The sequence below is a fragment of the Nocardioides sp. AE5 genome (assembly GCF_031844485.1).
Lineage (GTDB): Bacteria > Actinomycetota > Actinomycetes > Propionibacteriales > Nocardioidaceae > Nocardioides.
In genome coordinates this window covers 1-55082 of record NZ_JAUZVI010000013.1, presented here as the reverse complement: position 1 = coordinate 55082, position 55082 = coordinate 1, and the positions used below count along the sequence as shown (strand labels likewise).

The 55082-nt window shown below is 68.8% G+C and carries 56 protein-coding genes, 1 pseudogene and 1 riboswitch (1 of these 58 running past the window's edge); of the genes and pseudogenes, 41 read left to right on the top strand and 16 right to left on the bottom strand.

The window, feature by feature from the left end; all coding sequences use genetic code 11:
• Positions 1–113 carry the final stretch of an SCO1664 family protein gene (locus tag Q9R27_RS16585; protein WP_311253513.1) on the top strand. Its footprint begins 655 nt before the window's first position, so only the last 113 of its 768 coding nucleotides appear in the window; its start codon lies off the left edge, out of view; the stop codon is at positions 111–113.
• A gap of 23 nt (positions 114–136) precedes the next feature.
• Positions 137–1363 (top strand): cysteine--1-D-myo-inosityl 2-amino-2-deoxy-alpha-D-glucopyranoside ligase, encoded by a 1227-nt coding sequence (gene mshC / locus Q9R27_RS16580; protein WP_311253512.1) that lies wholly within the window; start codon positions 137–139, stop codon positions 1361–1363.
• A gap of 6 nt (positions 1364–1369) precedes the next feature.
• Here the strand turns inward: mshC and Q9R27_RS16575 are convergent, their stop codons facing one another.
• Complete coding sequence (locus Q9R27_RS16575; RefSeq protein ID WP_311253511.1) at positions 1370–2215, bottom strand: PAC2 family protein; 846 nt, start codon at positions 2213–2215, stop codon at positions 1370–1372.
• A 205-nt stretch (positions 2216–2420) separates the two neighbouring features.
• On the opposite strand from Q9R27_RS16575, the gene metH reads away from it, so the two are divergent.
• Together metH and Q9R27_RS16565 are read left to right on the top strand one after the other, a co-directional pair.
• The gene (gene metH, locus Q9R27_RS16570; RefSeq protein ID WP_311253598.1) at positions 2421–6089 is read left to right on the top strand and encodes a methionine synthase; all 3669 of its coding nucleotides are present in this window, start codon (positions 2421–2423) and stop codon (positions 6087–6089) included.
• On the top strand, positions 6050–6754 hold the full coding sequence (locus Q9R27_RS16565; protein ID WP_311253510.1) for an HAD family phosphatase: 705 nt from the start codon (positions 6050–6052) through the stop codon (positions 6752–6754). The genes metH and Q9R27_RS16565 overlap by 40 nt, the downstream gene beginning before the upstream one ends.
• Here Q9R27_RS16565 and Q9R27_RS16560 read toward each other — a convergent pair.
• The gene (locus Q9R27_RS16560; protein ID WP_311253509.1) at positions 6708–7586 is read right to left on the bottom strand and encodes a PD-(D/E)XK nuclease family protein; all 879 of its coding nucleotides are present in this window, start codon (positions 7584–7586) and stop codon (positions 6708–6710) included. The two genes, Q9R27_RS16565 and Q9R27_RS16560, sit on opposite strands and share 47 nt — an antisense overlap.
• 45 nt (positions 7587–7631) lie before the next feature.
• On the opposite strand from Q9R27_RS16560, the gene Q9R27_RS16555 reads away from it, so the two are divergent.
• The 3 genes from Q9R27_RS16555 (at position 7632) to arc (ending at position 11619) form a co-directional block, all read left to right on the top strand.
• Entirely contained in the window at positions 7632–8792 is a 1161-nt protein-coding gene (locus Q9R27_RS16555) for a M50 family metallopeptidase (protein ID WP_311253508.1), read from the top strand.
• Positions 8793–8802: 10 nt separating this feature from the next.
• Positions 8803–9777 carry a tRNA (adenine-N1)-methyltransferase gene (locus tag Q9R27_RS16550; protein WP_311253507.1) on the top strand — a complete coding sequence of 325 codons (975 nt, stop codon included), beginning with the start codon at positions 8803–8805 and terminating at the stop codon, positions 9775–9777.
• Between the two features lie 102 nt (positions 9778–9879).
• Positions 9880–11619 (top strand): proteasome ATPase, encoded by a 1740-nt coding sequence (gene arc, locus Q9R27_RS16545; protein WP_311253506.1) that lies wholly within the window; start codon positions 9880–9882, stop codon positions 11617–11619.
• Positions 11620–11645: 26 nt separating this feature from the next.
• On the opposite strand, the gene Q9R27_RS16540 is transcribed toward arc, so the two are convergent.
• The gene (locus tag Q9R27_RS16540; RefSeq protein ID WP_311253505.1) at positions 11646–12266 is read right to left on the bottom strand and encodes a class I SAM-dependent methyltransferase; all 621 of its coding nucleotides are present in this window, start codon (positions 12264–12266) and stop codon (positions 11646–11648) included.
• 44 nt (positions 12267–12310) lie between these two features.
• On the opposite strand from Q9R27_RS16540, the gene dop reads away from it, so the two are divergent.
• The 10 genes from dop to Q9R27_RS16490 all read left to right on the top strand — a co-directional run bounded on the left by dop (position 12311) and on the right by Q9R27_RS16490 (position 22911).
• Positions 12311–13819, top strand: coding sequence for a depupylase/deamidase Dop (gene dop / locus Q9R27_RS16535; RefSeq protein WP_311253504.1), 1509 nt, complete (start codon positions 12311–12313; stop codon positions 13817–13819).
• Positions 13820–13856: 37 nt separating this feature from the next.
• Positions 13857–14054: a ubiquitin-like protein Pup gene (locus tag Q9R27_RS16530; RefSeq protein ID WP_311253503.1), complete on the top strand. Its 198-nt coding sequence runs from the start codon at positions 13857–13859 to the stop codon at positions 14052–14054.
• Positions 14055–14058: 4 nt separating this feature from the next.
• Positions 14059–14901, top strand: a complete 843-nt coding sequence (prcB, locus tag Q9R27_RS16525) for a proteasome subunit beta (RefSeq protein ID WP_311253502.1) — start codon at positions 14059–14061, stop codon at positions 14899–14901.
• Between the two features lie 19 nt (positions 14902–14920).
• Entirely contained in the window at positions 14921–15700 is a 780-nt protein-coding gene (gene prcA, locus Q9R27_RS16520) for a proteasome subunit alpha (RefSeq protein WP_311253501.1), read from the top strand.
• Between the two features lie 50 nt (positions 15701–15750).
• On the top strand, positions 15751–17112 hold the full coding sequence (pafA, locus tag Q9R27_RS16515) for a Pup--protein ligase (protein ID WP_311253500.1): 1362 nt from the start codon (positions 15751–15753) through the stop codon (positions 17110–17112).
• Between the two features lie 52 nt (positions 17113–17164).
• Positions 17165–18169: an FKBP-type peptidyl-prolyl cis-trans isomerase gene (locus Q9R27_RS16510; protein ID WP_311253499.1), complete on the top strand. Its 1005-nt coding sequence runs from the start codon at positions 17165–17167 to the stop codon at positions 18167–18169.
• A 67-nt stretch (positions 18170–18236) separates the two neighbouring features.
• On the top strand, positions 18237–18458 hold the full coding sequence (tatA, locus tag Q9R27_RS16505) for a twin-arginine translocase TatA/TatE family subunit (protein ID WP_311253498.1): 222 nt from the start codon (positions 18237–18239) through the stop codon (positions 18456–18458).
• Between the two features lie 15 nt (positions 18459–18473).
• Positions 18474–19319, top strand: coding sequence for a twin-arginine translocase subunit TatC (gene tatC / locus Q9R27_RS16500; RefSeq protein ID WP_311253497.1), 846 nt, complete (start codon positions 18474–18476; stop codon positions 19317–19319).
• Complete coding sequence (locus tag Q9R27_RS16495; RefSeq protein WP_311253496.1) at positions 19316–20185, top strand: YegS/Rv2252/BmrU family lipid kinase; 870 nt, start codon at positions 19316–19318, stop codon at positions 20183–20185. The genes tatC and Q9R27_RS16495 overlap by 4 nt, the downstream gene beginning before the upstream one ends.
• On the top strand, positions 20182–22911 hold the full coding sequence (locus Q9R27_RS16490; protein ID WP_311253495.1) for a DEAD/DEAH box helicase: 2730 nt from the start codon (positions 20182–20184) through the stop codon (positions 22909–22911). The genes Q9R27_RS16495 and Q9R27_RS16490 overlap by 4 nt, the downstream gene beginning before the upstream one ends.
• Here Q9R27_RS16490 and Q9R27_RS16485 read toward each other — a convergent pair.
• Together Q9R27_RS16485 and Q9R27_RS16480 are read right to left on the bottom strand one after the other, a co-directional pair.
• A complete protein-coding gene (locus tag Q9R27_RS16485; RefSeq protein WP_311253494.1) occupies positions 22897–23268 on the bottom strand; it encodes a DUF3054 domain-containing protein in 372 nt (123 codons plus the stop codon). The genes Q9R27_RS16490 and Q9R27_RS16485 overlap by 15 nt on opposite strands.
• Before the next feature lie 9 nt (positions 23269–23277).
• Positions 23278–24198, bottom strand: coding sequence for a 5'-3' exonuclease (locus Q9R27_RS16480; protein ID WP_311253597.1), 921 nt, complete (start codon positions 24196–24198; stop codon positions 23278–23280).
• 80 nt (positions 24199–24278) lie between these two features.
• Between Q9R27_RS16480 and Q9R27_RS16475 the strand changes: the two genes are divergently transcribed.
• The gene (locus Q9R27_RS16475) at positions 24279–24716 is read left to right on the top strand and encodes an Lrp/AsnC family transcriptional regulator (protein WP_311253493.1); all 438 of its coding nucleotides are present in this window, start codon (positions 24279–24281) and stop codon (positions 24714–24716) included.
• Positions 24717–24719: 3 nt separating this feature from the next.
• Here the strand turns inward: Q9R27_RS16475 and Q9R27_RS16470 are convergent.
• Together Q9R27_RS16470 and Q9R27_RS16465 are read right to left on the bottom strand one after the other, a co-directional pair.
• A pseudogene (locus Q9R27_RS16470) lies at positions 24720–25188 on the bottom strand (VOC family protein).
• A gap of 54 nt (positions 25189–25242) precedes the next feature.
• A complete protein-coding gene (locus tag Q9R27_RS16465) occupies positions 25243–26673 on the bottom strand; it encodes a lysine 2,3-aminomutase (RefSeq protein ID WP_311253491.1) in 1431 nt (476 codons plus the stop codon).
• 152 nt (positions 26674–26825) lie between these two features.
• Between Q9R27_RS16465 and Q9R27_RS16460 the strand changes: the two genes are divergently transcribed.
• The 7 genes from Q9R27_RS16460 to Q9R27_RS16430 all read left to right on the top strand — a co-directional run bounded on the left by Q9R27_RS16460 (position 26826) and on the right by Q9R27_RS16430 (position 33707).
• Positions 26826–27857 (top strand): L-erythro-3,5-diaminohexanoate dehydrogenase, encoded by a 1032-nt coding sequence (locus tag Q9R27_RS16460; RefSeq protein ID WP_311253490.1) that lies wholly within the window; start codon positions 26826–26828, stop codon positions 27855–27857.
• On the top strand, positions 27857–29431 hold the full coding sequence (locus Q9R27_RS16455; RefSeq protein WP_311253489.1) for a lysine 5,6-aminomutase subunit alpha TIM-barrel domain-containing protein: 1575 nt from the start codon (positions 27857–27859) through the stop codon (positions 29429–29431). The genes Q9R27_RS16460 and Q9R27_RS16455 overlap by 1 nt, the downstream gene beginning before the upstream one ends.
• Positions 29428–30186: an OAM dimerization domain-containing protein gene (locus Q9R27_RS16450; RefSeq protein WP_311253488.1), complete on the top strand. Its 759-nt coding sequence runs from the start codon at positions 29428–29430 to the stop codon at positions 30184–30186. Before Q9R27_RS16455 ends, Q9R27_RS16450 begins: the two co-directional genes overlap by 4 nt.
• Entirely contained in the window at positions 30186–30587 is a 402-nt protein-coding gene (locus Q9R27_RS16445) for a hotdog fold domain-containing protein (RefSeq protein WP_311253487.1), read from the top strand. The genes Q9R27_RS16450 and Q9R27_RS16445 overlap by 1 nt, the downstream gene beginning before the upstream one ends.
• Positions 30588–30973: 386 nt before the next feature.
• Positions 30974–32488 carry an apolipoprotein N-acyltransferase gene (gene lnt / locus Q9R27_RS16440; protein WP_311253486.1) on the top strand — a complete coding sequence of 505 codons (1515 nt, stop codon included), beginning with the start codon at positions 30974–30976 and terminating at the stop codon, positions 32486–32488.
• Positions 32489–32514: 26 nt separating this feature from the next.
• The gene (locus tag Q9R27_RS16435) at positions 32515–33237 is read left to right on the top strand and encodes a polyprenol monophosphomannose synthase (protein WP_311253596.1); all 723 of its coding nucleotides are present in this window, start codon (positions 32515–32517) and stop codon (positions 33235–33237) included.
• Positions 33234–33707 (top strand): FxsA family protein, encoded by a 474-nt coding sequence (locus tag Q9R27_RS16430; protein ID WP_311253485.1) that lies wholly within the window; start codon positions 33234–33236, stop codon positions 33705–33707. The genes Q9R27_RS16435 and Q9R27_RS16430 overlap by 4 nt, the downstream gene beginning before the upstream one ends.
• Positions 33708–33710: 3 nt before the next feature.
• On the opposite strand, the gene Q9R27_RS16425 is transcribed toward Q9R27_RS16430, so the two are convergent.
• The 3 genes from Q9R27_RS16425 to Q9R27_RS16415 all read right to left on the bottom strand — a co-directional run bounded on the left by Q9R27_RS16425 (position 33711) and on the right by Q9R27_RS16415 (position 36460).
• Positions 33711–34094, bottom strand: coding sequence for an RNA polymerase-binding protein RbpA (locus Q9R27_RS16425; RefSeq protein WP_311253484.1), 384 nt, complete (start codon positions 34092–34094; stop codon positions 33711–33713).
• Positions 34095–34256: 162 nt separating this feature from the next.
• On the bottom strand, positions 34257–35645 hold the full coding sequence (locus Q9R27_RS16420; protein WP_311253483.1) for an MFS transporter: 1389 nt from the start codon (positions 35643–35645) through the stop codon (positions 34257–34259).
• Positions 35642–36460 (bottom strand): glycerophosphodiester phosphodiesterase, encoded by an 819-nt coding sequence (locus Q9R27_RS16415; RefSeq protein WP_311253482.1) that lies wholly within the window; start codon positions 36458–36460, stop codon positions 35642–35644. Before Q9R27_RS16415 ends, Q9R27_RS16420 begins: the two co-directional genes overlap by 4 nt.
• Before the next feature lie 84 nt (positions 36461–36544).
• Here Q9R27_RS16415 and Q9R27_RS16410 point away from each other — a divergent pair, with 84 nt between their 5' ends.
• On the top strand, positions 36545–36811 hold the full coding sequence (locus Q9R27_RS16410) for a zf-TFIIB domain-containing protein (RefSeq protein WP_311253481.1): 267 nt from the start codon (positions 36545–36547) through the stop codon (positions 36809–36811).
• 112 nt (positions 36812–36923) lie between these two features.
• On the opposite strand, the gene Q9R27_RS16405 is transcribed toward Q9R27_RS16410, so the two are convergent.
• Positions 36924–38453 carry a UDP-N-acetylglucosamine 1-carboxyvinyltransferase gene (locus Q9R27_RS16405; protein WP_311253480.1) on the bottom strand — a complete coding sequence of 510 codons (1530 nt, stop codon included), beginning with the start codon at positions 38451–38453 and terminating at the stop codon, positions 36924–36926.
• A 65-nt stretch (positions 38454–38518) separates the two neighbouring features.
• Here Q9R27_RS16405 and Q9R27_RS16400 point away from each other — a divergent pair, with 65 nt between their 5' ends.
• A complete protein-coding gene (locus tag Q9R27_RS16400) occupies positions 38519–39535 on the top strand; it encodes a zinc-binding dehydrogenase (protein ID WP_311253479.1) in 1017 nt (338 codons plus the stop codon).
• On the top strand, positions 39532–39735 hold the full coding sequence (locus tag Q9R27_RS16395) for a hypothetical protein (RefSeq protein ID WP_311253478.1): 204 nt from the start codon (positions 39532–39534) through the stop codon (positions 39733–39735). The genes Q9R27_RS16400 and Q9R27_RS16395 overlap by 4 nt, the downstream gene beginning before the upstream one ends.
• A 62-nt stretch (positions 39736–39797) precedes the next feature.
• Here the strand turns inward: Q9R27_RS16395 and Q9R27_RS16390 are convergent, their stop codons facing one another.
• Positions 39798–40112 (bottom strand): HU family DNA-binding protein, encoded by a 315-nt coding sequence (locus Q9R27_RS16390; protein ID WP_311253477.1) that lies wholly within the window; start codon positions 40110–40112, stop codon positions 39798–39800.
• Positions 40113–40411: 299 nt separating this feature from the next.
• Between Q9R27_RS16390 and Q9R27_RS16385 the strand changes: the two genes are divergently transcribed.
• The 6 genes from Q9R27_RS16385 to Q9R27_RS16360 all read left to right on the top strand — a co-directional run bounded on the left by Q9R27_RS16385 (position 40412) and on the right by Q9R27_RS16360 (position 45102).
• Positions 40412–40990 (top strand): TMEM165/GDT1 family protein, encoded by a 579-nt coding sequence (locus Q9R27_RS16385; RefSeq protein ID WP_311253476.1) that lies wholly within the window; start codon positions 40412–40414, stop codon positions 40988–40990.
• Between the two features lie 31 nt (positions 40991–41021).
• Positions 41022–41465: a helix-turn-helix transcriptional regulator gene (locus Q9R27_RS16380; protein ID WP_311253475.1), complete on the top strand. Its 444-nt coding sequence runs from the start codon at positions 41022–41024 to the stop codon at positions 41463–41465.
• A gap of 10 nt (positions 41466–41475) precedes the next feature.
• Positions 41476–41886, top strand: a complete 411-nt coding sequence (locus Q9R27_RS16375) for a VOC family protein (protein ID WP_311253474.1) — start codon at positions 41476–41478, stop codon at positions 41884–41886.
• 67 nt (positions 41887–41953) lie between these two features.
• Positions 41954–44326 carry an excinuclease ABC subunit UvrA gene (locus Q9R27_RS16370; RefSeq protein WP_311253473.1) on the top strand — a complete coding sequence of 791 codons (2373 nt, stop codon included), beginning with the start codon at positions 41954–41956 and terminating at the stop codon, positions 44324–44326.
• 36 nt (positions 44327–44362) lie between these two features.
• Positions 44363–44749, top strand: coding sequence for a hypothetical protein (locus Q9R27_RS16365; protein WP_311253472.1), 387 nt, complete (start codon positions 44363–44365; stop codon positions 44747–44749).
• A 35-nt stretch (positions 44750–44784) separates the two neighbouring features.
• A complete protein-coding gene (locus tag Q9R27_RS16360) occupies positions 44785–45102 on the top strand; it encodes a hypothetical protein (RefSeq protein WP_311253471.1) in 318 nt (105 codons plus the stop codon).
• A gap of 122 nt (positions 45103–45224) precedes the next feature.
• Here Q9R27_RS16360 and Q9R27_RS16355 read toward each other — a convergent pair whose 3' ends face one another.
• Positions 45225–45719, bottom strand: coding sequence for a GNAT family N-acetyltransferase (locus tag Q9R27_RS16355; protein WP_311253470.1), 495 nt, complete (start codon positions 45717–45719; stop codon positions 45225–45227).
• A gap of 9 nt (positions 45720–45728) precedes the next feature.
• The gene (locus tag Q9R27_RS16350; RefSeq protein ID WP_311253469.1) at positions 45729–46073 is read right to left on the bottom strand and encodes a helix-turn-helix domain-containing protein; all 345 of its coding nucleotides are present in this window, start codon (positions 46071–46073) and stop codon (positions 45729–45731) included.
• 105 nt (positions 46074–46178) lie between these two features.
• Here Q9R27_RS16350 and Q9R27_RS16345 point away from each other — a divergent pair, with 105 nt between their 5' ends.
• Positions 46179–46751, top strand: coding sequence for a DUF6928 family protein (locus tag Q9R27_RS16345; protein WP_311253468.1), 573 nt, complete (start codon positions 46179–46181; stop codon positions 46749–46751).
• A 42-nt stretch (positions 46752–46793) separates the two neighbouring features.
• Here the strand turns inward: Q9R27_RS16345 and Q9R27_RS16340 are convergent, their stop codons facing one another.
• Complete coding sequence (locus Q9R27_RS16340) at positions 46794–47831, bottom strand: FUSC family protein (protein WP_311253467.1); 1038 nt, start codon at positions 47829–47831, stop codon at positions 46794–46796.
• A 27-nt stretch (positions 47832–47858) separates the two neighbouring features.
• Positions 47859–48164 carry an antibiotic biosynthesis monooxygenase gene (locus Q9R27_RS16335; RefSeq protein ID WP_311253466.1) on the bottom strand — a complete coding sequence of 102 codons (306 nt, stop codon included), beginning with the start codon at positions 48162–48164 and terminating at the stop codon, positions 47859–47861.
• 30 nt (positions 48165–48194) lie between these two features.
• Here Q9R27_RS16335 and Q9R27_RS16330 point away from each other — a divergent pair, with 30 nt between their 5' ends.
• The 6 genes from Q9R27_RS16330 (at position 48195) to Q9R27_RS16305 (ending at position 55005) form a co-directional block, all read left to right on the top strand.
• The gene (locus Q9R27_RS16330; protein ID WP_311253465.1) at positions 48195–48677 is read left to right on the top strand and encodes a nicotinamide-nucleotide amidohydrolase family protein; all 483 of its coding nucleotides are present in this window, start codon (positions 48195–48197) and stop codon (positions 48675–48677) included.
• A gap of 21 nt (positions 48678–48698) precedes the next feature.
• Complete coding sequence (locus Q9R27_RS16325; protein WP_311253464.1) at positions 48699–49847, top strand: methyltransferase domain-containing protein; 1149 nt, start codon at positions 48699–48701, stop codon at positions 49845–49847.
• Positions 49848–49898: 51 nt separating this feature from the next.
• Positions 49899–50121, top strand: a riboswitch (cobalamin riboswitch).
• Between the two features lie 125 nt (positions 50122–50246).
• A complete protein-coding gene (locus tag Q9R27_RS16320) occupies positions 50247–52799 on the top strand; it encodes a ribonucleoside-diphosphate reductase subunit alpha (RefSeq protein WP_311253463.1) in 2553 nt (850 codons plus the stop codon).
• A gap of 23 nt (positions 52800–52822) precedes the next feature.
• Positions 52823–53794 (top strand): ribonucleotide-diphosphate reductase subunit beta, encoded by a 972-nt coding sequence (locus Q9R27_RS16315; RefSeq protein ID WP_311253595.1) that lies wholly within the window; start codon positions 52823–52825, stop codon positions 53792–53794.
• A gap of 12 nt (positions 53795–53806) precedes the next feature.
• Complete coding sequence (locus Q9R27_RS16310) at positions 53807–54232, top strand: hypothetical protein (RefSeq protein WP_311253462.1); 426 nt, start codon at positions 53807–53809, stop codon at positions 54230–54232.
• Entirely contained in the window at positions 54223–55005 is a 783-nt protein-coding gene (locus tag Q9R27_RS16305) for a ZIP family metal transporter (RefSeq protein WP_311253461.1), read from the top strand. The genes Q9R27_RS16310 and Q9R27_RS16305 overlap by 10 nt, the downstream gene beginning before the upstream one ends.
• Positions 55006–55082: the final 77 nt, after the last annotated feature.

The window sequence follows — 55082 nt, the reverse complement described above, 5'->3', positions numbered from 1 at the left end:
TCACGGAGCCGGAAGTGGCGGCGTACGTCGCCCGCTGCGAGGCCCTGCTGGCTGCCGGCGAGATGCCCGCGCCGTCGGGGGAGTGGCCCGCGATCCCGTGGCCGGCCTTCTGAGGACGTTCGTCTAGGCTGCCCACATGCGTTCGTGGTCAGCTGCCGAGGTCCCGTCCCTGCCGGTTGCGGCACCGCAGGTCTGTGTCTTCGACACTTCGACTGGGCAGGTGGTCCCCACCGAACCCACCGGAGGGGCCCGCCTCTACGTCTGTGGCATCACGCCCTACGACGCCACCCACATGGGGCACGCCGCCACCTATGTGGGCTTCGACCTGCTGCACCGGGCCTGGCTCAACGCCGGCCACGACGTGCACTACGTGCAGAACGTCACCGACGTGGACGACCCGCTGCTGGAACGGGCCACCAAGGTCAACGTCGACTGGCAGGACCTCGCGGCCCGGGAGACCGATCTCTTCCGCGAGGACATGGAGGCGCTTCGCGTGCTGCCGCCCCGCGACTACATCGGGGCCGTCGAGTCGATCCCGCTGGTCATCGAGCTCATCGAGGCGTTGCAGCAGGCCGGGGCGATCTACCAGGTCGAGGACGACCTCTACTTCTCGGTCACGGCCGACGTCGACTTCGGCACGGTGTCGGGCTGGGACCGCGAGCAGATGCTCGCCATCTTCGGCGAACGCGGCGGTGACCCGGACCGGCCGGGCAAGCGCGACCCGCTGGACTGCGTGGTGTGGCGCGGCGAGCGGCCCGACGAGCCGTCCTGGCCCAGTCCGTTCGGCCCCGGCCGCCCGGGCTGGCACATCGAGTGCGCCGCCATCGCGCTGGAACACCTGGGCACCTCCTTCGACGTCCAGGGTGGCGGCAGCGACCTGGTCTTCCCGCACCACGAGATGTCAGCCGGCGAGGTGCAGGTGGCGCATCCGGGGCAGAAGTTCGCCCGTGCCTACCTGCACGCCGGGATGGTCGCCTACGACGGCGAGAAGATGTCCAAGTCCAAGGGCAACCTGGTCTTCGTCTCCGCGCTGCGGCGCGCAGATGTGGACCCGATGGCGATCCGGTTCACCCTGCTGCGCCAGCACTACCGCTCCGACTGGGAGTGGACCGACGACCTGCTGTGGGACGCCACGAACACCCTTGACGCGTGGCGACTCGTGGTCGCCAACCCGGCCGGCGCTCCTGCGCTGCCCGTGGTCCAGGAGGTGCTGGCGGCCCTCGCCGATGACCTGGACGCTCCCCGCGCGCTGCGGGCCGTCCAGGGGTGGATGGAGGCCAGCCGGGGAGGCGACACCACCGACCCCGACGCGAGCGCCACCATCCGGAACCTGCTGGACGCCGCGCTCGGCCTGGTCATCTGAGTCTGGTCAGTCGGCGTCGCGGCGCTTGAGGTAGCGCTCGAACTCGCGGGCGATCGCTTCACCGGAGGCCTCGGGAAGTTCCGCGGTGTCGCGTGACTCCTCCAGTTCCCGGATGTAGTCGGCGATGTCCTCTTCCTCCTCGGCGAGTTCGTCCACGCCACGCTCCCAGGCCCGGGAGTCCTCGGGCAGGTCACCGAGTTCGATGGCGGCCTCGAAGAGGTCCTCCAGCTTGCCGAGCAGCGCCAGGCTCGCCTTCGGGCACGGCGGCGGCGCGGCGTAGTGCGGGACGGCCACCCAGTAGGAGACTGCCGGGATGTCCAGGCGGACGCAGGCGTCCTGGATGACGCCGAGGATCCCGGTCGGCCCCTCGTACGACGACGCCTCCAGGTCGAGGCGATCCAGCAGGTCCGGTTCACTCGCCGTGCCGGAGACCGGCAGGGGCCGCGAGTGCGGGGTGTCGGAGAGCAGGGCACCGAGGGTGACGACCAGTTGGGCGCCGAGGTCGTCGCAGGCGGCCAGCAGTTCGGCGCAGAACCGGCGCCACCGCATGTTCGGCTCGATGCCGCGGACCAGGATCACGTCGCGGTCCAGGCCCGGGGGAGAGGCGACCGAGATGCTGGTCCCCGGCCAGGCCAGGGACGGGATGCCCCGCGCATCGGCGGCAACGATCGGCCGGTTCATCTGGAAGTCGTAGTAGTCGTCGGGATCAACCCCGCCGATGACGCGCGCATCCCAGGCATCGAGCAGGTGGTCCAGGACCCCGGTGGCTGCCTCGGCAGCGTCGTTCCAGCCCTCGAAGGCGAAGACCACGACCGGGTCGATCAGGTCAGGCACGTCCTCCAGTTCGATCATCGCCCCAGCCTAGTGCCGGGCCGGTGGGCTGGTCATAGCCCTTCCGGGATTCGCTCGTTGAATCCCATGAGTGTCACCATTCGGGAAGGGTGTCCAAGATCTGGACCACCTGCCTAGGCTTGACGGACACCCCTGGCACCGAGAGGAAATCGTGACGGAACCTGCTGCCCTGCGACCGGATGCGACGGCCGAACTGGTCGGGCTGATGGAGGAGCGCATCCTCGTCCTCGATGGCGCCATGGGCACGGCGATCCAGCGCGACCGCCCCAGCGAGGAGGGCTATCGCGGGGAGCGGTTCAAGGACTGGCCCTCCGACCTCCAGGGCAACAACGACCTGCTCAGCCTGACCCAGCCGTCGATCATCGAGGCGATCCACCGCGAATACCTCGAGGCCGGCGCCGACATCATCGAGACCAACACGTTCAACGCCAACGCGGTCTCGCTCGGCGACTACGGCATGGCAGAACTCGCCTACGAGATCAACAAGGCGAGCGCGGCCCTGGCCCGGGCTGCCTGCGACACCGTGGCCACCCCCGAGCGGCCCCGCTACGTCGCCGGTGCCATCGGCCCCACCACCCGGACCGCCTCCATCTCCCCGGACGTCAACGACCCGGGCGCCCGCAACATCACCTACGACCAGCTGGTCGCGGCGTACCTGACCCAGGCGAACGGCCTGGTCGACGGCGGTGCGGACCTGCTGATCATCGAGACGATCTTCGACACCCTCAACGCCAAGGCCGCGATCTTCGCCCTGGAGACCCTCTTCGAGGAGCGCGGACGACGGTGGCCGGTGATCATCTCCGGCACCATCACCGACGCCTCCGGCCGCACCCTGTCCGGGCAGGTCACGGAGGCGTTCTGGAACTCGGTGCGCCACGCCGCCCCCTTGGCAATCGGGCTGAACTGCGCGCTGGGCGCCGCGGAGATGCGCCAGTACGTCGCTGAGCTCAGCCGGATCGCCGACTGCCACGTCTCCTGCTACCCGAACGCCGGCCTGCCGAACGCGTTCGGTGAGTACGACGAGTCGCCCTCGGAGATGGCCGGCGTGATCGGCGAGTTCGCCAGCAGCGGACTGGTCAACATCCTGGGCGGCTGCTGCGGCACCACGCCCGACCACATCCGCGCCATTGCCGAGTCCGCGGACGGCCTGCCACCACGGGTGCCGCCCACCATCGCCCCGGCGATGCGCCTCTCCGGCCTGGAACCGCTCATCATCGACGAGGACTCGCTCTTCGTCAACGTCGGTGAACGCACCAACATCACCGGCTCGGCCCGGTTCCGCAACCTGATCAAGGACGGCAACTACGACACCGCCCTGGCGGTTGCGCAGCAGCAGGTCGAGAACGGCGCCCAGGTCATCGACGTCAACATGGACGAGGGGATGATTGACGGCGTCGCGGCGATGGACCGCTTCCTCAAGCTGGTCGCCGGCGAACCCGACATTTCCCGGGTGCCGATCATGATCGACTCCTCCAAGTGGGAGGTCCTGGAGACCGGCCTGAAGGCCGTCCAGGGCAAGCCGATCGTCAACTCCATCTCGATGAAGGAGGGCGAGGAGAAGTTCCGCGCCGAGGCCCGCCTGTGCCGCAAGTACGGCGCCGCAGTCGTGGTGATGGCCTTCGACGAGGAGGGCCAGGCCGACAACCTCGAGCGGCGCATCGAGATCTGCAAGCGCGCCTACGACATCCTGGTCGACGAGGTCGGCTTCCCTGCCGAGGACATCATCTTCGACCCGAACTGCTTCGCGCTGGCCACCGGTATCGAGGAGCACGCCAACTACGGCGTCGACTTCATCGAGGCGACCCGCTGGATCCGGCAGAACCTGCCCGGCGCCCAGATCTCGGGCGGCATCTCCAACGTCTCGTTCTCCTTCCGCGGCAACAACCCGGTCCGCGAGGCGATCCACGCCGTCTTCCTCTTCCACGCCATCAAGGCCGGCCTCTCCATGGGCATCGTCAACGCGGGTGCCCTGGTCGTCTATGACGAGATCGACCCGGAGTTGCGTGACCGCATCGAGGACGTGGTGCTCAACCGGCGCGAGGACGCGGGGGAGCGGCTGCTGGAGATCGCCGAGCGATTCAACAACGCGGGCCAGGACCAGGACGAGGGCAAGGTCGACGAGTGGCGCTCGCTGCCGATCCGGGAGCGGATCACCCACGCCCTGGTCAAGGGACTGGACGCCCACGTCGAGACCGACACCGAGGAACTGCGCGCCGAGATCGCAGCCGCCGGCGGCAAGCCCATCGAGGTGATCGAGGGCCCGTTGATGGACGGCATGAACGTGGTCGGTGACCTCTTCGGCGCCGGCAAGATGTTCCTGCCCCAGGTGGTCAAGAGCGCCCGCGTGATGAAGAAGGCAGTCGCCTACCTGCTGCCGTTCATCGAGGCGGAGAAGCAGCCCGGCGACGCGGACCAGACCAACGGCACCATCGTGATGGCAACCGTCAAGGGCGACGTCCACGACATCGGCAAGAACATCGTCGGCGTCGTGCTGCAGTGCAACAACTACGAGGTCGTCGACCTCGGCGTGATGGTGCCGGCGCAGAAGATCCTCGACACCGCCCGCGAGATCGGTGCCGACATGATCGGCCTCTCCGGCCTGATCACCCCGTCCCTGGACGAGATGGTCAACGTGGCCGCCGAGATGAAGCGCCAGGAGTTCGAGATCCCGCTGCTGATCGGCGGTGCCACCACCTCGCGGGCGCACACCGCTGTCAAGATCGACCGCCAGTATCCCGGCGCCGTGGTCTGGGTGAAGGACGCGTCCCGCTCGGTGCCCGTGGCGGCAGCCCTGCTCAGCGACACCCAGCGCCCGAAGCTGCTGGCGGAGCTGAAGGAGGACTACGACTCGCTGCGCGAGCGGCACGCCAACAAGCAGGAACGGCCGATGCTGGCCCTCGAAGCGGCCCGGGCCAACCGGACGCCGATCGAGTGGGAGGGATACGTTCCGCCGCTGCCCCGGCAACCCGGCATCCACGTGCTCTCCGAATACGACCTGGCCGAGTTGCGGGAGTTCATCGACTGGCAGCCGTTCTTCAACGCCTGGGAGATGAAGGGCAAGTTCCCCGACATCCTCAACAGCCCGACCACCGGGGAAGAGGCCCGCAAGCTCTACGACGACGCCCAGCGGATGCTCGACCTCGTGGTCAAGGAGAAGTGGCTCACCGCCAATGCGGTCTTCGGCCTCTTCCCGGCCAACGCGGTCGGCGACGACATCGAAGTGTACGCCGACGACTCCCGGGCCGAGGTCCGTGCCGTGCTGCACAACCTGCGCCAGCAGGGAGAGCACCGCGAGGGCATCCCGAACCGTTCCCTGGGCGACTTCGTGGCACCGAAGGAGACCGGCCTGGCCGACCACGTCGGCGCCTTCGCGGTCACTGCCGGCCTGGGCTCCATCGAACGGATCATGAAGTTCAAGGAAGACCTCGACGACTACTCCGCGATCATGCTCGAGGCACTCGCCGACCGGCTGGCAGAAGCCTTCGCCGAGCGGCTGCACCAGCGGGTCCGCACCGAGTTCTGGGGCTACGTGCCCGACGAGGACCTGGACAACGACGCCCTGATCGCGGAGAAGTATCGCGGCATCCGTCCCGCACCGGGCTACCCGGCGTGCCCCGAGCACACCGAGAAGAAGACGCTGTGGGAGTTGCTGGACGTCACCACCAACACCGGCATCGAGCTGACCGACGGCATGGCCATGTGGCCGGGCGCCGCCGTCTCGGGCTGGTACTTCTCCCATCCGCAGTCGCAGTACTTCGTGATCGGCCGGCTGCAGCGCGACCAGGTCGCGGAATATGCGCAGCGCAAGGGCTGGACCCAGCGCGAGGCGGAGCGGTGGCTCTCCTCGAACCTGGCCTACGAGCCGGAGGACTGATCCCGCTGCAGGCCGTGTTGTGGGACATGGACGGCACGCTGGTCGACACCGAGCCGTGCTGGATCGAGGCCGAGTTCGAGATGGCGGAGCGCTACGGCGGTGCGTGGAGCCATGAGCACGCGCTGAACCTGGTCGGCAACTCGCTGATCGGCTCCGGGCGCTACATCCGCGAACACATGGGCATCGACCTGGCACCGGAGCAGATCGTCGAGGAACTCCTGGACGGGGTCATCGCCCGGGTGAACCGTGGGGTCCCGTGGCGCCCCGGAGCACGGGAGCTGCTGGATGAGCTGAACGGCGCAGGGATCCCGTGTGCCCTGGTCACGATGAGCTATCGACGCTTCGCCGAGCCGATCCTGGCTGCCCTGCCCGGGGGCCACTTCGCGGCGGTGGTGACCGGCGACGCCGTACGGCATGGCAAGCCGCACCCCGAGCCCTACCTGATGGCCGCCGCACAGCTCGGCGTGGACCCGGCCTCCTGCCTGGCCATCGAGGACTCCGACACCGGGGCACGCTCAGCAGTTGCCGCGGGGTGCACCACCCTGGTGGTGCCCAACCACGTCCCCGTCCCGCCCGGACCAGGCCGGGTGGTGCGCGACGGGCTCGCCGGCCTCAGCCTCACGGAGTTGGCGGCACTGGTGCCGGCTGCTCCCGGTCGATCCTGAACATCGGCAGCGGCGGGATCTCCCCGCCGAACTCGGGACACTTGTCCTGGAAGCTGCACCAGTCGCAGAGCCGGCTGCGCCGCGGACGCCAGTCGCCGGTCAGTTCGGCGTGGCGGATCGCGCCCCAGACGGCCTCCACCTTTCGCTCCACGGCAAGCAGGTCGTCCTCGTCGGGGACGTGGCGCAGCACCTGCCCGTTGCCCAGGTAGATCAACTGGAGGAGGGCCGGGATGATCCCGCGGGTGCGCCACAGCACCAGGGCATAGAACTTCATCTGGAAGAGCGCCTTGGCCTCGAACATCTCCCCGGGCGAGCGGCCCGTCTTGTAGTCCACCACGCGGATCATCCCGTTGGGCGCGATGTCGAGCCGGTCAATGATCCCGCGCAGCATCAGCTTCGAGTCGAGCAACGCCTCGACGTACAGTTCCCGCTCGGCCGGCTCCAGCCGCGTCGGATCCTCGAGCGCGAAGTAGGTGTCCAGGCTGGCGCGGGCCTCCTCCAGCCAGGCGGCGAAGTCCAGGCCCTCGCCCTCATCCGGTGGGTCGAAGAGGTCGGCAACCGCCGGTTCCTCGGCGACCAGCCCCTCCCATGCCGGGGTGAGGAGTTCCCGCGCCTGCTCCGGCGTACGTCGTGCGGCCGGCAGGTCGAAGAGGTCCTCGAGCACCTTGTGGACCAGGGTGCCGCGCACCGCGGCCGGCGAGGGCTCCTCGGGGAACCGGTCGATGGTCCGGTAGCGGTAGAGCAGCGGGCAGGTCATGAAGTCGCCTGCCCGGCTGGGGGAGAGCGTGCCGAGCACCTCGACGCCATCCACCGGGGTCTGCTCGTGTGCCATGGCTCCAACGCTAGCGGCTATCACCCCATCCGATAGCCTCGAAGCGTGTCCGCCGACGATCCGAACCCCCGCGAGGAGACGCTGCGGCGCCCCCACCCGCCGGGCACCTTCCGGATCGGGCAGATCGCCGGCGTCGACGTCCTGATCACCTCCTCCTGGTTCATCATCGCCGCGCTGATCGCGGTGGTCCTCGCGCCGCGCGTGGAGAGCGTCCAGCCCGGCCTCGGCGCCTGGAAGTACGTCGCCGGCGTGGCGTTCGCGGTCGTGCTCTACCTCTCGGTGCTGCTGCACGAGGCCTCCCACGCCCTCGTCGCGCGCCACTACGGCTATCCGGTCACCTCGATCACGCTCCACTTCCTCGGTGGCGCCACGATGATCGAGGGTGAGGCCCGTCGTCCCCGCCACGAGTTCTGGATCGCCGTGGTCGGCCCGCTCACCTCGATCGCGGTCGGCCTCGCTGCGATCCCGCTCTGGTTCGTGACGCCCGAGGGCATCGCGCGCCTCTGCGTGGAGGGGCTGGCCGGGGCGAACCTCCTGGTCGGCGTGCTCAACCTGGTCCCCGGACTGCCACTCGACGGTGGCCGGGTCCTCAAGTCCGCCGTGTGGGGCATGGGCGGCAACGCGCACCGCGGCACCATCGCTGCCGGCTGGGGCGGGCGGATCTTCGCCGTCCTGGCCCTGCTCTGGCCGCTCTTCATGGACGTCGTCCTCGACATCCGCCCCACGCTCTTCGACTACCTGCTGGCCTTCATCATCGGGCTCTTCCTGTGGACCGGGGCGACCGCGTCGATGCAGGGAGCCAGACTGCGCCAACGCCTGCCCGGCATCGTCGCGCGCGATCTGGCCCGGCGTACCCTCACCGTCCCCGAGGACCTCCCGGTCGCCGAGGCCGTACGCCGTGCCCAGGAGGCCGGCGCCGGTGGCATCGTCACCATGGCCCCCAACGGCAGCCCGGTGGGCATCGTCAACGAGGCCGCCCTGCTCGCCACGCCCGAGGAGCGGCGCCCGTGGGTGGCCGTCTCGACGGTGGCGCGCAGCCTCGAGGAGGGCCTCTCCCTGCCGGTCGGCATCGTCGGTGAGCAACTGATCCGGGCGATCACCCGCCTGCCCGCGCACGAATACGTCCTGGTCGAGGAGGACGGCAGCATCTACGGCGTGCTGGCCACGGCCGACGTCGATCAGGCATTCGTCGATCGGCACAAGTAGGGTCCTGCCCATGTCTGAGGAGCCAGCACCATCCACCCACGACCTGCCCGACGTTCCCCGCGCGGCATGGTCCGGCGTCCACCGCGGCGTGCTGCGGGAAGGGGAGTGGGTCCGCCTGGTCGACCAGAAGGGCCGCAAGCACAACTTCGAACTGACCGCGGGAAAGCGGTTCTTCAGCAACCGGGGTCACCTGGACCATGACGACCTGATCGGGCGCGAGGAAGGCTTCTCGATCAGCTCCTCGGCCGGTGGCGAATACCTGGTCTTCCGCCCCCTGCTCTCCGAGTTCGTGGTCTCCATGCCCCGCGGCGCGGCCGTCATCTACCCGAAGGACGCCGCCCAGATCGTGGCGATGGCCGACATCTTCCCCGGCGCCCACGTGGTCGAGGCCGGCGTCGGCTCCGGGGCACTGACCTGCTCCCTGCTCCGCGCCGTCGGCCCCTACGGCAAGGTCACCTCCTGGGAACGGCGCGAGGAGTTCGCCGACGTGGCCCGGCGCAACGTGCACCAGTTCTTCAACGTCCCCACCGGCGAGACCCACCCCTCGTGGGACCTGCGCCTGGGCGACCTGCAGGTCGAACTGCCCGCCTCGAGCGAGCGCGCCGACCGGATCGTGCTCGACATGCTCGCACCCTGGGAGTGCGTCGAGGCCGTCGCCGACTCACTGGTCGCAGGCGGGATCGTGGTCGCCTACGTCGCCACCACCACCCAGCTCTCGCGGTATGTCGAGACGGTGCGCGCCCATGGTTCCTTCACCGAACCGCATGCGTGGGAGTCGATGGTCCGTGACTGGCACGTCGAGGGGCTCGCTGTGCGCCCGGACCACAAGATGATCGGCCACACCGCCTTCCTGGTCACCGCGCGCCGGATGGCGCCGGGGGAGAAGGCACCGCGCAAGACCCGCCGACCGGCGCCCGGGGCCTACGGACCCGACTACACGGGTCCACGCCCCGAGGGCGTCCCCGCGCTCCCTGCCGAGGACTGATCCGGGCGGCGACGCGAATTCGTTGCCGACATGTGTCCTGACCTGCTTCCCTTCGCCCACTGAATGGGTAAGGTCGAGAACACGACGCAGGAGGTGGTGCACATGTCGGCATCGGAGAATCCACGCAGTCCCGAGGAGCTTGCCGCCCAGGTGAGGTTCCTGGAGGCCGAGGTCACGGACCTGCGCCGCAGGCTGGCCGAAGGCCCCGGACAGGCCCGGCTCCTGGACCAGCGCCTGGCGGACGCCCAGCGCTCCCTGGCCGCGGTCACCTCCCAGAACGAGCGACTGGCCCAGACCCTGCGCGAGGCACGCGACCAGATCGTGACGCTCAAGGAGGAGGTCGACCGGCTCGCCCAGCCGCCGGCCGGGTTCGGCACCTTCCTCACCCGCAACGACGACGACACCGTCGACGTGTTCACCGGTGGCCGCAAGCTGCGGGTCACGGTCAGCCCGAACGTCGACCTGGATGACCTGCAGCGCGGCCAGGAGGTCATGCTCAACGAGGCACTGAACGTGGTCGCCGCCATGGAGTTCGAGCAGGTCGGCGAGGTCGTCATGCTCAAGGAGATCCTGGCCGACGGCGAGCGTGTCCTGGTGATCGCGAATGCCGACGAGGAGCGGGTGGTCCGCCTGGCCCAGCCACTGCTGGATGCGCGGCTGCGCGCCGGGGACTCCCTGCTGCTCGACTCCCGCTCCGGCTACGCCTACGAGAAGGTGCCCAAGTCCGAGGTCGAGGAACTGGTCCTCGAAGAGGTCCCCGACATCGACTACTCGGCGATCGGCGGCCTGATCAACCAGATCGACCAGATCCGCGACGCGGTCGAGCTGCCCTACCTGCACCCGGAACTCTTCAAGGAGCACCAGCTCAAGCCGCCCAAGGGCGTCCTCCTCTACGGCCCGCCCGGCTGTGGGAAGACGCTGATCGCGAAGGCAGTGGCGAACTCGCTGGCCAAGAAGGTCGCGGCAAAGACCGGCCAGGAGGGGAAGTCCTACTTCCTCAACATCAAGGGCCCGGAGTTGCTCAACAAGTACGTCGGGGAGACCGAGCGCCACATCCGCCTGGTCTTCCAGCGCGCCCGGGAGAAGGCCAGCGAGGGTACCCCGGTGATCGTCTTCTTCGACGAGATGGACTCGCTCTTCCGCACCCGCGGCTCTGGGGTCTCCTCCGACGTGGAGAACACCATCGTGCCCCAGCTGCTCAGCGAGATCGACGGCGTCGAACTGCTCGAGAACGTCCTCGTGATCGGTGCCTCCAACCGCGAGGACATGATCGACCCGGCGATCCTGCGCCCTGGCCGGTTGGACGTGAAGATCAAGATCGAACGGCCCGACGCTGAGTCCGCCCGTGACATCTTCAGCAAGTACCTCACCGCGGACCTGCCGCTGCATGCCGATGACCTGGCCGAGTTCGGCGGCAGCCAGCAGGCGTGCGTGGATGCGATGATCCGCGCCACCGTGGAGCGGATGTACACCGAGACCGAGGAGAACCGCTTCCTCGAGGTCACCTACGCCAACGGGGACAAGGAGGTCCTCTACTTCAAGGACTTCAACTCCGGGGCGATGATCCAGAACATCGTCGACCGGGCCAAGAAGATGGCGATCAAGGACCTCCTCGACCACGACCAGCGCGGCCTGCGGGTCCAGCACATGCTCCAGGCGTGCGTGGACGAGTTCAAGGAGAACGAGGACCTGCCGAACACCACCAACCCGGACGACTGGGCGCGCATCTCCGGCAAGAAGGGGGAGCGGATCATCTTCATCCGCACCCTCGTCACCGGCAAGCAGGGCACTGAGCCCGGCCGCTCCATCGACACGGTCTCCAACACCGGCCAGTACCTCTGACGCCGGCGGCCACGCCGCCGGGAGGCTCAGGCCTGCCCGGTGGCGAGGTAGCCGTAGGTCATCGGTGCGGACACCTTCGCGGAGAGCAGGTAGGCGTTCTCCACCTGCCCCATCGTGAAGCCGGCCGCCTCCGCAAGGGCGACCGGATCCCGGGTCAGGTGGCACCCGCCGGCCACCCGCCGCTGCACTGGCTCCATGCGCTGTTGCCAACGGCGTACGCCCGGGTCGGGGGAGAGTCCGTGCTCGAGCAGATGCAGCGTGCCGCCGGGCCGCAGCACCCGGTGCATCTCGCGCAGCGCCAGCGCCGGGTCCGGGATGGTGCACACGCTGAACGTGCACAACACCGCGTCGTACGTCGCATCTGCGGCCGCCAGGTGCTGCCCGTCCAGGCCGACCCGGTGGACGGGCACCGTGCTCGGTTCCCGGCGACGCGCGGAGAGGGCCCAGGCGCGATCGGACGGCTCCACTGCGTCCACCGACTCCACCGCGTCGGGATAGAAGCGCGTGTTGAGGCCACCCCCGAAGCCGATCTCCAGCACCCGGCCCGCCAACCCGGCGCAGCACCGCTCCCGCCAGGCCCCGATCTCCCGGCCGCGCAGGGCGCGATCGACGAGGTGTGGCACGACGCGTTCTTCCCACCAGCCCATGCGGGTCACCGTAACCGACGCCCGCTGCCGAGTAGGCTCGTCCCATGAGCGTGCGCAGGGTGATGGGCACCGAGGTGGAGTACGGGATCTCCGTCCTCGGCCAGCCGAACGCCAACCCGATGGTCTCCTCCTCCCAGGTAGTCAACGCCTATGGCACCGCGACGCTGAAGGCCCGCCGCGCCCGCTGGGACTTCGAGGAGGAGACCCCGCTGCGCGACGCCCGGGGCTTCGACATGGCCCGCCAGATCGCCGACCCCACCCAGTTGACAGACGAGGACCTGGGCCTGGCGAACATCATCCTCACCAATGGGGCCCGCCTCTACGTGGACCATGCGCACCCGGAGTACTCGACCCCCGAGGTGACCACCCCGCTCGACGTGGTCACCTGGGACAAGGCCGGGGAGCAGGTGATGCTCGACGCGGCCCTGCGGGCGGCCAACCTGCCCGGCGGCGCGCCGATCGTGCTCTACAAGAACAACACCGACAACAAGGGCGTCTCCTACGGCGCCCACGAGAACTACCTGATGCGCCGCTCGACACCGTTCAGCGAGATCGTGCGCCACCTGATCCCGTTCTTCGTCTCCCGCCAGGTGGTCACCGGAGCCGGCCGGGTCGGCATCGGCCAGGACGGGCGCGACCACGGGTTCCAGATCAGCCAGCGGGCCGACTTCTTCGAGGTGGAGGTCGGTCTGGAGACCACCCTGAAGCGGCCGATCATCAACACCCGCGACGAGCCCCACGCCAACCCCGAGCTCTACCGCCGCCTCCACGTGATCATCGGCGACGCGAACCTGTCCGAGATCTCCACCTACCTCAAGATCGGCACCACCGCCCTGGTCCTCTCGATGATCGAGGCCGACTGGATCCCCGAGCCCCTCACCGTGGCCCAACCTGTCAAGGAACTCCGCGCGGTCTCGCATGACCCCACATGCCGCCACCTGGTCACGCTTGCCGACGGGCGCACGCTGACCGGCGTACAGCTGCAGATGGAGTACCTCGACCTGGCCCGCAAGTACGTCGACGCCACCCTCGGCGCCGACGCCGACCCCCAGACGCTCGACGTACTGGCCCGGTGGGAGTCGGTGCTGACCCGCCTGGAGCAGGACCCGATGGAGTGCGCCCGCGAGCTCGACTGGGTTGCCAAGCTGAAACTGCTGCAGCAATACCGCGATCGCGACGGACTCGACTGGGACGACGCCAAGCTGCACCTGATCGACCTGCAGTACGCCGACATCCGGCCGGAGAAGGGCCTGCACCACCGCCTGGTGCGCCTGGGCCAGATGGAACGCCTGGTCAGCGACGAGGCGGTCGCGGCAGCGATGCACGACCCGCCCGAGGACACCCGCGCCTACTTCCGTGGCCGGGTGCTGGAGAAGTTCGGTGAGTCGGTGGCCGCGGCCAGCTGGGACTCGGTGATCCTGGACCTCCCCGGGCGCGAGTCGCTGCAGCGGGTGCCCACCATCGACCCGCTGCGCGGCTCCAAGGCGCACGTCGGTGAACTGATCGACAGTTGCGAGACGGCACAACAACTCTTCGCCGCGCTCACCCGCTGAACCCCAAACCCTTCCCCGAGTGGATAAGGTCGGTGTCATGGCACAGGAGCAGAAGCAGCCGAAGAAGTCCTCGGAGGAGACCGAGTCCACCGAGGACACCGTCGAGTCGGACGTCGCCGAACGCAAGGAGAAGCTCGACGAGGACATCGACGCGATCCTCGACGAGATCGACGACGTACTCGAGACGAATGCCGAGGACTTCGTGAAGTCGTTCATCCAGAAGGGCGGCGAGTGACCCGGTGAGCACGATCGACAACGGCCCCCGCCTGCCCGCATCCTTCCTGACGCCGGGGACCTCCTCGTTCGCCGAGTTCGTCTCCCAGCACTCCCCGGACCTGCTGCCCTCCAGCCGCGCCGTGCCCCAGGGCAGCGCCGAGGGCCTGGCACCGCACGGCACCACGATCGTGGCGGCCACCTTCCCCGGCGGCGTGGTGATGGCCGGTGACCGGCGCGCCACGATGGGCAACATCATTGCCCAGCGCGACATCCAGAAGGTCTTCCCTGCTGACGAGTTCAGCTGCGTCGGGATCGCGGGCACCGCCGGCCTGGCCGTGGAGATGGTCCGGCTCTTCGCCACCGAACTGGAGCACTACGAGAAGATCGAGGGCACCACGCTCTCCATGGACGGCAAGGCGAACCGGCTCGCCGCCCTGATCCGCCAGAACCTCGGCCTGGCCATGCAGGGACTGGCCGTGGTGCCGCTCTTCGCCGGCTACGACCTGGCCGCCGACCAGGGCCGGATCTTCTCCTACGACGTCACCGGTGGGCGCTACGAGGAGACGGCGTTCCACTCGGTGGGCTCCGGTTCGCTCTTCGCCCGCGGGTCGCTGAAGAAGCTCTACCGCGAGGACCTCACCGCCACCGAATGCGTCACCGCTCTCGTCCAGGCGCTGTACGACGCGGCCGACGACGACTCCGCCACCGGCGGGCCCGACATGACGCGCCGCATCTTCCCGGTGGTCCACGTGATCACCGCGGACGGCGGCAGCCGGATATCGGACGCCGAGGTCGCCGAGATCGCCGACCAGGTGATCGCCAGCCGCACCCAGCGCCCCGACGGCCCCGCCGCGACCCTGGTCTGATCGGGAAAGGACTGAACCCATGAGCATGCCCTATTACGTCTCACCCGAGCAGTTGATGAAGGACCGCGCCGACTTCGCCCGGAAGGGCATCGCCCGGGGCCGCTCGGTGGTCGTCGTCCAGTATGTCGACGGCGTCCTCTTCGTCTCCGAGAACCCCTCCCAGGCGCTGCACAAGGTCTCGGAGATCTATGACCGGATCGCGTTCGCCGCCGTGGGTCGCTACAACGAGTTCGAGAACCTGCGCATCGCCGGCGTACGCCTGGCCGACATGCGCGGCTATGCCTACGACCGCCGCGACGTCACCGGGCGCGGCCTCGCCAACGCCTACGCCCAGACCCTGGGCACGATCTTCTCCAGCGGCGGCGAGAAGCCCTATGAGGTGGAGATCTTCGTCGCCGAGATCGGTGACGAAGCCGCCGATGACCAGATCTATCGCCTGACCTATGACGGTCAGGTCGCCGACGAGCACCGCTATGCGGTGATGGGTGGCGCAGCCGACGTCGTCGCCGCGCACCTGGAGGAGCACTGCGTCGACGGCGCCACGCTGGCCGAGGCGCTCGCCGTCGCGGTCAACGCGCTGGGCCACTCCGAGACCGGCGACCGGGTGATCCCGGCCGAGGACCTCGAGGTGGCCGCGCTGGACCGGACCCGGTCGCAGCCGCGCAAGTTCCGCCGGATCCGCGGCCAGGCCCTGGGCGACCTGCTCGGGGACCGCGGACCGGCCACACCGGCGCCCGAGCCGACAGGAGCGACCGAGCCGACGGAGGCGACCGACCCGGAGCCACCGATCGCGCCCTGAACCCGCGCAAGCTCCGGGAAAGTGCAGTCGACACCGACTAGTGTTGATGCATGGACCGGCGGATCTTCGGGATCGAGAACGAGTACGGCGTCACCTGCACGCTCGACGGCCAGCGCCGCCTGAGCCCGGACGAAGTCGCCCGCTACCTGTTCCGCAAGGTCGTCTCATGGGGCCGCAGCAGCAACGTCTTCCTGCGCAACGGGGCGCGGCTCTACCTCGACGTCGGCTCGCACCCCGAATACGCCACCCCCGAATGTGACGACATCACCCAGTTGGTGACCCACGACAAGGCAGGGGAGCGGATCCTCGAGGGCCTGTTGATCGATGCCGAGCGGCGCCTGCACGAGGAAGGCATCCCCGGCGACATCTACCTGTTCAAGAACAACACCGACTCGGCGGGCAACTCCTACGGCTGCCACGAGAACTACCTGGTCGGCCGGGCGGGGGAGTTCAGCCGCCTGGCCGACATCCTGATCCCGTTCCTGGTCACCCGGCAGATCCTGGTCGGCGCCGGCAAGGTGGTCCAGACACCGCGGGGTGCGTCGTACTCGGTGAGCCAGCGGGCCGAACACATCTGGGAGGGCGTCTCCAGCGCCACCACCCGCAGCCGTCCCATCATCAACACCCGCGACGAGCCGCATGCCGACGCGGAGAAATACCGGCGCCTGCACGTCATCGTCGGCGACTCCAACATGAGCGAGACCACCACCCTGCTCAAGGTGGCCAGCTGCGAACTGGTGCTGCGGATGATCGAGGAGGGCGTGGTGATGCGCGACCTCACCCTGGAGAACCCGATCCGCGCGATCCGGGAGATCTCCCACGACATCACCGGCCGGCGGCAGGTCCGCCTGGCCAACGGTCGCGAGGCCAGTGCCCTGGAGATCCAGCAGGAGTACTTCACCCGCGCGCGCGACTTCGTGGACCGCCGGGAGCTGCGTACGCCGGTCATCGACGCCGCACTGGACCTGTGGGAACGCGGGTTGAAGGCCATCGACTCCGGCGACCTGGACCTGGTCGAGACCGAGATCGACTGGGTGATCAAGCTGAAGCTGCTGGACCGCTACCGCGCCCGTCACGGCCTCGGCCTGGGCCACGCCCGGATTGCCCAACTGGACCTCGCCTACCACGACATCCGCCGCGACCGCGGCCTCTTCTACTTGCTTCAGAAGCGCGGTGCAGTGCAGCGCGTGGTCAGCGACCTGGCCGTCTTCGAGGCCAAGTCCGTGCCGCCGCAGACCACCCGGGCCCGGCTGCGCGGCGACTTCATCCGCAAGGCCCAGGAACGCCGCCGCGACTTCACCGTCGACTGGGTGCACCTGAAGCTGAACGACCAGGCCCAGCGCACCGTCCTGTGCAAGGACCCGTTCCGTGCCGTCGACGAGCGGGTGGAGCGCCTGATCGAGGGCATGTGACGCTAGGCTGTGCGGGCTCGTTCCCGAACCGAAGGTGACCCCCTTGCGTCGCGTGCTCACACTCTTGGCCACGATCACCCTGCTCCTCCTCGGCCTCACCGCCTGCAGCGGTGGCGACGACGAGACCCCGGACTCGGGGACGGTCAACGTCACCGGTGAGGCCGGCGCCGAGCCGCAGGTCGAACTCGAGGGCACCTACCACCGCAACGGGCTCACCTCCGACGTGCTCGTCGAAGGTGATGGGGAGACCGTCGGCCAGGGATCGAATGTCTTCGTCCGGATGCTGATGGTCAACGCGTACGACGGCGAGGTGGCGTTCAGCTCCTGGCGCAACGGCAACCAGGAGTTCCTCACCCTCGACGACTCCCTGCCCGGCCTGACCGAGGCGCTCATCAACCACAAGGTCGGCAGCCGGGTGGTCATCGAGGGCAACGGCCGCAACGTCTTCGGCGACTTCGGCCAGCCGTCCTTCTTCATCAGCCCCGGTGACTCGATCGTGATCGTCGCCGACATCATGAGCGAGATCCCCGACCTGGTTGATGCCGACGCCGATGCGGCACCGGCCGGTGAGCCGAAGGTCGTCCTTTCCGATGACGGCCGGCCCAACGCGCTGGACTTCACCGACCTGCCTACCGAGATGCCCACCGAGGCACGGGTGGTCAGCCTGACCGAGGGCGACGGCCCGGCACTCACCGAGGAGTCGGTGATGGTGATGCGCTACGTCGGCCAGGTCTGGGGCGCCGAGGAGCCGTTCCAGGAGAGCTTCAGCCGTCCGCTGACTGCTGACGACGTACGACCGTTGACCGGCTATGTGTCGGGCTACCTGGCCAACCTGCCCGGCGTCAAGGTGGGTTCCCGCATCCTGCTGGTGCTGCCGCCCGCACAGGGATACGGCGAGGAGGGCAACCCCGACGCCGGCATCGAGGGCACCGACACGATCGTCTTCCTGATCGACGTGCTGGCCGCCTACGAGCCCACCGAACCGGTGGTCCCCGAGGGCGAGGAGCCCACCGAGGAGCCGTCGGCCACCGACCCGAGCGCCAGCGCGACGCAGTAGTGGGCGCTGGCCCGGCGAGGCCGGGCGCGTACGATGGCAGCGTTGACCACCAACGATGAGGACGACCATGACACCCCAACTCATCGGGAGCCTCGGAACCCCTGAGCTCCTGATCATCTTCGCCGCGATCATCCTGATCTTCGGTGCCAGCAAGCTGCCCGAGCTGGCCCGGGGGAGCGGTCGGGCGCTGCGCATCTTCAAGGCTGAGACCAAGGGCCTGCGCGACGATGACGACACCACCCCCGACGAGCTCGAGTCGCGCGAGCAGCGCAACGACCGCGACGCCTGACCCCAGCCTGAACTGGTGAGCATCCTCGGCGCGATCGAGCTGCTGCGCGGCCGGCCCGCCCACCCGGTGGGGCCCGATGGCCGGATGGCACTCTCGGACCACTTCCGCGAACTGCGCGCCCGCCTGATCCGCTGCGTCCTGGCCCTGGTCGTGGCCTTCATCGTCGCACTCTTCTTCTACGACGAGCTCCTCGAGCTGATGCTCTCGCCGTACAACGACGCCCGGATAGCCCTGGACCAGGAGGTCCAGACCCGCGCCTACGTGAGCGGCGCGACCGGTCCGCTGATGCTGCAACTGAAGCTGTGCGGCGTCGCTGCCCTGGTCGCCACCAGTCCCTACTGGCTCTACCAGGTGTGGAGCTTCATGCTGCCCGGGCTGCACCGCAATGAGCGCAAGTGGTCGCGGATCTTCGCCGCCGTCGCCGGCCCGCTCTTCATCGGCGGCGTGGTGCTCGGCTACTACGTGCTGCCCAAGGGCCTCGAGGTGCTGATCGGGTTCACCCCCGACCCGCTGGAGAACCTGGTCGAGTTCGGGGAGTACTTCTCCTTCCTGACCCGGATGCTGCTGGTCTTCGGCGTGGCGATGGAGATCCCGCTCTTCGTGGTGCTGCTCAACCTGGCCGGCGTGGTCACCGGCAAGCAGATCGGGCGCTTCCGCCCGTGGATCCTGGTCGGCACCTTCATCTTTGCCGCCGTGGCCACGCCGTCGACCGACCCGTTCGCCATGACCGCGCTCGCCTCGGTGATGTGCGTGCTCTTCCTGATCTCCGAGGGCATCGCCCGTGGGGTCGACCGGTTCCGCGGCCGGCGCCGGGCCCGCTCTGCGGACCAGTGGGACGACGACGAGGCATCCGCGCTGTGAGCCGTGCGCTCGCCCTCCTGGTGAACCCGACGGCTGGCAGGGGACGGGCCGCACACAGCGCCGGCCTGGCCGCCACCCGCCTGCGCCTGGCCGGGTACGACGTCCGCATCGAGGTCGGCACCGACGCAGACGATGCCGCACGCCGGGCACGCGCTGCGGTGGCCGCGGACGACCTCCTGGTCGCCTGCGGCGGGGACGGCATGGTCCACCTCGCCGTGCAGGCCCTCGCCGGCACCGGCCGGCCGCTGGGCATCATCCCGGCCGGCACCGGCAACGACGTCGCCCGCTACCTGGACCTTCCGCGCACGGACCCGGAGGCTGCCGCGGACCGGATCATCGCCTCCCGGACCAGGACGATCGACCTGGCCCGCTGCGGAGACCGCTGGTTCACCACCGTGCTGGCAGCCGGGTTCGACGCGATGGTCAACGAGCGGGCGAACGCGATGAACTGGCCACGCGGGCAGATGCGCTACAACCTGGCGACGATGGCCGAACTGCGCACCTTCCGCCCGCTGCGCTACACGCTGGACATCGACGGGACGGCGTACTCGCTGGATGCGATGCTCGTCGCCGTCGGCAACGGGCCCTCCTTCGGCGGTGGCCTGCGGATCACCGAACCCGCGGTGCTCGACGACGGGCTCCTGGATGTGGCCATCATCGGCCCGGTCAGCAAGGTCGACCTGGTCCGCAGCTATCCCCGCCTCTTCACCGGCACCATCACCGACCACCCGGCGTACCGCCACTTCCGCGCCTCCCGCGTCACCGTCGCTTCCGCCGGCATCGTGGCCTACGCCGACGGCGAACGGTTCGGCGCGCTGCCCCTGAGCGTGGAGTCCGTGCCCGGCGCGCTTACGGTGTTCGCATGAGCCACCCGCTGCTCCGCGAGTTCGCCGACCTGTATCCCTTCCCCCTCGATGACTTCCAGGTGCGCGCCTGCCGTGAGGTCGAGGACGGCAAGGGGGTCCTGGTCGCGGCTCCCACGGGGTCCGGCAAGACGATCGTCGGTGAGTTCGCCGTCCACCTGGCCGTCACCTCGGGGCGCAAGTGCTTCTACACCACGCCGATCAAGGCGCTGAGCAACCAAAAGTACGCCGACCTGGTCTCCCGTTACGGCGCGGAGTCGGTCGGACTGCTCACCGGGGACAACACGATCAACGGCGAGGCGCCGGTGGTGGTGATGACCACCGAGGTGCTGCGCAACATGCTCTACGCCGGATCCCGCACCCTGGAGGGGCTCGGCTACGTGGTGATGGACGAGGTCCACTACCTGGCCGACCGCAACCGCGGCGCCGTCTGGGAGGAAGTGATCATCCACCTGCCCGAGAGCGTCTCGGTGGTCTCACTCAGCGCCACGGTGTCGAACGCCGAAGAGTTCGGCGAGTGGCTGGCGACCGTGCGCGGCGAGGTGACCACCATCGTGGAGGAGAAGCGCCCCGTGCCGCTCTTCCAGCACGTGATGGTCGGCAAGCAGTTGCACGACCTCTTCGCGGACACCGAGGAGCAGGCCAGGGCCGGGTTCGTCCAGGAGGGCGCCAAGGTCAACCCGCACCTGCTCCGGGTGGCCCGCGACGACTGGGCCGGCAACCGGATGCGCGACCGCAGGGACAAGAAGGGCAACCGTGGCCGCGGCTCCCGCCCGCAGGGGCGCCGCCTCTACCTGCCCACCCGGTTCGACGTGGTGACCCGGCTCGACAGTGCCGGTCTGCTCCCTGCAATCGTCTTCATCTTCAGCCGGGTCGGGTGCGATGCCGCGGTCCAGCAGTGCGTGGACGCGAACCTGCGTCTGACCACGCCCGAGGAGCGCGATGAGATCTATGAGTACGTCGAGTCCGAGTGCCGCGACCTGCCCGCCGACGACCTGGACGTGCTCGGCTACCACCAGTTCCTCGACGGGCTCACCCGCGGCGTGGCCGCCCACCATGCCGGGATGCTCCCGCGGTTCAAGCAGATCGTGGAGGAACTCTTCCTGCGCGGGCTGTGCCGGGTCGTCTTCGCCACCGAGACCCTGGCCCTGGGCATCAACATGCCGGCACGGACCGTGGTCCTGGAGAAGCTGTCGAAGTGGAACGGCGAGGCACACGTCGACATCACCCCGGGGGAGTACACCCAGTTGACGGGGCGGGCCGGGCGCCGCGGCCTGGACGTCGAGGGCCACGGCGTGGTGCTCTGGCAGCACGGGATGAACCCGCGCGAGGTGGCCGGACTGGCCTCGACGCGCACCTACCCGCTCCGTTCCTCGTTCCGGCCCTCCTACAACATGGCCGTCAACCTGGTCCACCAGTTCGGCCGCGAACGCGCCCGGCAACTGCTCGAGTCGTCGTTCGCCCAGTTCCAGGCGGACAAGGCCGTGGTCGGCCTGGCCCGCAAGCTGCGCAAGAGCCAGGACGCCCTCGACGGGTATGCCGAGGCAGCCCAGTGCGACCGCGGCGACTTCATGGAGTACGCCGCCCTGCGGCGCAAGATCTCCGACGTCGAGAAGGGGGCCGCCAAGGCCCGCCGCAAGGACCTCCGCGCCGAGGTGATCACCTCCCTGGCCCGCCTCCAGCCCGGTGACGTGATCGTCGTACCGCACGGGAAGTTCGCCGGGCCGGCCGTGATCGTCGAGGCCGGCCTCCACCACGACGAACCGCGGCCCTCGGTGGTGACCGCTGGCGGCCAGGCGCGCCGGCTCGCGATGATTGACTTCCCGACCCCGGTGGAGGCGCTTGCCCGGATCCGGGTGCCCCGCAACTTCAACGGGCGCAACCCGCAGATGCGCCGCGACCTGACCGCGACCCTGCGCAACCGGATCCGGGGCATGGACCTGCCCTCGTCCCCGCGCCGGAGCCGCTCCGGTGGGGGCACGGCCCTGGCCGGCGTGGACGCGGAAGTGGCCCGGTTGCGTGAGCAGTTGCGCGCCCACCCCTGCCACGACTGCCCAGAGCGTGAGGACCACGCCCGGTGGGGGGAGCGGTGGTTCAAGCTCAACCAGGAGGCGTACACCCTCAAGCGCCGGGTCGAGTCACGGACCAACACCATCGCCCGCCAGTTCGACCGGGTCTGCGACGTACTGAGCGCGATGGAATACCTCGAGGGTGACCAGGTCACCGAACGCGGTGCGCACCTGCGCCGGATCTACTCCGAACTGGACCTGGTTGCCGCCGAAGCGATCCGCACGGGGCTGTGGGACGACCTCGACGCCTCCGAACTGGCCTCGGTCCTCTCCGCGCTGGTCTTCGAGGCCCGGCGACCCGATGACGCCCGTTCCCCCAGGCTGCCGCAGGGACGGATCCGCGACGCGCTGCGCGACCTGGTCCACCTGTGGAGCGACCTGGACGAGCTCGAGCGCAGCCACAAGCTGGACTTCCTCCGTGAGCCCGACCTGGGCTTCGCCTGGGCGGCGTACCGCTGGGCCGAGGGCGACGACCTGGACGACGTGATCGGCGCGATCGACCTGGCCGCCGGCGACTTCGTCCGGGTGATGAAGCAGCTTCTGGACCTGGTCCTCCAGGTCAGCCACGCCTCCGCCGGCACGCCGCTGCGCGCCGTCGCGCTGGAGGCGGCCGACCGGATGCGGCGTGGCGTCGTTGCCTACTCCTCACTCGCTGAGTGAGGAACGCGCCAGCCACCCCCGGACCAGTCGCGCGCCGAGGAGGAAGGCGCCCAGCACCAGGGTGGCCACCACGATGAACGAGAACGCGGTGCCCTGGCCGCTCACCTGGCGCAGCACCATCCCGAGGAACACGGTGCTGATCCAGATCGTGATGCCGGCTCCGAGGTCGAGTGCCCAGCGCCGCCCGAGTTGGCGGACGAGGATCCAGCCCACCGCCAGGCCGACCAGGAAGGGCCAGGCCGTGGTGAGCGCACCGAGGATCGCGTTGCCGCGCTCGTGCTCCGCCCGTCCGATCGCGGCGAAGACCACGACCAGGAGCGCATCGACGGCGAGTGCAGTGGCGGCGGAACGAGGCATGGTCCGACCCTACTCGGGCGCGGGTCCCTGCAGCGCTTCCACCAGGCGCACCGCCGAGGACCCGAGGCCCCACTGCTCGTCGAGGGCCATCACCCGGTCCGGGTCGGCAGGCGTGCGGGGGAGGAGCAGGTCGATGTCGCCGAGGTCGAGGTCACGGCGTACCGCGACGACGGTGGGTGCGACGGCCAGGTAGTCCGCAGCGTCGCGCAGCTTGGCGCGCGGTCCGGGCCCGAGGTCGGCGTCCGGGTCGTCGACCGCGGCCAGGATGCCGTCCATGTCGCCGAACCGGTTGAGCAGCGTCGCGGCGGTCTTCTCCCCGACCCCCTTCACGCCGGGCAGCCCGTCGGATGCGTCCCCGCGCAGGGTCGCGAAGTCGGCGTACTGCGCGGCGTCGACGTCGTACTTTGCGCGGACCCAGGCGTTGTCGACGCGCTCGTGGCGCCCCACGCCGCGTGCGGTGTAGAGCACCCGGACACCTGCCTCGTCGTCGACGAGCTGGAAGAGGTCGCGGTCACCGGTGACCACGTCGACGGGCATCCCGGCGCCGGTGGCCAGCGTCCCGATCACGTCGTCGGCCTCCATCTCGGCGTGCCCGACGATGGCGATGCCGAATGCGTCGAGGACGTCGCGGATCACCGGCACCTGGATGGCCAGCGGGTCGGGCACCTCCTCGACGTCGGGATCCGGACCGGCGACCTCGTCGACCACCCGGTGCGCCTTGTAGGTGGGGATCAGGTCGACCCGCCACTGCGGGCGCCAGTCGTCGTCCCAGCAGCAGGCCAGGTGGGTGGGCTGGTATTCGGTGACCAGGCGGCTGATGAAGTCCATCAGCCCGCGCACCGCGTTGACCGGCGTACCGTCCGGCGCCCGCATCGAGTCGGGTACGCCGAAGAACGCGCGGAAGTAGAGGCTGGCGGTGTCGAGGAGCATCAGGCGCTGGTTCACACTGGTCTGGGTCACAGTGGGGAAGTCTTCCAGATCGGGGGCTGCGGGTTCGCTAGGCTGCGGGCGTGGAAGAGACTGACCGCCAGATCCTCACCCTGCTTGCCGCCGATGGCCGGATGTCCTACACCGACCTGGGCAAGGCGACGGGCCTCTCCACCTCGGCAGTCCACCAGCGGGTCAAGCGGCTCGAGCAGCGTGGGCTGATCAAGGGGTACGGCGCCACCATCGACCACGAGCAGACCGGCCTGCCGTTGACGGCGTTCGTCTCGATCAAGCCGATCGACAACTCCGCTCCCGACGACTACCCGGACCGGCTGGCCCCGCTGGACCAGGTCGAGTCGTGCTGGTCGGTGGCCGGGGATGAGTCGTACATCCTCAAGGTGCGCGTCGCTACGCCGGCCGACCTGGAGGACCTGCTCGCCCGGATCCGGGCCGCGGCGAACGTGTCGACCCGGACCACGGTGGTGCTCTCCACGCCGTACGAGAACCGGCCGGTGACCTGAGCCTCAGGCGGTCCCGTCGTACGCCGCCTGGAGTTCGGCAATGTCGAACTTGCCGTGGGTGGCGAGCATCCTGGCCATGAACCGTTGCACCGCCTCGGGGTCGCCCTGGGGCCATTGGTGGAAGCCTGCTGGGCTGACCTGCCAGGCCAGGCCGTACTTGTCCTTGAGCCAGCCGCACGGCAGTTCGGTGCCTCCCTCGACCAGCCCGGCCCAGACCCGGTCGATCTCGGCCTGGTCAGCACACCTGACCTTCAGCGAGATCGCCTCGGTGAAGGAGAAGTCTGCTCCGCCGTTGATGGCGACGTACTGCTGGCCGAGCAGTTCGAACCCGACCAGCATCGTCTCGCCCTCGGGTCCGGGTTGACCGGGCAAGGGTGTTGGTGATCCGGCCCTCGCCCAGGGCCTTGATGTAGTGGTTGGCTGCCTCCTCGGCGTTGCCGTCGAACCACAGGTTGGTCACGATCCGCTGCATGGTGCGTCCTCTCATCGGTTGCTTGGTGGTGCTGACCGGTGGGAGGGCGCGGAGTCATCGCTCCTGCACGCGGAAGTTGTTCCGGCGTTCCGCGGCAGCCTGCTCTGCCCACCACGCCTGGCCCTCTTCGGGCAGGGTGTGGATCGGGTCGAAGTAGTCGTAGGTCCGGGTCAGCGCCTCGGGGTCGGTTGCCTCGATCGAGGTGCGGTAGTTCTTCGTCCACCCGGAGATGCCGCGGACCCGGTCATAGGTGGTCACCTGGTGCACCCAGCGCTTGCCGACGAAGGGGACGTCGCAGACGATGCGCGGCGTGGCGAAGCCGGGCAGGTAGCCCATGATGTGGTGCTGCAGGTCCTGCGCATGCGCGACCGAGACCCGCCAGTGCTCAGCGAACGGGATCATGTCGCACATGTAGAGGTAGTACGGCATGATCCGGGCGCCGTCGAGCAGGGTGAAGCTCAGGTCCAGCAGGGTGTGGGCGTCCGCGTTGACGCCGTCGAGCAGGACGCCCTGGTTGCGTACGTCGCGGATCCCGGTCTCGAGCATCGCCGCCGCCGCTCGGGCGACCAGCGGCGTGACGGAGTTGGCGTGGTTGACGTGGGTGTGGATGGCCAGGGAGACGCCGCGGTGCCGGGCAAGGTCGGCGACCCGCTCCATGCCGGCACGGACGTCATCGGCCAGCCAGTGCTGCGGCATTCCCATCAGTGCCTTGGTGGCCAGCCGGACGTCGCGGACGTTCTCGACCTCGAGCAGGCGGACGAGGAACGACTCCAGTCGCGGCCACGGCATGTTCGCCACGTCGCCTCCGGAGACGACGACGTCGCGGACGCTCGGCGTACGGGCCAGGTAGTCGAGCATCGCGTCATGGCGGTCCACCGGCTTGCCGGTCAGCTTGAGCTTCGTCACCGACGGCGTGGAGTTGCCGACCAGGTCCATCCGGGTGCAGTGGCCGCAGTACTGCGGGCAGGTCGGCAGGAGCTCGGCCAGCACCTTGGTCGGATAGCGGTGGGTCAGCCCCTCGGCCACCCACATGTCGTGCTCGTGGAGCGAGTCGCGGGTGGCGTACGGGTGCGAGGGCCAGTCGATGCGGCGGTCGGAGAAGACCGGGATCATGTAGCGGCGGATGGGGTCCGCCCGGAAGGCATCGGTCAGCGACCCGGGCCCGGCCGGTTCGACGTACGGCGCGATCGTGTTCATCATCTGCGGCGGCACCAGCATCGACATCGTGGCCCGCTCGGCCTGGTCACGTTCGAGGTCGGCGAAGAAGGACTCGCTGACCAGGTCGCCGAGCAGCGCCCGCAATTGGGTGGAGTTCTTCACGCAGTGGGCACGCTGCCACTGCACGGACTCCCACTCGTCGCGGGTCACGTCCTTCCAGCCCGGGAAGCGGGTCCAGTCCGGCTCGACGAGTTCGACCCGGCGATACGCATAGGGCTGGGCGAGGGTGACGGTGCCCGGGTGGGCGAGGGGCGGCTGGATGGTCATCACGGGCTCCTGACGGGGTACGTCGCGGGTCGGGCGCGTCGGTTGTGTGACGTACGCCTCATCTGCCAGAGTAGAGGGAAGATCTTTCGCAGATCAATCCACTCGCCGCAACTCTTCCCGTCTAGGGCGTTGCCAGCCTCCAAGGAGCCGCCATGATCGCCACCGAGGCCGATCCCAACGGCCTGCACCGGGTCCTCGACCGCCCCGTCGTGCTGCCGCAGGCAGCCCAGCGCCTGGACACCCGGGCCGACCTGTGGCCCGACGAGGTCCGGATCCGCGTTGAGCGGCTCAACCTCGATGCGGCGTCCTTCCGCCACCTGCAGGCCCGCCATGGCGGCGACGGCGCAGCCCTTCGCTCGGAGGTGCTCGCGATCATCGCGGAGCGCGGGAAGATGCAGAACCCCGAGACCGGCTCCGGCGGCATGCTGATCGGCACGGTGGAGGAGGTCGGCCCGCAGGCAGGGCTCGAGGTCACGGTCGGCCAGCGGGTCGCCACCCTGGTCTCCCTGACCCTGACCCCGCTGGTGATCACCGACGGCCTGCGCGACTGGGACGGGACCAGCGAACAGGTGCCGTGCGAGGGCCACGCCATCCTCTTCGGGCGCACCATCGCAGCCGCGCTGCCCGACGACCTGGACGACGACCTCGCGCACGCAGTGATGGACGTGTGCGGCGCCCCGGCGCTGACCCGGCGGATGGTCGAGGCGCGCACGCGGCCCACCGTGCTGGTCATCGGCGGGGGAGGCAAGTCCGGTTCCCTGAGCCTGGCCGCGGCCCGGCGCGCTGGTGCCGGCCGCACCATCGCCGTGGTCCCCACCGACGCCGAGGGCGAACGGGTGCGTTCCGCGGCACTGTCCGACGAGGTCCTCGTCGTCGACGCCCGCGACCCGGTCGCGCTCCGTGAGGGAGTGGAGAAGGCAGGCGGACCGGCCGATGTCACGGTGGTCTGCGTGGACGTGCCCGGCTGCGAGGGCGGTGCCATCCTGGCCACTGCCACCGGTGGCACGATCATCTTCTTCTCGATGGCCACCAGTTTTGCGGCGGCAGCACTCGGCGCAGAGGGCCTGGCCGCGGACGTGACGATGGTGATCGGCAACGGCTACGTCCCGGGCCACGCGGCGTACGCACTGGAGTTGCTGCGCACCGATCCCGGCGTACGGGAACTCTTCGAGGCCCGCCACTGATGGCCGGCCTCACCCTCGACCCCGCCACCGTTGCCCGGGCCCGCGAACTCGCCGCCCGGGCCGGGCAGCCGATCGTCGACCTGGCCCGCCGCCACACCACGGTCTCGGTCGAGCGCGCGACGCTGCGCCTGGCCGGGCTGGGCGGCGCCGATCCCGACGGTACGCCGTGGGTCAACCTGCTCCTGGATTCCGTCCGCGCCGACGTGGGCCTGGGACACGGCGCCTGCCTCCCGGTCTGGGACGCGCTGGTCCGCGGCGAGGCCGAGGACCTCGACACGCTGGCCCAGAAGGCGTCCGCCGGCTCCGTCCGGTTCCGGATCCCGGCGGGCAGTGATGCCGATGCCGCCCGCATCGCCGCGTCGAGCGCGGTGGGCCACGGCGTACGCCGGATCGACGCACAGCGCGCGGCCCGCGATCGCCTCATCGCCGAGGTGGGGGACGCCCCGGCGAAGCCGTGGATCTACCTGATCGTCGCCACCGGCGACATCTACGAGGACATCGGCCAGGCCCGGGCCGCGGCCCGGGCTGGTGCCGACGTGATCGCGGTGATCCGCTCAACCGGGCAGAGCCTGCTCGACTACGTGCCCGAGGGCGCCACCCGCGAGGGGTACGCCGGCACCTATGCCACCCAGGAGAACTTCCGGCTGATGCGGGCGGCACTCGACGAGACGAGCCGGGAACTGGGACGTTACGTCCGCCTCACCAACTATGCCAGCGGTCTCTGCATGCCCGAGATCGCTGCGCTGGCCGGGCTCGAGCGGCTCGACATGATGCTCAACGATTCGATGTACGGCATCCTCTTCCGCGACATCAACCCGGTCCGCACCTTCGTCGACCAGCGGTTCAGCCGCCAGGTGCACGCCCGGGCCGGCATCATCATCAACACCGGCGAGGACAACTACCTGACCACGGCCGACGCCGTCGAGGCGGCGCACACCGTCACCACCAGCCAGTTGCTCAACGAGTTCTTCGCCCACGAAGCGGGCCTGGCCGACTGGCAACTGGGCCTGGGCCACGCCTTCGAGATCGACCCGGACCTCCCGGAGAGCTTCCGGCTCGAACTGGCCCATGCCCTGCTCGCCCGGGCGCTCTTCCCCGAGGCCCCGTTGAAGTGGATGCCGCCGACCCGGCACATGACCGGTGACGTGTTCCGCGGCTACCTGCTCGATGGGTTCTTCAACCTGGCCGGGGCGCTGACCGGGCAGGGGATCCTGCTGGTCGGGATGATGACCGAGGCGGTGGTGACCCCGTGGCTCTCGGACCGCGACCTGGCCCTTCAGAACGTGCGCTACGTGCTGAACGCAGCCGGCAACCTGGCCGAGGACTTCGCCCCGGGCCCGGACGGCTTCATCGCCCGACGGGCGGGTGCCGTGCTGGAGGAGGCCGTGCAGTTGCTGGAGCGGATCGACGCCGGGGGCGGCGGCCTGCTGGACGCCATCGCCGACGGCACGTTCGGGCTGATGAAGCGACCGCCGGACGGCGGACGAGGACGCGACGGCGTCGAGGAGAAGCAGGACGGATACTTCAACCCGGCCGGCGACCTGCTGGAGGCCGGGGGAGCGGAGGCGCCATGACGATCGTGCGACCCTATGGGGACACCACCGGCGACGGGATGGTCCAGATCAGCTTCACCCTGCCCCTGGCGCACGACAAGGTCGCCGAGGGCGCCGCGGTGCAACTGGCCAAAAAGATGGGGATCGACCCTGCGCTGGTGGCCCACGCGAAGCCGATGGGGGAGGGATTCACCTTCTTCGTCGTCTACGGCCGGGCCAACCACCTGGTCGACACCGCCAAGGTCGAGGTGGTCGAGCGTGACTATCCGCTGCTCACCCCGGCCCAGGCGAATGCCCGGATCAGGTCCGGGCTGCAGCGGCGACTGGTGGTGGTCGGTGGGTGCATCGGCACCGATGCGCACACGGTCGGCATCGACGCCATCCTGAACATCAAGGGGTTCGCGGGGGAGAAGGGACTGGAGTACTACCGCGAGGTCAAGGTGGTCAACCTCGGCGCACAGGTCTCCGTGCCCCACCTGGTCGAGGCTGCCGTTGCCGAGGGTGCCGATGCAGTGCTCGTCTCCCAGGTGGTCACCCAGCGCGACGCGCACCTGTTCAACACCCGGGAGATGTCGGCCGCCTTCCGGGAGGCCTTCGCCGAGGAGGAACGGCCACTCCTGGTCGTCGGCGGCCCCCGCTTCGACGAATCAGCGGCCGCCGCGCTCGGCGTGGACCGCATCTTCACCCGGGGCACCACACCGGGCGAGGTCGCGAGCTTCCTGGTGGATCGCCTCGTGCCCGCCACCGCTCCGGTCGCGGAGAGCGGAGTCGCCTGATGAGCCCGGCCATCGGCACCACGGTCACCCACCGCTGCTATGTCGCGCACGACAAGGCGCACTATGCGGGCAATCTCGTCGACGGCGCTTGGTCGCTGGCGGCCTTCGGCGACGTGGCCACCGAGATGTGCATCCTCACCGACGGCGACGAGGGGCTCTTCGCCTCCTACGCCGACGTCCAGTTCCGCGCCCCGGTCCGGGCCGGCGACGTCGTCGAGGTCCGTGCGGAACTGGTCTCGGCCGGCAACCGGTCCAGGGTCCTGCACTTCACGGCGTACGTCGTGGCTCGCGGCGCCAGCACCCCTGAACGGCCCGGAGCGGCAGCATTCCTCGATCCGCCACTGCTGGCCACCGAGGCCACCGGAACGGTCGTGGTCCCGCCACCTCCCGGCGTGTCGTGAGCGGACACGCCGGGGAGCCGGAATTTTCTTGCCGGAACTGGGCCTCGGGAGTGCTGCGTTGACCTGCGCAAACGCGCATCAACGCAGGTCAGGGGCCGGTTGACAGACACGCCGGATTCGGAGAAAGTGCCGGAATCCGTCTGTGCAGATCGTGATGGCGGACCGGCCTCCAGGCGGCCGTGCGGGACTGTTCGAGCACCACGGACCAGTCCTGGGCGGATCGCGGCGACCGGTACCGCCTCTCGTGGGCGGATGCGGGAGGGCCTTGCGCTCCTTAGACAACTTCCCGTCGGCGGTCGCCAGTCGCCTCCGGGTTGGTCCGAAGGGTGCCCGGCCCTCCCGCGTCCTGCAGGTGCCCCGCACGTGCTGCGGCTAACCTTGGCGCCGTGCAACGGACCCTGATCGCCCTGGCCAGTGGCATCGTCGTCGCACTCGCCTTCGAGCCTGTCGCCGTGGCCGTGCTCCTGCCCCTCGGACTGGCGGCGTTCTTCTGGACCCTCCACCAGGCGCGGATCCGACACGCAGCGCTGCTCGGCCTGGCCTTCGGCCTGGGATTCATGGTCACCCTGCTCGGCTGGCTCCGGGTGATCGGCACCGACGCGTGGCTGGCGCTCTCCGCCTTCGAGTCGCTCTACTTCGTGCTCTTCGGGATCGGGGCCGCCCTGGTCTCCCGCCTGCCTGCCTGGCCACTGTGGACCGGCGTGGTGTGGGTCGGGGTGGAGGCCATCCGGGGCGCCTGGCCGATGGGCGGACTGACCTGGGGCCGGGTCGGCTTCGCCTCGATCGACACCCCCCTGCAGGGGTGGCTGCCCTGGCTGGGCACCAACGGGGTGGGGCTGGTCATCGCCACCACGAGCGCTGGCCTGGTCTGGCTGGTGCTCCACGCCCGGCAGCACACCCGCCCGGCGGCCGCCGTGGGCGGTGGGATCCTGGCGCTCGTCGTCCTCCCGGTGCTCCTGCCCAGTGGCCTCTTCACCGAGCAGACCGGAACGGCACGTGTGGCCATCGTCCAGGGTGACGTGCCCGGCACCGGCGACGACGTGCTGGCCCACCATCGCGAGATCACCCGGTCCCACATCGACCTGACCCGCGACCTGGCCAACGACATACGTTCCGGGGCGGTGCCGCAACCCGACTTCGTCCTCTGGCCCGAGAACGCCACCGCTGTCGATCCGTTCCGCGACCCGAGCATCAGCACGAACCTCGCCGAGATCACCGAACTGCTGGCCGCCCCGGTCGTGGTCGGCGGGATCGTCGACGCGGACGACCCCGCGCACGTGCTCAACCAGGGCATCGTCTGGCATCCCGGGACCGGGGCAGGGGACCGGTACACCAAGCACCACCCGGTGCCCTTCGGTGAGTACATCCCGTTCCGCGCCGCCTTCGGCGAGCGCAACTTCGGTCGCCTGGCGCTGGTGCCGCGTGACATGCTCGCCGGCACCCGGACCGCTCCGTTGCGGATCGGTGACCTCGAGGTGGCGGACGTGATCTGCTTCGACGTCGCCTACGACGACACGGTGACCGCGCAGGTGCGCAACGGTGCCGGTCTGATGATGGTCCAGACCTCGAACGCGATGTTCATCCACACCGGCCAGATCGATCAGCAGTGGGCGATCAGCCGGGTCCGTGCCCTGGAGACGGGCCGCACCGTCGTGGTGGCCGCGATCAACGGACGCAGCGGCGTGATCGGCCCGGACGGCGAGGTGATCAGCGAGATCACCCCACGCACCCGCGACGTACTCAACCAGGAGGTGGGGATCGTCCGCGGTACGCCGCCAGCGATGGTGATCGGGCCGTGGCTGGGTCGCCTGGCCACGATGGGCGGTGTGGTTGCGACGCTCATTGGATTCCTCACGTATCGTCGGGCCGGCACACAACGAACCGATGGGGAGAGCACGTGACGTACGAGGGACTCGGCCGCGTGGTGATGGTCATCCCGACCTACAACGAGGCACTGAACCTGGAGTGGATCGTGGGGCGCCTGCGCTCCGCCCAGCCCGGGGTCGACGTGCTGGTCCTGGACGACAATTCGCCCGACGGCACCGGCGAGATCGCCGACCGGTTGGCCGCTGCCGACGACCAGGTCCACGTGCTGCACCGCACCGAGAAGGCCGGCCTGGGCGCGGCGTACCTGCATGGCTTCCGGGTCGCCCTGGACATGGGGTACGACGTGATCGGCGAGATGGATGCCGACGGGTCGCACCAGCCCGAGCAACTGCACCGCCTGCTGGACCGGCTGCGCACCGCCGACCTGGTCATCGGCTCGCGCTGGGTGCCCGGGGGGTCGGTGGTGAACTGGCCGAAGTCGCGCGAGTTCCTCTCCCGCGGCGGCAACCTCTATGTGCGGATGCTGCTCGGGGTCCGGATCAAGGACGCCACGGCTGGCTACCGGGTCTTCCGCCGGAGCACCCTGGAGGCGATCGACATCGACTCGGTCGAGTCGGCCGGCTACATCTTCCAGACGGACATGGCGTGGCGCACCCTGCGGGCCGGTTTGCGCGTTGCCGAGGTGCCGATCGAGTTCATCGAGCGCGAGCGTGGTGACTCCAAGATGAGCGGCGCCGTGGCCAGCGAGTCGCTCAAGATGGTCACCCAGTGGGGCCTGCGTGAGCGCTGGAGCCGGATCCGCAAGGCGACCGCACGCCGATGACCCGCCGTCGCCGGATCCCGCTGTGGCTCGTCGTCCTGGCCGTCTTCGGGATCCCGCTGCTCGAGCTCTACGTGCTGATCAAGGTCGGCCAGGGGATCGGTGTCGGGTGGACGATCCTGCTGCTGATCGCCGGCGGCCTCCTGGGCGGCTGGTTGATCAAGCACGAGGGCGCCAGGACGTTCCGGACGTTCAACCGCGCCGTCTCCTCGGGCCGGATGCCGGCCAGGGAGGTTGCCGACGGCATCCTCGTCCTGGTCGGCGGCATCCTGATGCTCGCGCCCGGGTTCGTGCTCGACGTCGTCGGGCTGCTGCTGATCCTGCCCTTCACCCGCCCGCTGGCCCGCCGCGGCCTGACCGCGTTCGTCACCGCCCGGATGGTCACCTCGTTGCCGTTCGACGCGGAAAATGACGATCGCCCTCGACCTCCGGGCGATGGCCCGGTGGTCGAGGGCGAAGTCATTGATGAGTGAGGCTCAGACCTTCGTCTTCCGCTTCCCCTTGGCGCGGTGCAAGTGGGCGGGACCGATCTCCCCACCACGGAGCAGCTCGAGCCGCTCGGTGAGGATGTCCTCGAGCTCAGGGATGGAACGACGCTCGAGGAGCATGTCCCAGTGCGTGCGGGCCGGCTTCTCCGCCTTCTCCTCCGGGAGGATGCCGTCGACGTTCAACGCGACGGCACCGCACTTCGGGCACTCCCAGTTCGCCGGGATGTCCGCCTCGACGGACATCGGCACGGTGAACTCGTGTCCCTGCGGGCAGGCGTAACCAACCTGCTGGCGAGCTGCGAACTCGATCCCGCGCTCGTCCTCGAAGCTCTGGCCACCGAGCCGTGCTCCACGCAGTGTGCGCTCTGCCATCAGAGCCACCTCCATTGCTAGTTGTCGGCCAGTCCTTGGGCCACTGTCCTGGATGGGACGGGCCAGCCGCCCTCCCATGACGTGGACGACCCATGTCGGTCGTCACATCCCTCAACGGTAGTGGGTCGCGCAAGATTCCGGTAAGGAATCAGATGTGTCCGATCACACCCGGTCCTGCGGAGGGGCCTGGGTGACCAGCGCGGAGTCGGAGCGTACGCCGCTGCGCACCGGCAGCAGCAGGAGCAAGCCGGTGCCGATGACGAGCAGGATGCCCAGGATGCCCCAGTGTTGCGCGTCGTCGTTGTCGGCGACCCCGGTGATGGCCGCACCGAGCAGGATCGCGCTGGACCACGCCGCCGGCGCCATGAAGCTCACCGCGCGACCGGTGGTGGCGTAGAGCCCGAAGACCTCGCCCTCCTCGCCCTCGGGGATCAGCCGGGCCAGGAACGTGCGAGAGGCGGACTGCGCCGGGCCGACGAAGATGCACAGGATCAGGCCGAAGACCCAGAACATCGTGGTCCCGCCCTCGTGGAAGATGAAGACGCACGCACCGGCGACCATCATGCAGCTCAGGGAGAGGACGATCACCCGCTTGGGTCCCAGCTTGTCGTCGAGGGCCCCGAAGGCGATGGTGGCGATGCCGGCGACCACGTTGGCGGCCACGCCGAAGATGATCACGTCTCCCTCGGAGAAGCCGAACGTCCCGGCCGCGAGCACCCCACCGAAGGTGAAGACGCCGGCGAGTCCGTCCCGGAAAACCGCCGAAGCCAGCAGGAAATAGGCGGTGTTGCGGTCCTCGTTCCACAGCCCGCGGATCGTCGCGAAGAGCTGGCGGTAGGACTCGATGACGCCGACCTTGGGCCCCTTGGCGCCGCGATTGAGCTTGTTGTCACGCAAGGTCAGGAAGAGTGGCAGCGAGAAGAGCAACGTCCACCCGGCGCAGATCAGCATGGTGACCCGGACGTCGAGGGCGTCCTTGTCGGTGATGCCGAAGAGGCCGACCTCGGGGTTGATCAGCCCGAAGTAGACGATCAGCAGCAGCACGATCCCGCCGATGTAGCCCAGTCCCCAGCCCAGGCCGGAGACGCGGCCGACCGTGCTGGGCGTGGAGATCTCGTTGAGCATCGCGTTGTAGTTGACCGAGGCGAACTCGAAGAAGATGTTGCCGGCCGCCAGCAGCACCAGGCCGAGCCACAGGTAGTCCGGGGACGGCTTGACGAAGAACATGCCGACGGCGGAGAGGACCACCAGGCCGGTGTTCACCATCAGCCAGAACGTACGCCGTCCCGACCGGTCCGAGCGCTGGCCGGTGATCGGCGCACAGACCGCGATCAGCACGCCCGCGGTGGCCAGGGCCCAGCCGAGCTTGCTGCTGGCGCCGGGGCCGAACGAGTCCGAGGTGATGTAGACACTGAAGACGAAGGTCGTGATCACCGCGTTGAACGCGGCCGAACCCCAGTCCCACAGCCCCCATGCATAGACGGGCCAGCCGAAGCGGGTCCGCTCCCGGGGCGAGGCGTCGCCTGCCGTGTGCCCAGTTCCTCCAGTCATGCCGGTTCCTCCCAGAGCCCGCGTGCGATGAGCACGTCCTTGAGTACGTCGGTCCGATCGGTCATCAGGGCATCGACACCCAGGTCGATGAGGTCGTTCATCTCCACCGGGTCATCGATGGTCCACACGTGCACGTGCACGCCCTGGGAGTGAGCCTTGCGAACCAGCCACCGGCTCGTCACGCGGATCCCGTGGCGACGGTGGGGGATCTGCAGGGCGCTCACGTCTGCGGTCAGCTGCCTGGCGAGTGCGCCGCTGGGGGAGAGGACCCAGATCGCCACCTCGGCCGGGTGCGCGGACGTGGCGACCTTGCCGGCGGTGAGGCGGCGGAACGCGCGCAGGCTGCTCCGGGAGAACGAGCCGACCAGGACCCGGTCCGCGACCTCGCGCTCGGCGATGAAGTCGGCCAGCGGACGCACCGCGGCAGGTGACTTGATGTCGATGTTGAACCGCGCATCGGGGAACGCGTCGAAGAGGGCGGCCAGCGTGGGCACCCGCTCCCGGCCACCGATGAGCGCACGTTGCACCTCGGCGTATGGCAGGGAGGCGATCGCGCCGCTCCGGTCGGTGACCCGGTCCAGGACGGTGTCGTGGAACGCCAGCAGTACGCCGTCGCTGGTGACGTGGACGTCGGTCTCCAGGTAGCGGTAGCCCAGGGAGACGGCGTGGGCGAAGGCGACGACGGTGTTCTCCAGGCCCTCGATCGCGGGATGGTCGGCACCACCGCGGTGGGCGAACGGGGTCACCACACCCATGTCGTCGAGGTAGCGGAAACCGGTGCGCCGTCTGGTCACACCCTCATTCAACACGTCCATGCCCCGATCATGGGGCAGGAACCGCCGCGCGACATCCGTCCGGATACTCAGGTATCGCCCGGGTCGGAGGAGTAACCTCGTTGCATGGAGGAATCGTTGAACTGTCCCCGGTGCGGCACCGAGATGCTCGCCCAGCGTCGTGGCCGCGCCACCGTGAACCAGTGCCCCGACGGGCATGGCGTCTTCCTCTCCCGGGCCGACCTCGGTGAGTTCATCGACGCCGAGAACGCCTGGCACACCAGCGGGAGCAGCCACCACACGGCCCCGTTGCCGCGGATCACGGCCGACATGACCTCTCCGCCGCCCTCGACCCCGCGGGACCCGGCCTGGGTGGCCACTCTCTTCAACTGACCACCCCTTCAGACCCACGAACGCTCAATGATTGATGCGCGAAAGCTCAATCGTTGACGTCACCACCGCAACGATTGAGCTTTCGAGGCGCAACGAGTGAGCGTTCGTGGCCTCAGATGTCGCGGAAGGTCTCGATGGAGGCGCCCAGCGTGTTCAGCCGTTCGGCGAGGTCTTCGTAGCCACGGTGGATCACGTACGTCGAACGCAGCACCGAGGTGCCCTTCGAGGCGAGCATGGCCAGCAGGATGACCACCGCCGGGCGCAGTGCCGGCGGGCAGACGATCTCCGTGCCCGACCACCGGGTCGGCCCCTCGACGAGCACCCGGTGCGGGTCGAGCAGCTTCACCTGGGCGCCGAGCTTGGTCAGCTCGGTCAGGTAGATCGCACGGTTCTCGTAGACCCAGTCGTGCAGCAGGGTCTGCCCCTCCGCGACGGCTGCGATGACGGCGAAGAACGGCAGGTTGTCGATGTTGAGGCCGGGGAAGGGCATCGGGTGGATCTTGTCGTGCGGTGCACGCAGGGTGGACTGGAGCGTGGTGATGTCGACCAGCCGGGTGTGCCCGTTCTCGGCGACGTACTCGGGGGAGAGGGTGTAGTTGAAGCCCATCTCCTCCAGGGTGGCCAATTCGATCTCCATGAACTCGATCGGCACCCGCCGGATGGTGATCTCGGAGTTGGTCACGATCGCGGCGGCCAGCAGCGACATCGCCTCGATCGGGTCCTCGCTGGGTGCGTAGTCGACGTCGACGTCGATCTCCTCCGCGCCGGTCACGGTGAGCGTCGTGGTGCCGATGCCGTCGATGCGTACGCCGAGGCGCTGCAGGAAGAAGCAGAGGTCCTGGACCATGTAGTTCGATGAGGCGTTGCGGATCACCGTGGTGCCGGGGTGCAGCGCCGCGGCCATCAGTGCGTTCTCGGTGACGGTGTCGCCGCGCTCGGTGAGCACGATGGCGCGGGTCGGCTCCACGGTGCGGTCGACTGTGGCGTGGTAACTGCCCTCGGTCGCCTTCACGTCCAGGCCGAAGGGGCGCAGCGCCACCATGTGCGGTTGCACGGTGCGATCACCCAGGTTGCATCCGCCCGCATAGGGCAGGTCGAAGGTCTCCTCGCGGTGCAGCAACGGGCCGAGGAACATGATGATGGACCGGGTACGCCGTGCTGCCTCCTCGTCGATGGAGGCGAGGTCCAGCTGGGCGGGCGGGATGATCTCCAGGTCGTTGGTGTCGTTGAGCCAGCGGGTCTGCACGCCGAGGCTGTCGAGCACCTCGAGCAGGCGGTTGACCTCCTCGATGCGCGCCACCTTGCGCAGCGTCGTACGTCCCTTGTTGAGCAGGGAGGCGCAGAGCAGGGCGACGCCGGCGTTCTTGGATGACTTCACGTCGATCGTGCCCGAGAGCGTCGTCGGGCCGGTGACCCGCAGGTGGGTCGGTCCGCCGGCGCCGAGCGCCACGATCTCGGAGTCGAGGGCCGAGCCGATCCGGGCCAGCATCTCCAGGGAGAGGTTCTGGTGGCCACGCTCGATCCGGTTGACCGCGGACTGGCTGGTGTTGAGCAGGTCGGCCAACTGCTGCTGGGTGAGGCCGCGGTGCTTGCGGGCGTCACGGATGAGGTTGCCGATGCGGCCGAGGTAGTCCTGAGTCATGACCGAGAATGTATCTCAGATATGAGATACGCCCAAGGGGGCGCGCTGTCTGCAAGGATCATCCCATGCACGCAGCCACCATCCACGCCGCCGGGGACATCCGGTGGAGCGACGTCCCTGATCCGACAATCGACGCGGCCCACCAGGCGATCGTGAAGGTGGTCGCCGGCTGTATCTGCGGCTCCGACCTGTGGCCCTATCGCGGGGAGAACCCCATCGTGGCAGGGAACACGATCGGCCACGAGTGCGTCGGGGTGGTGGAGGAAGTCGGAGCCGAGGTCCGTTCCTTCCGTGCCGGAGACCTGGTGATCGTGCCGTTCTGCCACAGCGACAACACCTGCCCGCACTGCCGCTACGGCGTCACCTCGGCATGCGTGAACCTCGGCTTCACCACCAGCGGACAGGGGGAACACGCGCTGGTCCAGCAGGCCGAGGGGAGCCTGGTCCGGGTCGAGGCGGACCCCGATCCTGCCCTGCTCCCGTCGCTGCTGGCCCTCTCTGACGTGATGCCCACCGGCTGGCACGCCGCGGTTGCTGCCGGCGTACGCCCCGGGGGCACCGCCGTCGTGGTGGGTGACGGAGCGGTCGGCCTCTGCGCCGTGCTGGCTGCGTCCCGGATGGGCGCCGAGCGGGTGATCGTGATGTCGCGCCACGCCTCGCGCCAGGCGATCGCACGCGACTTCGGCGCCACCGACGTGGTAGCCGAGCGGGGCAAGGAGGGTGCTGCCCGCATCCTCGACCTCACCGATGGCGTGGGCGCCGATGCGGTGCTGGAATGTGTCGGCACCGACCAGGCCATGAAGACCGCGCTCAAGGTGTGCCGTCCGGGCGGCGGCGTGGGGTTCGTCGGAGTGCCGCACGGGGTGGAACTGCCGGTCTCGAAGATGTTCCAGCGCAACATCGGCCTCCGCGGCGGCATGGCGCCGGTCCGCGCCTACATTCCGGACCTGCTCGCCTCCGTGGTGGCCGGCGAGATCAACCCGGGCCGTGTCTTCGACCGGGTGCTGCCGATGTCCGAGGTGGCCGAGGGCTACCGCGCGATGGATGAGCGACGTGCAGTGAAGGTGATGTTGCAGCCATGACCAGGGCAAAGCTGGCCGGATGTGCCCTGGCCATCGTGATGCTGGTGGGCGGCTTCGTGGTCTGGGGCCAGGCACTGGGGTACGCCGGGGAGGGGCCGTTCACCGACAGCACGGCGTGGACCTATCTCGGCGCCATCGTGGCCGGCCTCGGGCTGGCCCTCTTGCTGGCCATCTTCGGCAACCGGGACGGGCGTCGCTGACCGAAATGGCACGGACCCCGCCACCCCCGTTGCCGGGGGAGCGGGGTCCAGTCGGGCTGGGGTCAGCCGCGGGCCTTGCGGATGGCGGCCTGGTCCTTCTTGGAGGCAGCCACGTAGGTCTTGAAGCCACTGCCGGCCTTGAACGCCGGGACGTTGGTCTTCTTGATCTTGATGGTCTCACCGGTCTGCGGGTTGCGCGCCTCGCGGGCAGCACGCTCACGCTTCTCGAAGGTTCCGAAACCGGGGATCTGCACGCGGTCGCCCTCGGCGACGGCGTCGCTGATGCTGTTGATCACTGCGGTCAGGGCTGCTTCGGCGTCCTTGCGAGTGCCGCCGGTCTGCTCGGCGATCGCGTCCACCAGTTCACGCTTGTTCAATTTCTCCACCATTTCTGGTCAGGGATGTGTGCGTACGGCTCGAAACTAGGCGGAAACATCGGCGCTGGCGGGCGCGACACGCCCAGAAGTCCCGGGATGCTGTAGCCTTTGGGATCGAAAGGGAGTAGTCCCCAACAGATGTGCCGACACACTGGCCCCCGGGCCCGGCACATCAGGCCAGTTCCACTGGCGGACGAGACTTTCGACCAGTTCCACGACCCAACCAACGGACGTGCCTGGTCGAAGGGACGTCCACGACACCTCGTCTCCTCGGCCGGGCCAAGGAGAAACCACCAGCCATGTACGCATTCCTGCTCAGCACCGCGGTCATCTTCGTCGCGGAGCTCGGTGACAAGAGCCAGTTGATGGCGATGACCTTCGCCACCCGCTATCGGGCCCGCGACGTCATCCTCGCGATCACCGCGGCCACCGCGATCGTCCACCTGGCCTCGGTCGGGATCGGCGTCGCCATCGGCGCCTCGTTCTCCGACTACCAGGGCACGATCTCCATCGTGGCTGGCATCGCGTTCCTCGGGTTCGCTGCCTGGACCCTGCGCGGCGACGAGCTGACCGACGAGGAAGCCCAGAAGGCGAAGAACAGCTCGGGAGCGGCGCTGCTCGCCGTCGGTGGCGCCTTCTTCCTGGCCGAGCTCGGCGACAAGACGATGCTCGCCACCATCACCCTGGCCACCCAGGAGGGATGGTTCGGCGTCTGGATCGGCAGCACGGTCGGCATGGTCGCCGCCGACGCACTCGCCATCGCTGCCGGCGTACTGCTGGGGCGCCAGCTGCCCGAGAAGGTCATCAAGTACGGCGCAGCCGCCGCCTTCGTGGTCTTCGGTGCGCTGCTGATCGCCGAGGGCGCCGGGTGGCTTTGAGGCCTGCGCTCGGCGGTGGCAGGATAGGCCCGTGAGCGACGGCGTCCTGCGACCCTCCCGCCTGGCAGATCTGAGCAGGCTGCGGAGGATCCGCGACCGGATCGACCGGGAGTATCACCAGCCGCTCGACCTCAGTGCGCTGGCTGCCGGCGAGCACATGTCGTCGGGGCACCTGAGCCGTCAGTTCCGCCTCGCTTTCGGAGAGACGCCGTACGCGTATCTGATGACACGTCGGATCGAGCGGGCGATGGCCCTGCTGCGGGCAGGCGAGATGAGCGTCACCGAAGTCTGCTTCGCGGTCGGATTCTCCTCACTGGGCACCTTCAGCACCCGCTTCACCGAACTGGTGGGGATCCCACCGAGTGCTTATCGACGCCAGCCGAACGCGGCGGCACAGGAAATGGTTCCGTGCGTCGCACGGAAGGTCACCCGACCGGTCAGGAATCAAGAAGCGGCCCCGGCTCCGGAGGACTAGCGTCTGTGCCATGACTCTGAAGATCAACGCCAGCTTCCTGCCGCACACCGACCCGGACGCCTCGCTCGCGTTCTATCGCGACATCCTCGGGTTCGAGATCCGCAACGACGTCGGCTACGAGGGTATGCGGTGGATCACCGTGGGCCCCGCCGACCAGCCCGACACCAACATCCTGCTCCACCCGCCCACGGCCACACCGGGCCTGACCGAGGACGAGCAGCGGACCCTGCTCGAACTTGTCGCCAAGGGCACCTACTTCGGCATCAACCTCTCCACCGGGGACGTGGACGCGACCTTCGCCCGGCTTGAGGCGAGCGGTGCCGAGGTGGTCCAGGAGCCGATGGACCAGCCGTACGGCGCCCGCGACTGCGCCTTTCGTGACCCAGCCGGCAACGAGTTGCGGGTCCAGGAGATTCGCTGACCGGCCCGGTGCGCCGCACCCGCTAGATTTCGGCCATACCCGCCACCCACTGCTCGACGGAGAGTTGATGACACCGCGCCCAGCCCAGATCCATGTCGCCGACTCGCACGACCTGATCCGGGTCGAGGGCGCCCGGGAGAACAACCTCAAGGACGTCAGCCTGGAGCTGCCCAAGCGCCGCCTCTCGGTCTTCACCGGCGTCTCTGGCTCGGGGAAGAGTTCGCTGGTCTTCGCGACCATCGCCGCGGAGTCGCAGCGGATGATCAATGAGACCTATTCGACGTTCGTGCAGGGGTTCATGCCCACCATGGCCCGGCCCGAGGTGGACCGGCTCGAGGGACTCACGACCGCGATCATCGTGGACCAGGAACGGCTCGGCGCGAATCCGCGCTCGACGGTGGGCACGGTGACCGACGCCAACGCGATGTTGCGGATGCTGTTCAGCCGCCTCGGCGACCCCCAGATCGGTCCTCCGAGTGCCTTCGCGTTCAACGTCCCGTCGGTCTCGGCCGCTGGAGCGATCACGGTCGGTTCCGGGGACAAGGCGATGGCACAGAAGGTGAGCTTCAACAAGCTCGGCGGGATGTGTCCGCGCTGCGAGGGCAAGGGCTCGGTCAGCGACTTTGACCTGGCCGCCCTCTTCGACGAGGAGAAGTCCCTCAACGAGGGTGCGATCATCGTCCCCGGCTATTCGATGGACGGCTGGTACGGCCGGATCTTCCGGGGCAGTGGCTTCTTCGACCCCGACAAGCCGATCAAGAAGTACAACAAGCGCGAGATGCACTCGCTGCTCCACAAGGAGCCGACCAAGGTCAAGGTCGACGGGATCAACGTCACCTATGAGGGCCTGATCCCGAAGATCCAGAAGTCGATGCTCTCCAAGGACGTCGAGGCGATGCAGTCCCACATCCGCGCCTTCGTGGAGCGTGCCGTGGTCTTCACCACCTGCCCCGACTGCGAGGGCACTCGGCTGGCGCCGGAGGCACGGTCGTCGAAGATCAACGGGATCAGCATTGCGGACGCCTGCCAGATGCAGATCAGCGACTTGGCCCAGTGGGTCCGGGCCCTGGACGAGCCGTCAGTGGCACCGCTCCTCAAGGGCTTGCAGCACCTGCTCGACTCGTTCATCGGGATCGGCCTCGGCTATCTCTCCCTGGACCGCCCCTCCGGCACCCTGTCCGGGGGAGAGGCGCAACGGACCAAGATGATCCGCCACCTCGGCTCGTCGCTGACCGATGTCACTTACGTGTTCGACGAGCCCACGATCGGCCTGCACCCGCACGACATCGACAAGATGAACACGTTGCTGCTCCAGTTGCGCGACAAGGGAAACACCGTCCTGGTCGTCGAGCACAAGCCCGAGGCCATCGCGATCGCCGACCACGTCGTCGACCTGGGCCCCCTGGCCGGGACCGGCGGGGGAGAGGTGGTCTACCAGGGTGACCTTGCCGGACTGCGTGACAGCGGGACGCTGACCGGGCGCCACCTGGACTACCGGGCCCGGGTCAAGGACGAGGTCCGTACGCCGACTGGGACGCTCGAGGTCAGGGGAGCTGCGACGCACAACCTGCGCGACGTCGACGTCGACATCCCGCTCGGCGTCCTCACCGTGGTCACCGGCGTCGCAGGTTCGGGCAAGAGTTCCTTGATCCACGGTTCGGTCGCAACCCGCGAGGGCGTCGTCTCGATCGACCAGGGCGCGATCAAGGGATCGCGGCGCAGCAACCCTGCGACGTACACGGGCTTGCTGGAGCCGATCCGCAAGGCCTTCGCCAAGGCGAACGGCGTGAAGCCTGCCCTCTTCAGCGCCAACTCCGAGGGCGCCTGCCCCACCTGCAAGGGCGCCGGGGTCGTCTACACCGAACTCGGTTTCATGGACACCGTCTCCACCCCGTGTGAGGACTGCGGCGGCAAGCGGTTCCAGCCTGCCGTGCTGGAATACCAACTGGGTGGGCGTGACATCAGCGAGGTGCTCGCGATGCCCGTCGCCGAGGCGCTGGAGTTCTTCGCCGACGGGGACGCGAAGATCCCGGCAGCGCACAAGATCCTCGCCCGGCTCGACGACGTGGGGCTGGGCTACGTCAGCCTGGGGCAGCCACTGACCACCCTGTCCGGCGGCGAGCGGCAACGGATCAAGCTCGCGACCCACATGGGGGAGAAGGGCGGGATCTACGTCCTGGACGAGCCGACCACGGGGCTCCACCTAGCGGATGTGGAGAACCTGCTCGGGCTCCTGGACCGGCTGGTCAACGCAGGCAAGACGGTGATCGTGATCGAGCACCACCAGGCCGTGATGGCCCACGCGGACTGGATCATCGACCTCGGTCCGGGCGCGGGGCACGACGGCGGGCTGGTGGTCTTCGAAGGCACCCCGGCCGACCTGGTGGCAACACCGAAGACGCTCACCGGCGAGCACCTGGCGGCGTACGTCGGCGGCTGAGGTCGCCCCGCCGGGGAAGTGACCTACGATTCAGCCATGCCAACGGATCAAGTTGACCGGATGCGCCCAGCCCAGCGTTGGCTCCTCATCCTCATCGCACCACTCACGGCCCTTGGCGCAGGTCTCGGGTGGGGCCTCGCCAAGTCCGACCTGACCGGGCGCGCCGAGGACGCTGGCGTGTCCGTCGATGCGGTGTCCGAGCAGGTCACGGCCGGCTCGCTCGCCCTGGCCTGCGCGCTGGGCCTGATCGTCTTCGCCGTGGTGCTGTCGGCCTTCAACCTGTTGCGGGCACCCGGCACCGGCGGGCAGAAGGCTGCCAAGGTCGTAGCGATGGTGGCCGGATTCGTGCTGATCGCCGCCGCCGTCGCCATCGCCGTCTTCGTCTACCCGGAATTCCAGGAGCTGGTGACCAGCCCACGCTGACCGCCCGGACCACGGCGGCCGAGTGGCATCATTCGATGAGCGCCTGGCTGGGTCTGGGCGAACCGCTGGGCGATCGTCACACCGAAGGAGACTCCGGCATGGACCAATCCGGGTCCGAGTTCCTCGGCCACGGCGGCTCCGCGCGCCCGGAGCGAATCGAACCCGGCGTTCCGAGCGAAGGCGAAACCTTCCTCGATGGTGGCGAACGTCTGGCCGTCGAACAGGTCCGGTGCATGCACCGTGTGTCCGGCGCTGCGCAGATCGTCGGCGAACACCTGCATGCCATCAGTCAGGCCCTGGATGTGGTGGTACAGCAGCACGTCGGCCATGCCAGCGGCTCCTTCGACTCGTGAGCGGATGTGGAGCGTTCACAACGATACGCGCACGAACTAGCGCATCGCCGATAAGGGACATTATGTCAGATGGTGAGGGATCGGGAGGCCGGAGCGCACTGGCGGCCATCCCCCATGAAGCATCACGTTCGGACCATTCGGCGCTCGACGCCTACCGGTTCCACCTTCGACGACCCGTCGAACACAAACCCTTGTCGCTCATAGAACGCGATCGCTCGTTCGTTGCCATCCAGCACCCACAGGTACGCCGCCGCTGGGCCGATCGCCTTCTCGAGCAAGGCGTGACCAAAGCCTTGGCCGTACACCTCGGCTCGTACGTAGAGCGCCCACACTTCCACGTCAGGAAGTCCTGGCTCCGGGTCATCCCGCCCTGGCCCCGCGCTGACGAAGCCGAGCAGGCGACCGCCAGCAGCTGCCTCGACCACGTGCGTCCGATCCGCGGAGCGATCGAGGATCTCCCGCCATCGCGCAACACGTTGCGCACGATCCGCGCGTCGATTGCGCAGGATCGCTTCGTCGATGAGGTGGCCGTAGGCCTCCTCCCATACGTCGAGGTGCAGGTCGGTCAGGGCGTCGGCATCCGACGGTTCACTCGGTCGCAGTAGCTCACTCGTCATGACCCACGCTCATGTGCGCCTCCTCAGCGTCCGAAAAGGCGGAAACTCCAACTCTCCAGCCTCTTCCCTGCGTAGTGCGCGTCCCAGCGGGACGACCCTTCCCAACAGTTGGGCCCTCTCCTCAAGTGTCGTTGCCTCGTCGCGCATTCCAGGGTTGTCGGGCGATGCCCAAGCGAGGTCCAGGCGCAGTCCGACCGACTCCCCCAGTCGCTCCAGTTGGGCAACGGTCGGCTGGCGCTTCCCCTTCAGGTAATCATCGATCAGCGAACGCGAGACCCCCGAACGGCGCGACAGCGACGCCTTGGTCTCCCCCGTCCGGTCCAGGATCTCCGCCACCGCTGTCGCCGCATTCATGCCGCCATGCTATGTACTGGATATCGTACAGTCAATGCCTATCGCTACGCTTCCCGATGCTGCGGGCGCAAGCGACGCCCGCTCCGGCAGCGAGAGGGAGTTCGCATGGGAGTGAACCTGGCGGCCGTGCTCTACCCGGACGCCGATCCCGACCTCGCACCCGAAGACGTCGTACGACGCCTCTTCCCGCGCATGCGCCTGGAACGCACCGACCGCGGGAGCCTCATCAGCCACGGCTTCCCCGAGCGTGGCGAGATCGCTGTCGGGCACATCACCCAGGGCCTGATCATCACCACGCGGGATGCGGCACTCTTCCGCCCGACTGACCTGCACGCGCGCTACGCCAAACTGGGCGAGACGCGGATCCTGCTCACCCAGCAGACGGCGCACGACATGTTCGCCTTCGCCCGCTGGTCCGAAGGTGCACTCGTCCGCGCCCTCAGCGTCAATCCGGTCGGCAAGGTGTGGCAGTCGATCGGCGATCCCGACCCGTTCGAGGCACCGTTCTGGTCAGGAGAGCACCCGGTGGACACGGACTATCCGTTGCCCTTCCACCCGCTGGAGATGGCCGAAGCCGCCGTTCAGGAGTTCCTCGGAACGCAGTTCGAGGCAAGCCCGACGCCGCAGACCGTGGCCCCGGAGAGCATCGTCCTCGATCGTTTCGCGCGCTCGGCCTGACCGCGATGCCGCTTGGAGACGACCCGGCGTAGCATCGCCGTTCTAGTTGCGCGCCCCGAGGGAGACCCGGATCCGCCGCAGGTCCTCCATCAATGATCCGATCAGGATCCAGTTCATGCCCGAGGGGGCCTTGAACATCAGGGGTGCCGTCAGGGCAGGCGCGGTCTCGGCAAACTCCATGTAGCGAGCGCCCAGCGCCAGGCGCAACTCACGGCGGGTGTCGTGCGCGGCCCGGCGCAGTTCCTCCGAGATCCCCTGCACCGCCGGCTCGGTGCTCACGTCATCGTCGTACTGCTCGACGTACGCCCGGGTCATCCCGAGCACCTGGGTGACGATCGGGCGCAGGTTCTCCGCACTCTCCCGCATCGCGGCGAGGTCCTCGCGGTGGTGGCGCCCACGCGGGTTCAGCGCCAGCGAATCCTCGGCCTCATCCAGCGCTTCGTTGGCGGCGTCGCGCAGTTCGTAGAGACGGCGCGCAGCCACCATCAACTCCCGGAGCTCACGCAACGTGTGCTTGGCGGTGAGCGCACCCGCCAACCGTTCCAGTGACGCGGCGATCTCCTCCCCCAGCGCGTCCATCGCCCGCCGCGCCGGATCCAGGGCCACCGGCGGCACCAGCACCAGGTGTACGACGATCCCGATCGCCGCCCCGAGGAACGTCTCCAGCACCCGATAGCTCGCATAACCCGGCGTACTGGCACCCATCGACAAGACCAGCAGCGCGCTGATCGCGACCTGGTTGGCCGAGCCGACCGTCATCCGCAACGCCCATGCCAGCGCCAGGGCGGCAGCGACGGCCAGGATCACCACCCATGACTCCTCGCCGAGTGCCAGGCCCAGCGCCGCAGCGAGCATCACCCCGGCAATGACGCCGACACTGCGCTCGATCCCCTTCGTCAGAGACTGGTTGAGGCTCGGCTGGACCACGAGCATGGCGGCAATCGCGGCGAAGACGGGAGGCGGTCCGTCCGGGACCAGCCATCCCGCGACCACCCAGGCCAGGATCGTGGCCACGGCCGTCTTCACCATCTGCAGCAGCGCGGGACGCTCGGTCGCGCGGAAGGCGGAGGTGTATCGCATGCGACCAGCCTAGGCGCGCTGGCCCGCTCAGCCCGGCTGCTCCGGGCCGACGACCACGAAATGCTCGACCACCGGGAAGGGCTCATAGAAGTGGTGCAACAACGCACGCCATTCGTCGTACGCCGCGGAGCCGCGGAAACCTTCGGTGTGGTCGGCCAGGGTCTCCCACTCGACCAGGAGCAGGTAACGGTTCGGGGTCTCCACGCAGCGCCGCAGCGCCACCGAGCGGCATCCCTTCATGCCGGTGATGATCCGGCGGGCCTCAGCGAAGGCGCGCTCGAATTCGTCTTCCCGGCCCGGCACGACGGGCAGGAGCGCATGTTCCAGGATCATGGCCCCATCCTGCCGGGTAGCCTCGACCGCGTGAGCACCCTGGATGATCGGCTGGCCCGCGCGCTGCTCAACGCCTCCGCAACGGTCGCCACGGCGGAGTCGTGCACCGCGGGGATGGTCGCGTCGCGGTTGGCGGACCGGCCCGGGTCGTCGGCGTACCTCGTCGGCGGTTTCGTCACCTATGCCAATGAGGCGAAGACGAGCCAGGTCGGGGTGAGCGCTGACCTTCTCGCGCGGGTGGGTGCGGTGAGTGAGGAGGTCGCGCGTGCGATGGCGGCCGGGGCGCGCGCACGCCTAGACACGACGTACGGCGTCTCCACGACCGGTGTGGCCGGTCCGGGAGGCGGCACACCAGAGAAGCCCGTCGGCCTGGTCCACATCGCCGTGGCGAGCGCCTCCACCACGTGGCACCGGCGACTGGAGTTGCCCGGCGACCGCGACGCCGTACGCCGTGGGGCCACCGAGCAGGCGCTGGAGTTGCTGCTCGAGGCCGTCACCGCTGGTACCGCCTGAGGCTTCGACTACCGTGGCCCGGTGCAATGTGGCCACTTCGAGGCGGGCAGGTGCCGCTCGTGCGCCCTGATGGGGACGCCGTACGACGCGCAACTGGCCGAGAAGCAGCGACAGGTGGCAGCGACCTTGCCGACCGGTCTTGCCTGGCTGCCACCCGTGGCGAGCCGTGAGTCCGGCTTCCGCAACAAGGCGAAACTGGTCGCCGCCGGCACCCGCGGCGCACCGGTGCTCGGCATCCTGGACCGCGACCAGCACGGGATCGACCTGACCAACTGTGGCCTCTACGAGCCCGGCCTCGCGGAGGCCGTGCGCACCATGCCGCGACTCGTCGCCGAGCTCGGCCTGACGCCGTACGACGTGCCGCGACGCACCGGGGAGCTCAAGCACGTCCTGCTCACCCATTCCCCCGACGACGAGCTGATGCTCCGCTTCGTGCTCCGCTCCCCCGGGCAACTGCGGCGGATCCGCGACGGGCTCGCGCTGCTGCGCGAGGAGCTGTCCGGCCTGCGCGTCGTCAGCGCCAACCTGCAGCCCGAGCACAAGGCGATCATCGAGGGCGACGAGGAGCACGTGCTCACTCCGGAAGATTCCCTGCCGATGCGGGTCAACGACGTGACCCTGCACCTGCGCACCCGCAGCTTCTTCCAGACCAACACGGCCGTCGCCGCGGCGCTCTATGCGCAGGCGCGTGCGTGGATCGCCGATCTCCGGCCGAGCGAGGTGTGGGACCTCTACTGCGGCGTGGGCGGCTTCGCGCTGCATGCGCTGGGCCACGGTGCCGACCGCGTGGTCGGTGTGGAGTCATCGGCCGAGGCCGTGGCCAGCGCCAGGCTCAGTGGCGCAGCGCTTGCCCGGGGCCACCACGAGTGGCACGCCGGCGATGCGACCCGGATGCTCGACGACCCGGTGCTGACCGGGCGCAGCGGTCCCGACCTGGTCGTGGTGAACCCACCGCGGCGCGGCATCGGGGCGGCCTTGTGCGCACGGTTGGACGAGCACGGACCGCGCCATGTCCTCTACTCTAGTTGCAACGTGACCACGCTCGCCGCGGATCTTGCGGCCATGCCACGGCTGCGCCCGATCGCGGCGCGGCTCTTCGACATGTTCCCGCAGACCGGCCACCACGAGGTCATGGTGCTCCTCGAACGGGATCCCCCGGCGCAGGCCTGAAATCCGGTCCACCACAAGATGTGGGTAGTTACATCGATGGAATTCATGTATATAGTGGCGACCGCAGCTGGTCCGGCTCCTCAGCCAGAGGAGTCGTCGCAAGAGGGAATCCGGTGAGAGACCGGAACTGCCCCGCAGCGGTGAGTGGGAACGAACTCCGTCAACAGCACTGGGCGAACAGCCTGGGAAGCGACGGACAGTAGGAATCTCGACAGCACGAACGCCGAGAGAACGCCCGCGAGTCCGAAGACCTGCCAGTGCCCCGTCATCGACGACGGGGGTCCGCGACCTCGAGGGAAGGTCAGGGGATCGACAGCGGCGCGTTGGCGTCGGCGCCCCCTCCTCTCCTCGCACGACGCGGGCAGCGTCATCACACGAGGATTCACGAGGGGTGAACCGATGACGATCAAGGTCATCAAGCGAGACGGATCCAGGGTCGACTACGACGGCTACGAGATCGCGCGTTCCATCGAGGAGGCCGCTGCCGGCCTCGACGACCAGGTCGCCAGGGCGACCCAGCTCCGCTCGGAGCTGGAGATCACGCTCTTCGACGGCATCACCAGCGAGCAACTCGACCAGGCCGTCGTCCAGGTCGCGCTGCAGAACGTCAAGGACGACCCGGCCTACGACACCATCGCGTCGCGGCTGCTGGTGAAGAGCTTCTACAAGGCGATCTTCGGCGAGGGCGTGACCCGCGACGAGGTCTACGCCTTCCACGCCGAGGCGTTCGTCGCCTTCATCGTCCGCGGCGTCGAACTCGGCCTGCTCGACACGCGCCTGCGCGACCTCTTCGACCTGGAGCGGCTCGGCGCCGCACTGGACCCCGGGCGCGACGACCTGCTGCGCTACATCGGTGTGCAGACCATGCGCACCCGCTACATGATCAACTCCCCCGACGGCCGCCCGATGGAGATGCCGCAGTTCTTCTGGATGCGGGTCGCGATGGGGCTGGCCTTGAACGAGGAGGACCCGAACGCGGCAGCGCTGCGCTTCTACGACAAGATGTCGCGCCTGGAGTACCTCGCCGCAGGCTCCACCCTGGTCAACGCCGGTACGTCGTACAGCCAGCTCTCCAACTGCTTCGTGATGCAGATGGAGGACGAGATCGAGCACATCGCCAAGTCGGTGCGCGACGTGATGTGGCTGACCAAGGGCACCGGCGGCATCGGCCTCTCGGTCACCAAGCTGCGCGCCGAGGGTTCACCAATCAAGTCCAACAACACCACCTCGACCGGGCCGATCCCGTTCATGCACACCATCGATTCGACGCTGCGCGCGGTCAGCCGCGGCGGCAAGAAGTTCGGCGCGCTCTGCTTCTACATGGAGAACTGGCACCTGGACTTCCCGGCCTTCCTGGACCTGCGGCAGAACTCCGGTGACCCCTACCGGCGTACCCGGACCGCCAACACCGCGGTGTGGATCTCGGACGAATTCATGAAGCGGGTCGACGCCGACCAGCCGTGGTACCTCTTCGACCCGGCCGAAGTGCCCGACCTGGTCGAACTCACCGGCGCTGCCTTCTCCCAGCGGTACGCCGAGTACGCCGCGCAGGCCGAGGCAGGCCAGCTGCGGCACAAGAAGATCGGCGCCCGGGAGCAGTTCAAGGCGATCCTCACCTCGCTGCAGTCCACCTCGCACCCGTGGTTGACGTGGAAGGACACGATCAACACCCGGGCGTTGAACCACAACACCGGGACCATCCACCTGTCCAACCTGTGCACCGAGATCTGCCTGCCGCAGGACCGGGACAACGTCTCGGTCTGCAACCTGGCCTCGATCAACCTCTCCACCCATGTCACCGGCCGCCGGCAGGGTGCCCGCATCGACTGGGACCGGCTGGCCGCGTCCGCCCGGCTCGCAGTGCGCCAGCTCGACAACCTGATCGACATCACCATCTCCTCGGTCCCTGAATCCGAGCGCTCCAACGAGCTGAACCGGGCACTGGGGCTGGGGGTGATGGGCTTCACCGACATCGTGGAGCGCTTCGGCTACTCCTACGCAACGCCCGAGGCCTACGACCTGATCGACCAGGTCATGGAGTTCGTCTCGTGGCACGCCATCGATGCCTCGGCCGACCTGGCCCGCGAGCGGGGCGCCTATCCCAACTTCGAGGGATCGCGGTGGAGCCAGGGCATGGTGCCGATCGACTCCCTGGACCTGCTCGAGGCGGACCGGGGCACCCCGGTCGAGGTGGACCGGACCACCCGGCTGGACTGGGACGCACTGCGCACCAAGGTGGCCGGTGGGATCCGCAACTCGACGCTGCTGGCGATCGCGCCCACCGCCTCGATCGGCCTCGTCGCCGGCACCACGCCCGGTCTCGACCCGCAGTTCAGCCAGATGTTCAGCCGGTCCACCAGCGCGGGCAAGTTCCTGGAGCTCAACCGCAACCTGGTCGACGACCTCAAGGCGCTGGGCCTGTGGGACACCGTGCGCGAGGACCTGCTCCGCCACCAGGGCGACCTGTCCAAGGTGGCCGACGAGCACGACATCCCCGCCGAACTGGTGGAGATCTACCGCACCTCGTTCCAGCTGGACGGGCGCGCCTTCCTCCAGGTCGCCGCACGTGCCCAGAAGTGGATCGACCAGGCGATCAGCCGCAACATCTACCTGGCAGATCGCAGCGTGAACAACATGGTCGACCTGTACGCCGATGCGTGGCGGATGGGCGTGAAGACCACCTATTACCTGCACATGATGCCGCGGCACACCGCGGAGCAGAGCACGGTCAAGGTGAACAAGGCCGCAGCGTTGGGTTCCGGTGGGGCTCGCCGCGGCTTCGGTGCGGCGAAGCCCGCTGCCCGTGGTTTCGGTGCCGCCCAGCCGGCTGCGGTCAAGGAGGCCCCGGCACCCGTCGTACCGCCGGAAGGTGCCACCGAGCTCGACGTGGTCGGGGACGTGCAATGTCCCATCGACCCGCAGGAGCGACTGCAGTGCGAGTCGTGCCAGTGAGCGCCGTGGGAACCCGCCAGGGGATCCTGGGCACTGGCATCGAGGAGGGCCTGCTGCTCAAGCCGGTCACCTATCCGTGGGCGATGGAGCTCTACGACCAGGCGGTGGCGAACACCTGGTTCCCCAACGAGGTGCAGCTCGGTGAGGACCTCGCCGACTTCGAGCGGATGAGCGCCGAGGAACGCCAGGCGCTCACCTTCCTGATGAGCTACTTCAACCCCAATGAGCTCCTGGTCAACAAGGCGCTCGCGTTCGGGGTCTATCCCTACGTCAACGCGGCTGAGTGCCACCTCTACCTGGCCAAGCAGATGTGGGAGGAGGCCAACCACTGCATGAGCTTCGAGTACGTCCTGGAGACGTTCCCGATCGACCGTGAGGCGGCGTACGACTCGCACGTGACGGTGCCCTCGATGGTGGCCAAGGAGGAGTTCCAGGTCCGGTTCATCAAGCGGATGACCGAGCAGACCCTCGACATCACCACCACCGAGGGCAAGCAGGACTTCGTCCGCAACCTGATCGCCTACAACGTGATCCTGGAAGGCATCTGGTTCTATTCCGGCTTCATGGTGGCGCTGAGCTTCCGGCAACGGAACCTGCTGCGCAACTTCGGATCGCTGATCGAGTGGATCGTGCGCGACGAGAGCCTGCACCTGAAGTTCGGGATGAACCTGGTGCTCACCGTGCTGGAGGAGAACCCGGACGTCGCCACCGAGGAGTTCGCTGCCGAGATCCGAAAGATGATCCTGGATGCGGTGGAGATGGAGGAGGCCTACAACCGGGACCTGCTGCCCAGCGGCATCCTTGGGCTGAACGCGGACTACATCAATCAGTACGTCCGTTACCTGGCCGACCGGCGGCTGGAGGAGCTCGGGTTCGAGGCGCACTATGGCGACCAGAACCCGGCCAAGTGGATGGCCACTGCCAACGACACGTTGCAGTTGGTCAACTTCTTCGAGTCGATCAACACCTCCTACGAGGTCAACGCCAAGCAGTAGGGAGGAGGGCAGATGTCCTGCGTCAGCTTCCTCAGTCCGCAGCAACGGGCGGCCCTGGCTGCCTCGAGCGCGGACGGCGCACCGCTCTCCTCCTTCGCCTCTCCCCCGGTGACCCCGGGGAAGCTGGCCCGGATCCGGGCGCTGTCCTCCTCGGACAGTGCCCGGATCCGGGAGAGCGCGGCGTTGTCGTATCACGCACCGGCTGATGTGCTCACCGCGCTGGCCACGGACCCGGAGCCGATGGTGCGTCGTGGCGTGGCCCGCAACCACGCCACTCCCCCGGCGGTCCTGGCCGCGCTCGCCCGGGATGCGGACCCGACTGTCCGGGCCTGGGTGGCCGCCCATCCTGCGGTGCCAACCACCGTGATGGATTCCTTGACCGGGGATGAGGATCCAATGGTCTCCGCGGTGCTCGCATGGAGCGCCGGATGGACGTGACGCTGGCCCTGGCGCTCACCGCATTCGCTGGGGCGGCCACGGCGCTCGGCGGACTGGCAGCAGTGCACTGGTGGGTCCGCAGCGACACGGAGCTGGCCGCGGCGCTGGGCTTCGCGGCCGGGGCGATGTTGTTGGTCTCGGTCGTCGAGATCATCCCCAAGGGCGCCAGTGGACTGGCGGGCGGACTCGGAGCACAGAGCGCCTGGGTCGTCACGCTGGCGCTGGTGGCCGCGGGCGCGGCAGTGACCGGCCTCCTTGCCCACCGGCTGGCACGTCACGGAGTGGCACCCGAGCGCGACGAGTCCGACGTACGCCGCCAACGCCTGGTCCGCAGTGGTGCCGTCGTGGCCTGCGCGGTAGCAGCACACAACCTGCCCGAGGGGTTGGCCACCTTCGTGACCACGCTGGACGATCCGCAGGCGGGTGTCGCCGTGGCGGTCGCCATCGCAGTCCACAACGTGCCCGAAGGCGTGGCGGTGGCGGCCCCGTTCTTCGGCGCTGGGTTGGGGCGCGCCAAGGCGTTCGGTGCGGCCGCCCTCTCCGGCCTGGCCGAGCCGGTCGGCGCGCTGTTGGGCTACCTCCTCCTGGTAGCGCTGCTGCCCCCGGCTGCCTTCGCCGTCGTCTTCGGTGCGGTCGCCGGCATCATGCTCCACATCGCGCTCACCGAGTTGCTGCCGATGGCACGGCGGCTTTCCACCATGGCCACGGCGAGCGCGAGCTTCGTCGCCGGCGCCGGCACCATGGGAGCCAGCCTGGTCCTGCTCAATCTCTAACCGGCCCAGATGACGTCGTAGCGGGGTCGCGTCCTCTGACGTGCGATCTCTTCCCGGCTGATGAGGGCGTGGGCGGT

Excerpts from the sequence above, each read along its gene's own strand:
- Q9R27_RS16410 (WP_311253481.1), top strand. The coding sequence starts at position 36,545 with ATGGAGGAATCGTTGAACTGTCCCCGGTGCGGCACCGAGATGCTCGCC.
- arc (WP_311253506.1), top strand. The coding sequence starts at position 9,880 with ATGTCGGCATCGGAGAATCCACGCAGTCCCGAGGAGCTTGCCGCCCAG.
- tatA (WP_311253498.1), top strand. The coding sequence starts at position 18,237 with ATGACACCCCAACTCATCGGGAGCCTCGGAACCCCTGAGCTCCTGATC.
- Q9R27_RS16560 (WP_311253509.1), bottom strand. The coding sequence starts at position 7,586 with ATGGCACACGAGCAGACCCCGGTGGATGGCGTCGAGGTGCTCGGCACG.
- Q9R27_RS16335 (WP_311253466.1), bottom strand. The coding sequence starts at position 48,164 with ATGATCCTGGAACATGCGCTCCTGCCCGTCGTGCCGGGCCGGGAAGAC.
- Q9R27_RS16485 (WP_311253494.1), bottom strand. The coding sequence starts at position 23,268 with ATGCCTCGTTCCGCCGCCACTGCACTCGCCGTCGATGCGCTCCTGGTC.
- Q9R27_RS16430 (WP_311253485.1), top strand. The coding sequence starts at position 33,234 with ATGACCCGCCGTCGCCGGATCCCGCTGTGGCTCGTCGTCCTGGCCGTC.
- Q9R27_RS16435 (WP_311253596.1), top strand. The coding sequence starts at position 32,515 with ATGGTCATCCCGACCTACAACGAGGCACTGAACCTGGAGTGGATCGTG.
- Q9R27_RS16360 (WP_311253471.1), top strand. The coding sequence starts at position 44,785 with ATGAGCGCCTGGCTGGGTCTGGGCGAACCGCTGGGCGATCGTCACACC.
- Q9R27_RS16425 (WP_311253484.1), bottom strand. The coding sequence starts at position 34,094 with ATGGCAGAGCGCACACTGCGTGGAGCACGGCTCGGTGGCCAGAGCTTC.
- Q9R27_RS16385 (WP_311253476.1), top strand. The coding sequence starts at position 40,412 with ATGTACGCATTCCTGCTCAGCACCGCGGTCATCTTCGTCGCGGAGCTC.
- Q9R27_RS16450 (WP_311253488.1), top strand. The coding sequence starts at position 29,428 with ATGACGATCGTGCGACCCTATGGGGACACCACCGGCGACGGGATGGTC.
- pafA (WP_311253500.1), top strand. The coding sequence starts at position 15,751 with ATGGACCGGCGGATCTTCGGGATCGAGAACGAGTACGGCGTCACCTGC.
- Q9R27_RS16310 (WP_311253462.1), top strand. The coding sequence starts at position 53,807 with ATGTCCTGCGTCAGCTTCCTCAGTCCGCAGCAACGGGCGGCCCTGGCT.
- mshC (WP_311253512.1), top strand. The coding sequence starts at position 137 with ATGCGTTCGTGGTCAGCTGCCGAGGTCCCGTCCCTGCCGGTTGCGGCA.
- Q9R27_RS16420 (WP_311253483.1), bottom strand. The coding sequence starts at position 35,645 with ATGACTGGAGGAACTGGGCACACGGCAGGCGACGCCTCGCCCCGGGAG.
- Q9R27_RS16340 (WP_311253467.1), bottom strand. The coding sequence starts at position 47,831 with ATGCGATACACCTCCGCCTTCCGCGCGACCGAGCGTCCCGCGCTGCTG.
- Q9R27_RS16320 (WP_311253463.1), top strand. The coding sequence starts at position 50,247 with ATGACGATCAAGGTCATCAAGCGAGACGGATCCAGGGTCGACTACGAC.
- Q9R27_RS16355 (WP_311253470.1), bottom strand. The coding sequence starts at position 45,719 with ATGACGAGTGAGCTACTGCGACCGAGTGAACCGTCGGATGCCGACGCC.
- Q9R27_RS16445 (WP_311253487.1), top strand. The coding sequence starts at position 30,186 with ATGAGCCCGGCCATCGGCACCACGGTCACCCACCGCTGCTATGTCGCG.
- dop (WP_311253504.1), top strand. The coding sequence starts at position 12,311 with ATGAGCGTGCGCAGGGTGATGGGCACCGAGGTGGAGTACGGGATCTCC.
- Q9R27_RS16400 (WP_311253479.1), top strand. The coding sequence starts at position 38,519 with ATGCACGCAGCCACCATCCACGCCGCCGGGGACATCCGGTGGAGCGAC.
- Q9R27_RS16480 (WP_311253597.1), bottom strand. The coding sequence starts at position 24,198 with ATGCTCCTCGACACCGCCAGCCTCTACTTCCGCGCGTTCTTCGGCGTA.
- Q9R27_RS16455 (WP_311253489.1), top strand. The coding sequence starts at position 27,857 with ATGGCCGGCCTCACCCTCGACCCCGCCACCGTTGCCCGGGCCCGCGAA.
- Q9R27_RS16530 (WP_311253503.1), top strand. The coding sequence starts at position 13,857 with ATGGCACAGGAGCAGAAGCAGCCGAAGAAGTCCTCGGAGGAGACCGAG.
- Q9R27_RS16550 (WP_311253507.1), top strand. The coding sequence starts at position 8,803 with ATGTCTGAGGAGCCAGCACCATCCACCCACGACCTGCCCGACGTTCCC.
- Q9R27_RS16460 (WP_311253490.1), top strand. The coding sequence starts at position 26,826 with ATGATCGCCACCGAGGCCGATCCCAACGGCCTGCACCGGGTCCTCGAC.
- Q9R27_RS16395 (WP_311253478.1), top strand. The coding sequence starts at position 39,532 with ATGACCAGGGCAAAGCTGGCCGGATGTGCCCTGGCCATCGTGATGCTG.
- metH (WP_311253598.1), top strand. The coding sequence starts at position 2,421 with ATGGAGGAGCGCATCCTCGTCCTCGATGGCGCCATGGGCACGGCGATC.
- Q9R27_RS16415 (WP_311253482.1), bottom strand. The coding sequence starts at position 36,460 with ATGGACGTGTTGAATGAGGGTGTGACCAGACGGCGCACCGGTTTCCGC.
- prcA (WP_311253501.1), top strand. The coding sequence starts at position 14,921 with ATGAGCATGCCCTATTACGTCTCACCCGAGCAGTTGATGAAGGACCGC.
- Q9R27_RS16540 (WP_311253505.1), bottom strand. The coding sequence starts at position 12,266 with ATGGGCTGGTGGGAAGAACGCGTCGTGCCACACCTCGTCGATCGCGCC.
- Q9R27_RS16350 (WP_311253469.1), bottom strand. The coding sequence starts at position 46,073 with ATGAATGCGGCGACAGCGGTGGCGGAGATCCTGGACCGGACGGGGGAG.
- Q9R27_RS16370 (WP_311253473.1), top strand. The coding sequence starts at position 41,954 with ATGACACCGCGCCCAGCCCAGATCCATGTCGCCGACTCGCACGACCTG.
- Q9R27_RS16365 (WP_311253472.1), top strand. The coding sequence starts at position 44,363 with ATGCCAACGGATCAAGTTGACCGGATGCGCCCAGCCCAGCGTTGGCTC.
- Q9R27_RS16405 (WP_311253480.1), bottom strand. The coding sequence starts at position 38,453 with ATGACTCAGGACTACCTCGGCCGCATCGGCAACCTCATCCGTGACGCC.
- Q9R27_RS16465 (WP_311253491.1), bottom strand. The coding sequence starts at position 26,673 with ATGACCATCCAGCCGCCCCTCGCCCACCCGGGCACCGTCACCCTCGCC.
- Q9R27_RS16490 (WP_311253495.1), top strand. The coding sequence starts at position 20,182 with ATGAGCCACCCGCTGCTCCGCGAGTTCGCCGACCTGTATCCCTTCCCC.
- Q9R27_RS16575 (WP_311253511.1), bottom strand. The coding sequence starts at position 2,215 with ATGATCGAACTGGAGGACGTGCCTGACCTGATCGACCCGGTCGTGGTC.
- Q9R27_RS16305 (WP_311253461.1), top strand. The coding sequence starts at position 54,223 with ATGGACGTGACGCTGGCCCTGGCGCTCACCGCATTCGCTGGGGCGGCC.
- Q9R27_RS16375 (WP_311253474.1), top strand. The coding sequence starts at position 41,476 with ATGACTCTGAAGATCAACGCCAGCTTCCTGCCGCACACCGACCCGGAC.
- Q9R27_RS16345 (WP_311253468.1), top strand. The coding sequence starts at position 46,179 with ATGGGAGTGAACCTGGCGGCCGTGCTCTACCCGGACGCCGATCCCGAC.